Raw genomic sequence first — 52,748 nt, forward strand, 5'->3', positions numbered from 1 at the left:
TCGACGAGGGCCACGACGCGTCCACGCTGACGCTCGCGGAGGCCGACGCGCTCTACAAGCGCGCGAACCAGCACTTCAAGGACGACGCGGAGTTCGCCGCCCGCGCCCGCGCCCGCGTGGCCGTCTTCCAGGGCGGTGACGAGGAGTCGCTGGCGATCTGGCGCCAGCTCATGGAGGTCTCCAAGGAGGGCTTCAACTCCGCCTACGCCCGCCTGAACGTCAAGCTCACCGACGACGACCTGGCCGGCGAGTCGACCTACAACAACGACCTGCCGACCGCGTGTGCCGAGCTCGAGGAGTCCGGTGTGGGCGTCGTCGACGACGGCGCGCTCGTGGTCTTCGTCGACGGCTTCGAGGCCCCGCTGATCGTCCGCAAGCGCGACGGCGGCTACGGCTACGGCACCACCGACCTCGCCGCCGTACGCCGGCGCGTGCGCGAGATCCGAGCCGACCGCATCATCTACGTGACCGACGCCCGCCAAGGCGGCCACTTCAAGCTCGTCTTCGGCGCGGCGAAGAAGGCCGGCTGGCTGCCCGACTCGGTCTCGGCGGAGCACATCGGCTACGGCATGGTGCTCGGCGAGGACAACAAGCCGCTGAAGTCGCGCGATGGCTCGGCCGCGCTGCTGGTCGACCTGCTCGACGCCGCCGAGGAGGTCGCCCCGCCAGCGATCGCACTCGCCGCGATCAAGTACGCCGACCTCTCGTCCGGCCTGCAGAAGGACTACGTCTTCGACGCCGAGCGTATGTCGAAGACCACCGGCGACACCGGCCCCTACCTGCAGTACGCGCATGCCCGCTGCTGCCAGGTGCTGCGCAACGCCGAGGCCCTCGACCCGGTGCCGGCCGTCGGCCCGGTCACCGTCCTCGACGAGCCGGCCGAGCAGGCGCTGGCCATGGCGCTGTCGCGCTATGGCGAGGTCGTGGCCGAGCTGGCCGAGAACCTGCAGCCCCACAAGCTGTGCACCTACCTGTTCGAGGTCGCCACGGCGTTCTCGGGGTTCTACGAGAACTGCCCGGTGCTGAAGTCCGAAGGGGCGGTCCTGACCTCGCGCCTCGGCCTGGTCGCCGCGACCCGCGACGTGCTCGCCGCCGGGCTCGACCTGCTGGGCATCCAGGCGCCCGAGCGCATGTGACGACTTGCGCCGTCGCCCCTCCGGGTCGCTAGCCTGACCGGACCCGAGGGGAGGAGCGTGATGGCCGACGAACGCCCGGACGAGTCCGGCGTGCCCGCAGCAGCCGACTCCGCCGATGTCGCGACCCCCGAAGAGTCCGTGATCAGCGAAGAGTCCGTGATCAGCGAAGGGTCCGTGACCAGCGACGAGCCCGTGCCGCCGCAGGCGCCCGGGGAGCCCGACGTACTGGCGCCGGACGCCGCCTCCGCGGGCGACACACTGGAGGAGCCGGCCGATCCCGGCGTGCTCCCGCCGCTGCCGCCGGAGAAGCCGATCGATCCGCCGTCGCCGTTGAGCCCGGGCACGCCCGGCGTCGTGCGTACGCCCGGCTCGTCGGTGTCGCCGGCCGAGCCCGCCGGTGCGACGGTCGCGGAGGCCGAGGAGCTGCTGCCCCCGGTCGCGGCGGGAGCGCCGCCGTCCTACCGCTGGCGTCGGCTGCAGGGCATCGTCGCGGTGGTCCTTGCCGTGGTCCTTCTCGGTCTGGTCGCGTGGGGCAGCGCGGTCTGGGAGCGCGCGCGCGTGTCGGCCGAGGAGACGGTACGCCGCTACTTCCACTCGCTCAGCGAGATCCAGGACTCCCCGTACGGTGCCCACGACCTGCTGCAGCACCCGCCGTCCAACGCGGACGCCGACCGGATGACCGACCTCGCCGGCCCAGACCGCTATCTGGTGGAGCGCGTCGACATGCAGGGTGAGAAGGCCCTCGTCGACTACACCGTGAACGACAGGCCCCAGAGCGCCGAGGTGCGCCTTGTGCGGGTGGACGGGGGCTGGCGCGTGGTCGACGGGACGGCGCGGCTCACGTTGCGTACGGCCGAGGAGATCCCCGTGGGGCTGAACGCCCACGACCTGAACGGCGTGCCGACGGGCGAGCCGATCACCGTGTGGCCAGGTGAGCTGAGGGTCGTCCGTACGCACTCGTTCGGTGACTTCGCCAACTACGAGGTCGTCAACGACCCGATCTACCTGACGCCCGGTGAGGACCGCGAGGTCCAGGTGACGTTCCGTCTGACCGAGGCGGGACGGCGTGCGGTGCAGGTGGCGGTCCTGGAGGGCGTACGTCGCTGCATGGCCGAGTCGACGCCCACCTCGAAGGGTTGCCCGCTGAAGGACGTTCCGCGTCCGGCGGACGCGAAGCCCGAAACCCCACTGCGGTGGGACGCCAACGGCCTGTCGTTCGGCGCGACGAAGCTGCGCGAGGACGAGAAGGTGACCGGTGCGTGCGCGGAGTGGAACCAGAAGGTCGACCTGCTCTACACGAAGGTCGACGGGTCTCCCGGCGTGGTGAAGGACGTGCCGCAGCAGGCGTACGGCTGTGTGGACGCCACCACGTACGAGCGTGAGGTCACGTGGCGCTGACGGCTTCTCGTCTCGCTGGCGCTCGCTCGGAGAGCAGAAGAAGGGGCGCTCGCGCGAGAGCAGAAGAAGGGGCGCTCGGCGAACGGGAGCACGCAGGGAGCGGACCTCCCTGCGAGCGTCGGCAAGCGCGCCCCGGCGTCTGGAAGAGCACAGAGAAATCGCCCCCGCGACGGCTTTCGCTGATGAGAGCGAAGCTGCCGCGGGGGCGATGACGACTGCGATGACGGTTACCGGCGCGCGGGCGCGAGCAGGACCAGCTAGTGCGCCTGCATCGTCGTCTCGTCGAAGGGGATCTCCTTGTCGAGGACCTTGACGGCGCGTTCCTTGTCGAGCTCGCCGACCCACTTGCCGAGGAGGAGGGTGGCGACGGCGTTGCCGGTGAAGTTCGTCAGGGCGCGGGCCTCGGACATGAACTTGTCGATGCCGACGATGACGCCCATGCCGCCGAGGAGGGCGGGCTTGTGGGCCTGGAGGCCGGCGGCGAGGGTGGCGAGGCCGGCGCCGGTGACGCCGGCGGCGCCCTTGGAGGCGATGATCATGAACAGGAGCAGGCCGAGCTGCTGGCCGACGTTCATGGGCATCTTCATGGCGTTCGAGACGAAGAGGGCGGACATCGTGAGGTAGATGGCGGTGCCGTCGAGGTTGAACGAGTAACCGGTGGGAACGGTGATGCCCACGACGGACTTGCCGACGCCCGCGTGCTCCATCTTGGCGATGAGGCGGGGGAGGGCGGTCTCGGAGGAGGACGTCGAGAAGATCAGCAGGTATTCCTTGGCGAGGTAGCGCAGGAGCTTGAAGATGTTGAGGCCCGTGACGAGCTTCAGCATGGTGCCGAGGATGACGACGATGAACAGGATGCAGGTGGCGTAGAAGCCGCCCATGAGGGTGAGCATCGCGCCGACGGCCTTCCAGCCGGTGGAGCCGACCACGGCGGCGATGGCGCCGAACGCGCCGAGGGGGGCGACCCACATGATCATCGTGAGGATGCGGAACACCACGGCCTGGAGGTGGCCGACGAAGTCGAGGATCGGCTTGCCGCGCTCACCCATGGACTGGATGGCGAAGCCGACGAGGAGGGCGACGAACAGGGTCGGCAGCACGGGGATGGCCGGCGGGATGATGTCCATGATGAACTTCACCGTCGAGTCCATGCTGCCGCCCTTGCTGGGCGCGTACGGCTTGGGCGTGAGGCCCTCGCCGGGGTGGACGAGGTTGCCGACGAGCAGGCCGATGGCCAGGGCGAAGGTCGACATCGTGATGAAATAGATGAGGGCGAGGCCGCCGACCTTGCCGACGGTGGCGGCCTTGGCGATGGAGCCGATGCCGAGCACGATGGTGCAGAAGATCACCGGCGCGATGATCATCTTGATCAGGTTGACGAAGCCGTCACCGACGGGCTTCCAGGCCTGTGCCGCCTGCGGGAAGGCGATGCCGAAGACGATGCCCAGGATGACCGCCGCGATCACGGAGATGTAGAGCCAGTGGGTGCGGTCCTTCTTCTGCTTGGCCGGGGGCGTGTCGTCGACCTGGAGGTCGTGGCCGTGGGGGTTCGTGGGATACAGATCGTCGGGGTTGATGCTTGTGCTCATGGCGTCTTCCTGATGGCGGACATGGGTGCGCCGGAGGAAAACGACCACGCCGGCGCCAAAGCAGCATAAAACCCTACAGACCGGGTGGCAGGTGATCGGCGAGTATCGCTCTGGAATTCCGGGTAACGATCGGGAATCGCCCTGCGTACGCGGTCCCGTGCCGCAGGCCGTCAGGCCTTCGGGTCGAGCGGGGTCCCGGCGTACGTGTCGTTGTCGTGACGGTCGAGCGCGAGCCAGGCCGCGCCGATGATGCCGGCCTTGTTGCGGTGCTGGGCGGGCACGATCTCGCTGTTGAGCTTCAGCTTGGGCAGGAACTTGTCGGAGTCCTTGCTGACGCCGCCGCCGACGACGATGAGGTCGGGCCACAGGAGGCGCTCGACGGTCTCGTAGTAGCGCTGCAGGCGCGGCACCCACTCCTTGTAGGACAGGCCGAGCTTTTCCTTCATGCCGGAGCTGGCCTGGGTCTCGGCGTCGTGACCGTCGATCTCGAGGTGGCCGAGCTCGGAGTTGGGGACGAGGAGGCCCTTGTAGATGAGGGCGGTGCCGATGCCCGTGCCGAGGGTGGTCATCAGGACGAGGCCGGGGTGGTCCTTCGCAGCGCCGAACTTGACCTCGCAGATGCCGGCGGCGTCGGCATCGTTCACGACGAGGACGTCACGCTGGAGGGTGTCCTCGAAGAGCTTCTCGGCCTCGCAGTCGATCCAGGCCTTGTCGATGTTCGCGGCCGACCGCGTACGCCCGTGGGTGACGACCGCGGGGATGGTGATGCCGACGGGCGAGTCCGTGGGCAGGTCGCCGAAGTGGTCGACGATGTCCTTGACGACCTTGGCAACGTTCTTGGGCGTGGACTTCGCGGGGGTATCGATGCGGAGCCGGTCCCGGGCGAAGTCACCCTTCTCGAGGTCGACCGGGGCCCCCTTGATGCCCGATCCGCCGATGTCGATGCCGAGGACGATGCTCATTGCCCGAGCGTATCGAGACCCTGACCGCTCGGTCCACGCCGGGGGGTCTGGAGGCCCAGGTGGGCCTCGGCCGACCTGGCGTACGCGGCCCGCGCGAGCTCTCCCTCCACGAGGGCCCGGGCGATGCCGGGGGCGATGTTCTCGATGGCGAGGTGGACAGGCCCGGGGGTGGTGTCGACGTGGACGGTGCACAGGTCGAGACGGCGCTGCAGCGGGCCCTGGCGCAGGCGTACGGACTGGACCTTGGCGTGCGGCACGATCTGGCGGGTGGGGTTCAAGCGGCCGGAGTCGGAGATGAGGATGCGGTCGTCGAAGCCGTGGCGCAGCGCGGGCTGACCGAGCGGGGCGACCCAGCGGGCGCGGGACGGCGCCTGGAGCAGGAAGACCGCCTCCGTGTCGACGCCGGGCAGCAGCTGGAACAGGGCGAGGCGGACCTGGTCGGCGGACGCGACGGGCAGCAGCATGCTCGACGCGGCGCCCTTGTTGTTCGTGTCGTCGTTGGTGCCGTAGCCGAGCACGTCGATGTCGACGCGGTGGTAGCCGAGCCGTCGCCACAGCCACGACTGGTGGATCCTGATGCCCTGGACACGGTCGATCGGCACGGACTGGCTGGTGAGGTTCGTCAGGCCGCGGGTGATGCGCAGGCCGCGGCCGGTGCGCGCCAGCGTGTAGTTGAACTGGGCGATCACCCGGCGGCTCACCATCGACAGCACGCCGATGACCATGGGCATGAGGCCGCCGGCGACGACGACGAGCTGACCGGCGGCGATGGCCCCCGCGGTGAAGACGGCGGTGACGAGCAACGAGACGATGAACTCGGTGGAGGTGACGAGCCCGAGTACGAGCTGGGCGGGGGTGAGGCGGACGAGGATCTGGTCGTGCGCGGCGAGGTCCTCGAACGCGTTGGCCTGCGGTGCCGCGGCGGCCTCGGCGCGCGTCACGTGGTCGCCGTGGGCGCGGGAGAGCAGGTAGTCGCGGATGGCGTACGCCTTGGGCCGGGACAGGTAGCGCAGGGTCAGGCCCGACTCGCCGCCGCCGGCCTCGATGCGCAGCTCGCAGAGGCCGAAGATGCGGGCGGCGAGCGGCTGGATGACGTCGATGGACTGGACGCGTCGGAACGCGATCCGCTTGGACGAACGGTTCAGCAGGCCCGTCTCGATGCGCAACTCGTCGTCGTCGATGACGAAGCGGGTCATCCACCACGGAATGATCGACACCAGGACCGACAGCACCGCGACGCTGGCCATGACGGCCAGCGGCACCCACCAGGGCACTTGCGAGAGCCCGTCGCGGTTCTTGACGAGCTCGTTGCCGACGGCGGCGACGGCGGCGACGAGGAACACCCAGCCGCGGATCAGTGGCGTCAGCGGGTGGGGGCGCTCGAAGCCCTTTTGGATGGGGCCGCCCGTCGTGGGTGTGTTCTCGGAGGGCTCGCTCACAGTCCCGACGTCCTGGTCTCGGCCCGCTCGGTGAGGCGGTCACGCAGACGGGAGGCCTCCTGCGGGGGCAGGCCGGGGATCCGGGCGTCGGTCGACGCGGATGCTGTGACCAGCTTGACGGTGGCCAGGCCGACCATGCGCTCGAGCGGCCCGGACTCGACCTCGACGACCTGCATGCGCCCGTACGGCACGGCTGTGAGCCGACGGAACATGACCCCGTGGGTGACCCACAGGTCGTCGGCGAGCTCGGCGTACCCCCAGGAACGCCAGAGGCGTCCCATGGCGAAGCAGCGCCACCCCGCCACGATCAGGCCGACGAGCACGACGGGCAGCGCCCACTCCCACCGTTCAGTGAACAGCCACACGGCGACGGCCGGGAGGGCGAACAGCACCAGCCAGGTCGTCAGCGCGCTGATCCGGCGGATGGTGCGCCACCGCGGCGAGATCGGCTGCCACGCGACGTGCGGCGGCGCGAACAGCTCGTCGGGCTCGATGGTGGGCGGCGCGGTGTCGGACATGCCCCCAGCCTATTGAGGGCTCAGCGCCCGCGCTCGAGGCGTCGGCGCTCCCTCCGCCGGTCCCGCTCGATCTCCTTGCCGGGCCCGCGCACCTCCGAGCCGCCCATCAGCGCGACTCCCTTCAGCGTGATGCGGGGGCCGTCGCCGGCGACGGTGTGCTTCACGTCGTTGCCGCCCATGATCCCGACGGTCTCGTCGTTCACGGTGACGCCGGCGGGGACCTTTATCTCCAACCCGCCCATGCAGCAGTACGCGTTGATCGTGACGTGGTCGGTCTCGAACTCGGCCTCGGTCATGTCGAGGGTGGCGCCGCCCATGAGTGCGTACACGTTGATCACGCTCGGCACGCGCCAGTGGCCCTTGCGGGTCGAGCCGCCCATGATGCCGACGACGGTGATCGGGCCGGACGAGCCGCCCACCGGGCGGATCGACGGCACGGCGGCCGGGGCCGGTGCGGGCGCCTGCAGCAGGGGCGCGTCGATGGGAACGAGGTCGCGGGTGAGGGGCACGAGGTCGTCGAAGGTCCGGGCCTCCTGGGCCTGAGTGACGCGTTCCTCGTGCTCGTCGAGGGTCAGCCGACCCTCGCTGTAGGCGGCGGACAGGAGCCCGATGACCTGGTCGCGGTCCGCATCGCTGGCGCGCAGGTCTCCGCCCACGATGGGGCCGACGTCGGAAGGTTCGCTCGGGTGGGTCATGAGGCCAGCCTAGGCGCGCCACGGGGGCACGTCTGCAGGTTCGATCCGGGACCAGGGTGGGCTCAGGGTCGCCCCGGAGTCGCATGATCGAGTGGAGCGGGCGGCAAGAATCGCACTCACGTCTCCCCAATGGAATTGGGGTGTTCTGCTACTGAACTACGCCCGCAGAAGTGGCAACTGTAGCGGGTCAGGTGGTGTGCTGTCTGATCTCACCCGCCACGGCGTCGAAGATCCTCTTCTCGAGGCGTACGCCGCGGCGGCGTACCCGGTCGGGGTCGACGCGTACGACACGGTTGAGCCGGGCCTCCGAGGGCCGGCCGCTCGAGTCCCACGGGCCCGAGCCGATGTCCATCCAGTGGCGGCCGGCGCGGGCCTCCTGGTCGGCGTCGCGGTCGTGGTCCTTGCTGGTCAGGGGTACGCCGAGCAGCCATGGCTGGTCGCGGCCGATGAGCAGCACGGGGCGTTCCTTGCCCTGCGAGTGGTCCTCCTCGAACGGCACCCAGGCCCATACGACCTCCCCGGGGTCGGGCAGCGCGCCCTCGACGGGCGCGTACTCGATCGGTGGGCGGCCCGTGAAGTCACCGGGGTAGTCGGGGATCGGCTCGGCTGTGCCGCGGCGGGCGTGGCGCTGGGTGGGGAAGGCGTCCTGATCGGTGGCGCGGCCGCGGGGTGGCTCGGGCTTGGGGCGCGGCTGGGGCGACGGGACGCGCGCCAGCGTACGCCTCCCGCCACGATCTCGGGCGGGCGTACGCGAGCCCTGGCCCATGAAGTCACGGACGACTTGCAGCAACTTCCCCATGACTCCAGTGTGGCATCCGCCGCAATCGTCGCGGCCGGCCGGAGCGTCGCTCCGACCGGCTGGCAGGCGGATCAGGACTGGCGCATCGAACCAGTCTTGAGGAAGTTCTGGTGCCACGACAGCGCGGTCGCGAGGTCGTGCGGCGTCTGCTTGCCGTTGGCCATCTTGTCGGCGCGCTCGACGTACTCCAGCAGGGCGTCCTTGTAGTCGGGGTGGGCGCACTTGTCGATGATCACCTTGGCGCGCTTGCGCGGGGCCAGACCGCGCAGGTCGGCGAGGCCCTGCTCGGTGATGATGACCTGCACGTCGTGCTCGGTGTGGTCGACGTGGGAGACCATAGGCACGATCGCCGAGATCTGGCCGCCCTTGGCAGTCGACGGGCTGACGAACGTCGAGATGTACGCGTTGCGCGTGAAGTCGCCCGATCCGCCGATGCCGTTCTGGATCTTCGAGCCCATGATGTGGGTCGAGTTGATGTTGCCGTAGATGTCGGCCTCGATCAGGCCGTTGCACGAGATGACGCCGAGGCGGCGGATGACCTCGGGATGGTTCGAGATCTCCTGCGGGCGCAGGATGATCTTCTCGCGGTAGTGGGCGGCCATGTTGTTCATGCGCTCGGCGGCCTCGGGCGACAGCGAGAACGCGGTCGCCGACGCGGTCGTGAGCTTGCCGGAGTCGATGAGGTCGACCATGCCGTCCTGGATGACCTCGGTGTAGGAGGTCAGGTTCTCGAACGGGCCCTCGGCGAGGCTGGCGAGCACCGCGTTGGCGATGTTGCCCACTCCCGACTGCAGCGGCAGCAGGTTCTTCGGTACGCGTCCGGCCTTGACCTCGAGCTCGAGGAAGTCGAGCAGGTGGGCGGCTATGCGCTTCGAGTCGTCGTCGAGCGACTTGAACGGCGTGTTGCGGTCGGCGTCGTTGGTCTCGACCACGGCGACGACCTTGGTGGGGTCGATGCGGTAGGTCGGCTGGCCGATGCGGTCGGCCGTGTGGTTGATGTCGACCGGACGACGGTTCGGGGGCAGCGCGGTGCCGTAGTAGATGTCGTGCATCCCGAACAGTTCCTCGGACTGCCACTGGTTGACCTCGAGGATGACCTGGTCGGCGACGTCGATCCACGTCTTGTTGTTGCCGACCGAGGACGACGGGATGAGCTCGCCGTCCTCGGTGACACCGGCGACCTCGATGAGGGCCGTGTCGAGCTTGCCAAGGAAGCCCTCCCACACCTGCTGGGCGACGTGGCTGAGGTGGACGTCGATGTATTCCATCGTGCCGGCGTTGATCTTGGCGCGCGTCACGGGATCGGACTGGTAGGGCAGGCGCAGCTCGATGCCGTCGGCCTCGGCGAGCGCGCCGTCGAGCTCGGGGGCGGTGGACGCTCCGGTCCACACGCCGACGCGGAACTGCTCCCCGCGGGCCGTCGCCTCGCGGATCTTCTGGGCGAGGGCGACCGGCACCTCCTTGGGGTAGCCGGCGCCGGTGAAGCCAGACATGCCGACGTTGGTGCCCGGGCGGATGAGCGCTGCGGCGTCCTCGGCGGACATCACCTTCTTGCGAAAGGCCTCATTCTTGATGCGGTTCGACATGTGTGTGCGACTCCCTTGGCGTGCCGAATGTGTCTGTGTCCACGCTATCCATCAGGTCAGCGCAGGCGCAGGGGATCCGGTGTGATGGTTGTCTCGACGCCGCGTACGCTGGTTGTGGCCCAGAGCCGTCGTGTCGGCTACGATGGGTGCTCGGTCGCAGCGCGACCACGCGAATGTAGTTCAATGGTAGAACATCAGCTTCCCAAGCTGAATACGCGGGTTCGATTCCCGTCATTCGCTCTGACTAGGCAGAACGCCATATCCGACCCCCGACAGGAAGCCTGTCGATGCCGTTTAGGTGTCGAAAACTGGACGGATTGCGGCTAATCGCCGGCGCCCTGACCGCTGATTCTCCTCACGACGCCTGCCCCTCCACGTAGGTGGCGAGCTGGTCGGCCGGCGCGAGGGCGTCTAGCACCGTGCGCACATCGGGGGCGAGGAGGGACCGCTCGACGTAGTGGCGGCGGGTGACGTCGGTCCCGGCATGGCCCAGCTGCTCCGATGCCGTACGCAGGTCCGCTTCGGCGTCGATGAGCGTGGCGACCGTGTCGCGGAACGTGTGCGGCGTGACCCACTCCAGCTCGACGCCGGCGCGGATCTTCCCCAGGACGGCCCGGAACGAGTTCGGGTCGCGTACGCCACCGGTCTGGGAGGGGAACACGAGCTGCTGCAGTGTGGCCGGCCGTTCGAGCTTCCGCCGCCGCAGCGCGTCGACCACGAACTTCGGCGCGGTGAGCACCCGGTGCGACGTCGCCGTCTTGCCGTGGTCCTGCCGCTCGGGGCCGTGCTCGCCGCGCACGATCGTCCCGGAGACCACGATCGTGCCCGCCTTGAGGTCGACGTCCGGCCAGCGCAGCGCGAGGACCTCACCGATGCGCGCACCGGTGCCTAGGAGGACCTCGACGACGTCGGCCGCGTCCGAGCGGGGCGGCCCGGTCGTGTAGGCCGGGATCCCCCGGTAGGCGACCCCGCGATCCCAGGCGACCGCCCCGGCCCGCAGCTCGCGTACCTGCTCGAGCGTGAGCGCCCGGGGCCCCTTCGTCTTAGCCCGCGCGACAGGGCCGGCGTCCTTGACCGGGTTCGTCGGGATCGCCCCGTGGCGTACGGCGAGCCCGAGGGCGTTCGACAGGACCGCGCGTGCGTTCTGCGCTGCCCCCGGCCCGACCTTGCGGCCGAGCGTGCGGAGCAACCCGTCGACGCGCGCCACGGTCACCTCCCGCAGCGTGACTTCCTGCAGCGCCGGAGTGAGGTGCCTGTCAATCGTCGTCTGGTAGCGCCGCCTCGACTGGACGGCGAGGTCCGCGTCGGCCAGCCACAGCGTGATCGCGTCCCCGACGAGCGAGTCAGCCGTGAGGTCGGTCGTCAGCCCGCCGGGCCGCGCGCGGCGCTGCATCTCCTCCACGAGCGCCGCCTTCGCCGCTGCCTTCGACCGGCCCGTCTTCGCCACCCGGCGCGTGACCCCGTCGAGGTCGCGGAACCTGGCCCTGGCGCGTACGCGGCCCGACGACGTCGGCTCGGTCCAGATCTCGCCCCACGAGCCGATCGGGAGCCTGGGGCGCGCCATCAGGACCTCCGGCCCCGTGACGCCAGGACGGCGAGGATCGCCTCCGCCAGCTCGAGCGACCCGTTGTCCATGGCCTCGAGGTGCCCGTACGCCCGTGCGAGCGCCTCGTCGCGCGATGGATCCCCGGCCCGTGCGCTGGCGGCGAGGTCGGCCATCGACAGGCCGAGCCCCCGGGACAGCTTGCGGAGGGTCTCCTGGGTGACGGTCTGCGACCCGTGCCGGCCGGTCGCCAGCTGGTACACGCGCGCCTTCGACAGCCCGCACCCCTCGGCCATCTGCCCATAGGACAGGCCCGATCGCTCGCGGTACTCCGACAGCAGCTCCGACAGTGTCTTACTCACGCCCCGATCGTACACCGAAGCCGTGCAATGCGATAGACGCCACAGTGAACGCGCGCGTCGACATGCCGGTCCGGGCACTTGCCCATCACCGCCAAGGCGTTTACCGTGGCGTATATCGGGATACACGCTCGCCCTGCGTACCCCGGAAAGGACCACCGTGGACAGCACCAAGCCGACCTACCTCGTCGCCCGCACCGACCGCGACGGCCGCAACGCCGTCGACTCCGCCATGGGCGGACTCTCCGTACGCGCACTCGCCCGCACCACTGACATCACCCCCGGGATGATCCAGCGCGTACGCACTACAGGCCGCATCCGCATCGAGTGGGCCATCCGCATCGCAGACGCCCTCGCCGTCCGCCCATCCCGCCTCTTCCAGCGCGCCGACGGCCGCCCCCTCTGACCCCAAGGACCACCATGCCCTGCTCCGCCCTCGCCGTCCTCAACGGCACCCTCGGCTTCGCCACCGACAGCAACGGCCAGCCCATCCTCGACCAGCCACTCGTCCCCGAGTGCCGCTACGCCACAGTCACCGCCCACCGGCACCCCGGCGACGCCGCACTCGCCGGGCCAGAACCGACCGCGTACGAGCCGACCCCCACCTGCGCCCACTGCGGCCAGACCCAGCCCGGAGGCCTCCCATGAGAATCCAGCTCACGGGCGGCGCGCTCGACGGCGCCCACGTCGCACTCTCCGACGACATCGACTGCCTCGCCCTGGTCGTGATCCACCGCCCAGACGACGCGACGATCCGCGCCGACATCGCGGCCTCCGACCGCATCAGCAAGGGCGACGCGGTGAAGCTCCTCGGCCGCCTCGCACTCCGCATCGCCACGCATCGGGGGGACTGATGAGCGACCCCACCATGGTCTTCGACGCCGGCACCGCCACCACCATCACGCTCGCGACCGGGCAGACCATCGACGTCACCGACTCCGCAGTCTGGGTCTCCCGCACCGCCACCGGCTGGCGCGGCGTCCCACATCTCCTCACCGCCGCGCAGGTCGCCGTCGCGCTCGGCTGCAAGGAGTGGAAGGTCGGCCAGCTCGTCCGCGACGGCGAGCTCCCATACATCCTCGTCGGAAGCGTACGCCGCTGGCACCCCGACGACGTCGCGGCGTACATCGCCGCCAACCGCAGGCGCGCCACATGAGCCGGCCCTGCACCTGGTGCGGCCACGACCCGCACGACGACGAGTGCCCCCGAACCATCCAGACCGCCAACGGCAAGAGCGGTCCCACCACCAAGCCCTGCCCCTGCGCGAGGAGGACCACATGACGACGAGCCAGTACGCCAAGGACACCACCGTCCCCGTCGAACGGTCCCGCGCCGAGATCGAGCGCACCCTCGCGCGCTACGGCGCGGCCGAGTTCATGTACGGCTGGTCCGGCACTCAGGCCGTCGTCCAGTTCGCCGCCAACGGCCGCCGCATCCGCTTCGTCCTCCAGCTCCCCGACCGTGACGACCCTCGGTTCACGCGTACGCCCGCCCGCGGGACCCGGCGTACCCCCGCCCAGGCCGAGCAGCAGTGGGAGCAGGCATGCCGCCAGTCGTGGCGCGCCCTCGCGCTCGTCATCAAGGCGAAGCTCGAGGCCGTCGCGTCCAACATCTCCACCTTCGAGGAGGAGTTCGCCATGTGGACCGTACTCCCGGACGGGCAGACCGCCGCGGACCACGTCCTTCCCGCGATCGAGGAGGCGTACGCTACCGGCGCGCTCCCCCCGATGCTGCCGACATACCCGCGCGCGCTGCCCTCGGGAGGCGGCTCATGAGTGCCCTCATCGTTCCGGTGCCGTTCGCAGATGCCGCCCCTCTCCTCTGGGAGGCGCCGTGAACGACAACCCGGCCCCGCCGCTGGGCTGCGCGACCGTCGCGTTCCTAGTCATCGCCCTGGCGATCATCCTCGCCGCGCTCATGTCCGGAGGTGCCCTGTGAGCCTCCACGCCACCGTCTGGGCCCTCAAACACGCCGAGGTCGGCGACCCCATCGCCAAGCTCATCCTGATCGGGCTGGCCGACCACGCACGCGACGACGGCACCGCAGCGTTCCCCTCGCAGGCCACCCTCGCCGCGTACGCCGAGACCACCACCCGCACCGTCCGCACCAAGCTCGCCCTCCTCGAGGACGCCGGCCTCATCCGACGCGGCGACCAGCGCCTCGTCAACCACATCCAGGGCAACCGCCGCCCAATCGTGTGGGACCTCGGCTACGCCCCCCAGAACGCCAACATCGAGGACGAGAACACGCCCTGCTGGGCGGAAGCACCTTCCCCCCAACAGGGCGGAAGCACCTTCCGCGCGGAAGCACCACGTCACTCAGACCGGAAGCTGTCTTCCTACAAACCATCCAAGAACCCTCCTTTCAAGACTGGGGAGGGAATCTCACCTAGCGCGCCCGCGCGCGAGACCCCCACCCCCACCACCGATGATGAGCACATCCCGCCCCAGCGCGACCTCGGCGGCGTACGCCGCGAGGTCGGCGACCCCGCCTGGCGCGACGACCGATGCCCCACACACCAGCACGACCAGTCCCCGCCACCCTGCGGAGCCTGCAAGGACGCCCGGCTCGCCGTCGAACGCGCCGCCGCCGAACGCGTACGCGCCGACACCGCCGCCCACGCCGAGGCCGAGGCCGCGAAACGGGCAGCGCTCCGCAGCGCAATCCGGTCCTGCACCCTCTGCGACGACCGCGGCTACCGCGGCGCCGCGCTGTGCACCCACGACCCCGCCCTCGACGACGTCCGCGTACGCGGCGCCACCATCGCCCGCACCAGACTCCGAGGAGGGGACGAGTGAGCGACGCACGCCTCACCTGGACCAGCGACCGCGACGACCGCGCCCGCGCCGCCGCCGAACGCACCAACGTCGCGATCTCCCAGCTCTCCCAGCGCTACCAGGAACTCCCGCAGATCCTGCAGGCCGTCTCCCGCCCCGACGGCGCCCGCCGCCCACCTGGCCCCCGCTCCCCGCTACGCATCGACGCACAGTCCCTCATCATCGAGATCACCAAGACGTCGATCACGCTCGTCGACCAGGCCGCCGCCGCGCTCAACGTACGCCGCCCCCACACCAGCGTCCGGGGCCGCACCGACGGAGCACGAACCCTGTCCCGGCTCCTGCTCCTCAGCTCATGGTCCGAGCACCTCCACACCACCCAGCCCACCACCGCACGCGACGTCTCCCACCGCATCTGGTCCCTGAACGTCTCCGCCGGCCGAGTCCTCGGCCTCACCACCGGCGCCTTCCGCATCGACGAGCCCTGCCCCGACTGCGGCCTCACCTCCCTGTGGGCAGACCCCGAGACCCTCACCGTCGCCTGCGGCATCCCCGAGTGCGCCTACCGCTACTCCATCACCGGCGCCATCACCCGCCACACCACCAGCGCATGACCCAGGACCGCACCATGACCGACCCCATCCTCGAGGCCGTCGCCGAGGGAGAACGCCGCGCGCTGCGCGAGTGGCAGCAGGAGCATCCCGAGCCGTGCGGCGACTGCGAGTGGACCATCACCCTCATCAAGGACTGGTCAGGCGGCCTCGTGGTGGAGAGCCGCAAGCTGTTCCCTTGCGCCCGGCACGGCGGCCCCGCCTAGCCGTCGTCGATGCCGGCCGTACGCAGCGACCGCGCCGTACGCCGCGCCTCCGCGACCCTCCGCAACCGGTTGACCCGGCCGGGGAACTCCGCCAGCAGCTCCGGCGACGGATTCGACACCAGACGATTCAGGATCTGGTGAAACCTGGGCGACGTCATCCCCAGCTGCAGCGCCGCCTCCTCACGCTGACGCACCGGCAGCTCCGCCGCCTCCATGATCGCCCTGTCACGCTCCGACAGCATCGAACACCGCCTCCATCCGCCGCACCAGGTACGCCCGCTCCGCCGGATGCAGATGCTCCAGCCGCGCACGGACCGTGTCCTCGTCACACCACAACTCGTCGGCCACCCCAGCCACGTCCTCGCTCCCCGCGGCGTACGCCCACACGAGCGCGTCGCCGAGCTCGACGATCCCGATCAGCCGCCGGGCCGCCTCCCGCCGCACGATGGCCTCCTCACGCTCGGCGAGGAACGGATCGCGGGGGAGCGGGCCCCGTTCGATGTGGAGCAGCTCGTGCGCGATCGTGCACCGACGCTCAGCCTGCAGCAGCCACGAGTGCAACGTGACCGTCCGCGTCTTCCAGCACGTCAACCCCCACACGCCAGACGGGAGCACAGCGAACCTCAACTCCCACGCAGTGTGACGGGCGAACTCGGCCCACGGGTGATACATGCCCCCATCATCAGATCGCCGGCTGACAATTCTCCCGCCGTCAGCCGGAGCCCTCGGTTTGGACCGTGTAGGCGAAGAAGTCCAAGGCTCGTAGGGTGCTCGCCAGCGACACACCGAACGCGCCAAGCCCAATTCCGCAGGACCACGCTGGGAAAGGCTTCGCCAGCCACACACCGACCAGAGCCACAACAGTGGACAGCAGGACAACCCCGATGCACCACTGCCACGCCCGGGCGAGCTGCTTGCCGTGCTTCCTGCGGGTCTTGGCCAGCTCGGGAGAGGTCGACTGAGCCATGAACGTCAGAGAGAAGGTAACCAAGGCGACAAGCATGGCTTCGACCGACGCAACCGCGGTGAGTAGGGCGCGGACGCTCTCCGTCTCGCGGGGGACAGGCAAGAGGACCGTAGCGCCCAAGGCGGCCCCGAGGAGGTCGAGCCACACGTGGTCACGCCTGAAGGTCCTGGCGCGCTGAGCCTGCTTCCTCCACCACCACATGGGTTATCCCTCGCTCTCGATCCTCCTAACCAACTCTGCCACCTCATCATTGCGCTCGTCCCTGACATTCCGCACCGCCTCGAGCGCAGCCTCCGGTCCCGCTGTTCCTGCGATCTCCACAGACATGACCATGTTGTGATTCAGCAGGTCCATCACTTGGTCACCGACTTGGGGGTCAAGAGAGTAGGCATGCAGCTTCTTGAGCCGCCGTCTGTCCAGTCCGTTGGCGAGCCCTTTCAGATTGCGCATCCCGTCCGGGTTCTTCGAAGGGCGCTTCACACGAATCCTCAGTTCCACGCTGAGCTCCGCGTTCACGAGGTCGCTAACGTGTCCCATCGCCTCACCCAACGTCTGTGGCTCCACGTCCAAGCCGAGTCCTGGGGGCAGCACGTCCGTGGTGATGTGCAACTTACTGAGCTCGGTGGCGGCCCGAAACCGTTCGAGGTCTGGGGCTGACGTCAAGGCCGACGCGACCCATTCGCCGTCCTTTTGCGGGTTCAGATAGTTGGCGAGAGAAGCAACGGCGCCCGAGTTAGGGGCGCCCACGGCAGCCCCGAGCATCACGAAGGCGTTGCAGTTGAAGAAGGCAGCCACGTTGATCCGAGCGAGATAGTTCTCTGCGGTCTCTTGCTCGAGTGGCTGGAACGTCCCTGCGTCGCTGCGGAGGCGGAAGTCGTCGGAATGGACTGGGCGTCCGAGAAGCACGGCGCCTTCTCCGGAGCCCTCTACTTCATACTTGACGTCCGTCCCGAACCCAAAGATCCCATTCTTCGAGTCGATGAGAGCCCGCCAGTCGACGACGGGCGGGGTCCGGCTCGCTGACTTTCGCCAGTGGAAAGCCAGGCGATAGAACTGGACCTTCTTGGTGACGTGCCGAGGCGTCGCCGCAGGGCGTTCCTCGTCCGGGTCTTGGGAGATCTGATCCTCGGCCATGGTTACGCTCCTGTCTCCGGCCCCTCGGGGTCTGCGTAGGGCGGGTCATCCGGCGCCCCGCCAGGTGTGGGCATCCCGCCGCGCGCGGCCAAGGCGTATCCCGACTGGTCCACACGGTAGGTGTAGCCGGCGGACTCCTTCATTGCCGCGGTCACCACGGTCGCGACGTCGACGGCCCGCAGCGCGTATCCGTCTCCGGGCCAGACCCGGACCTCGACGGCGAGCGATGATCCGTCGGGCCTTCGATCCGACAGGGCTCCTGCCCAGTAGGGTCCCCGCCCCGTGTCGGTGTCGCGGTACTGCACCGAGAGCCACCCGTCCTCGTCGACATAGTTCGAGTCGTCAGCCGGCTGTGGGCGGAACATTGGGGTCGAAGGGGGGGACAGCGGCCTGACCTTCAACTCGTCGTCGTCGCTGGCGAGGAAATCCGCGATGGCCCCATCTCGTAGCTGGTAGTGGTGCTCCAACATCGACAAGGTGGTCGGGGTGTAGTTCGTGCGGCGGCCGTTCTCGATATCGGAGTGGGTGCGGCTGTTCGACCGCTTGAGGACGTCACGGACCCAGGACTCACGGTTGGGGAAGCCCATCTCGACTCGGCGGCTCTCTAGGGCCTTGCCGAGTTTCGTCCATCGTGTCGGAGCAGTCACGTTCCTACCTTCTCGGAATCGAAGTGAATCGCCAAGCCCCGGGATTGTGCGGATTCCTGGCCAGGCGCTGAATCGCCGTCCTGTAACTACGGGCGCGTCATTCCCGTCTGACTAGGGGATACGGTGGCTGAATCACAGTGATTCCTAGTGGCTCCTTGACACGATGCAGATTGATTCATACTGTGACTCCTATGACCGGGAACCCCACTCCTACCCGCCCCACTCAGAACGGATTCGCCATCCGCGCCTTCCGCGAGAAGGAAGGCCGGAGCGTCCAGTGGCTGGCGGACCAGGTGCTCATCACCGCCCCGCACCTACGCAACCTCGAGAACGAGCACCGCAACGCCAGCGACGAACACCTCAACGCGATCGCCCGGGCCCTCGACGTACCAACCGCAGCCCTCCGCCGCATCGACTCCCTCGAACGCGAGCAGCGACGCCTCCGCAAGCGCCCTACCACCAACGCCTGAACCGCACCGGAAGGACCACCGATGGACCAGCACCTCGACCACCACTCCCAGCCGAATCTGTCCCCGTTCGACGCGATCCGCCGTGCTGACGACGCGGGGGAGTTCTGGATGGCTCGTGACCTCCAGCCGCTCATGGGGTACGCCCGCTGGGAGGACTTCGCCAAGGTCACTCGCCGCGCCCACGTCTCCGCCACCAACTCGGGCGCCAGCGAGGGTTTTTCGGAGATCACCGAAGAACTCCGAGGCGGCGGTCGGCCCCGCCAGAACTACCGGCTCAGCCGCTTCGCCGCCTATCTCGTCGCTATGAACGGCGACCCGAACATGCCCGAGGTCGCCGCCGCTCAGGCCTACTTCGCCGTCCGCACTCGCGAGGCAGAGGTCGCTTCCAACCAGCGCGCCCTGCCGCACGACTACGAAGAGGCACTCCTCGCCCTGGTAGACGCCGAGCGGTCTCGCAAGCGCGAGCTCAAAGCACGCGAAGCCGCTCAGGCGTACGCCCGCGAGCTCGAGCCCAAGGCCGATGCGTACGACCAGTTCATGACTGCCGACGGGACGTACGCCATCGGCACCGTCGCCAAGATGCTCACCACCTCTCAGAACAGGCTTTTCGACCTGCTTCGTAACGCCGGCGTCCTCATCGCCAAGGGCCACATGAGGAACACCCCGTACCAGGCGTACATGCATCACTTCACCGTCACCGCCCACGAGTACGAGCGCGCCGACGGCACCCGCGGCACCTCCTACACCACCCGTGTCCAGCCCTCCGGCATCCAGTTCATCAGTCGCAAGCTCGGCATCCCCATCCGCGAGCAGATCACGGCGTGACCATCTCCAACAGACCAAGGACCAGAAATGATGCGCACGACCACCGAACAGCCGCCCGGCTGGGACACCACCGACCTCGACCAGGGCGTCGCCACCGGCCCCGAGATCCGCATGGACGCCGGCGGACCCACGTACGCCGCCGACGACGACACCATCTACACCGCCGCCGTGTACTGGTCCGACGTCGAGGGCACGACCTGGTTCGTCACCGAACCCACACCCTCACCCGACCAGCCGATCCCGGACCACGACATCGTCGAGCACCTCCGCCGCCGCGCGTCCGCCCTGTGGTCCCTCGCCGCGAAGGTCGAAGAGCTCCGCGAGAACCTCCCCGCGATCGAGCAGGCATCCGGGGGTGGCCGCGATGAGTGACCTCGAGCTCGTGACCGTCCGCATGATCTGGGGTGCCTCGACGTCGTTCGTCCGGCAGCCCAACCAGCCCGACGTCCACACCCTCATCGCCGCCCGCGTCCTTGACCTCGCACCGGGCTTCCAGGCGCCCCGCGTCATCGACGGGCTCATCACCGCGCAGGCCGCCGTGTGGCCCCTCACCTCCCAGCGGTACGCCCGTGTCGTCGTCGGCCACTACGACTGCAAGCCGGCCCAACTCGTCGACACCCAGGCTGCAGCCGTCGCCGTGTCCAAGCCCGACAGCACCATCCGCCGCTGGGCGCTCGAGGGAATCCTCCCGCGCGCCGGGAAGGACCAGGCGGGCCGCACGCTCTACGTCCTCTCCGACGTCCACAAGGCCGCCAAGACTCGCGCCCGTGAAGGAGCGCAGTGATGCCCGCGCCGAAGCCCGCCGTCCAGCTCAAGGCGCTCGACGCGCTCATCGCAGGCAAGAGCATCACCGAGACCTGCGGCATCGCGTCCATCAACGTCCGCCACATGGTCCGCCTCGCCCGCGACTGGGGCCACCCGGACCCGGCCTGCCTCGCCGCCGCCCGCTCCCGCGTCCTCGTTGATGTCAACGAAGAACGCCGCCGCAACGGACTCCTCCCGCTGAACGGCCCGACCAGGAAGCCCCGCACCATGACCGCACCCGCCGAACCCACCCCCCAGCTCGTCACCGACCATGAGCCTGCGCATGAGCCCGTCAACGAGCCCGCGTACACCGACCCTGAGCCCGAAGTGCTCGTCACCGACCCCGACCCCGAGGAGCCCAACCCCGCCGAGCAGCCCGACGAGGTGCCCACCCCGGAACCCACCGCCCCGGAGCTGACCATCGACGGCGCCGTCGCTGAACTGCTCGACGCCGGCGACAACGCCTCCCGCCAGCAGACCCGAACGCTCGCCGCGCGCGCCCGGCAGAACCTCCGCGAGCTCCACCAGCTCCTCAACGCCGAACGCGCCGAGAACCGCCAGGCCGTCATCGCCGAGGCCCGCGCCGCCGCCGACCGCATGTTCGCCATCAGCGTCGTCCGAGGACTCATCCCCGCTGAACGCCTCCGCGCCTGGGGCCTCTCCGCCGGGCACAAGGTCTCCACCCGAGGCCGCATCCCCGACACCGTCTGCCTCGCGTACGCCGAGGACCACCCCGAACTCCTCGCCGAGGCGGCCTGATGCGCAAGCCCATCACCTCCGCCCGCGCCTCCACCATCCACGAGCACATCCACGAGGTCCTCGACGAGATCGAAACCCACCTCCGCGACGGCCGCCCCGTCTACGCCACCGCCACCCTCACCGCCCAGGCCCGCCCCGCCGTCATCACCATCACCGACGCCGACACCGAGCTCATCACCCGCACCCGCGGCGTACGGATCTTCGCCCACAGCAAGGGATGGGACCTCCGCCAGCCCAACGGACAGCTCCTCCCGACCCTCACCCACATCGACTACCGCCTCAAGGACCAGCCATGAACGAACTCATCGACGCCCTGTTCGTCAGCATCACCCTCGTCTCCTTCACGACCGGGGGCTCGCTCGCCGCCCTCGAATACCTCCACAACCGCCGCACCCACTGACCGTCAAGGACCAGACCATGCCCACCAAGCCCCAGGCCACGACCAAGGCCGACCCCACCGCCGAGTTCCTCTGGCTCGACCCCCACGACGTGACCGTCGCCCCCAACGTCCGCGCCGACGTCGACCTCGACGCCGACTTCCTCGCCTCCGTACGCCGGCACGGCATCCTCCAGGCCGTCACCTGCCAGCGCACCGTAACCGACGAGATCGAGGTCATCTACGGCCAGCGCCGCACGCTCGCCGCCCGCGAGGCCGGCGTACGCCTCCCCGCGCTCGTGTACCCCGAGCACCTCGCCAAGACCGAGCTCCTCGCCGCCCAGGTCAATGAGAACGAGCACCGGGCCGCGCTCACCACCGCCGAGCTCATAAACGCCGCCGAGCAGCTCGCGCTCGAGGGCCTCACCGACGCCGACATTGCCGGCGCCCTCGCCCGCCCGGCCGAGACCGTCACCAAGCTCCGCGCCGCGGCACGATCCGAAGCCGCCATCGCGGCGTCCAACGAACTCACCCTCGACCAGTCCGTCGTCGTCGCGGAGTTCGACACCGACGAAGACGCCGTCGGTCAGCTCGTCAAGGCCGCGGCCCGCGGTGACTTCGACCACGTCGCCTCCCGCCTCCGAGGCGAACGCGCCCGCGCCGAAGCCGTCGCCAACCTGACCGCCACGCTCCGCGACGCCGGCGTCACCATCATCGACGAGCCCAAGTGGGACGCCGCCGACAAGCCCTCCCGGCTCACGTTCCTACGAACCCCCGACGGCGAGGAGCTCACCCCCGAGAACCACGCCGGCTGCCCCGGCCACGTCGCCTGGGTCGTCCCCGAGTACTACGGAGACGAGCTCGCCAAGGCCACCTACGCGTGCGCCAAGCCCGCCGACTACGGACACGTCCCGACCGGCGGCGGAGGGCGCACCCTAGACCCCGAGGCGGAAGCACGCATCGAAGCGATGCGTCAGGAGCAGAACCGCCTCCGCGCCGCCTGGGATGCCGCCGCCAAGGTCCGCCGCGCATGGGTGAAGGACGCCCTCCTCACCCGCACCAAACCGCCCAAGGGCGCCGAGAACCTCATCCTGCTGTCCCTCGCCATGCTCGACGACTACAGCATCGGCCACCGCGGCTGGATCAGGGAAGAGATGTACGAACGCGCCGGCATCGACAAGTCCAACCCCGCCGCGCTCCTCACACTCACCCCGGCCCGAGCCACCATGCGCGCCCTCGCCCTCGCGCTGTCCATCTGGGAGGACCACTTCTACTACGCCAGCGCCGGCGCCGGCGACAAGTACGTCCTCGCACGGCTAGCCGAGTGGGGCTACGAGCTCTCCGACATCGAACGGGACCTCCTGGCCGACAAGGCCGACAAGGAGGCCGACCGATGACCGGAGCCACAACAAAGGCACTCGAAGACGCCATCGCTGCGGTGGAACGGGTGCGGAAGCTGCACGAGCCCTACGACATCTACGGCGAGTGCGACTGTGAGGACACGTCAAGCGGGCATGTCGAGGTTGAGGAGGTGGGGACCACGTGCAACCTGCTGTACACCGTGTGCTCTGAGTGCTGCGGGGATGATGGGTATCAGCGTGGCGAATGCGCCGACTACCACAACCACCACCCCGATGAGCGATACCACTGCCCCACCATCCGCGCACTCGACGGGGAGGCGCCATGAGTGACCCCATCCAGCAGTTGCGGGAGACCCCCGATCTCGCCGTCGAGGCCCTGGGCCTGACCGCTATCAAGGCCCGCCTCGACGCGGCCACCCCCGCCCCGTGGGGGCTCACCTACGGCGTCAACGAGCGCACCCGCCTGTGGTCCGATGCCACGGGTTACACCGATGACGTGATCGCGCTCGACCCGACGACCGAGCGAGGCACGCCGTCGGCAGACATGGAGTTCATTGCCCACGCCCCCACCGACATCGCCGCGCTGGTGGCGCGAGTGGAGGAACTGGAGGCCCTGCTGGCCGCGATCCGTGACCACGCCGCCCTCGACCAGGAGACGAGCCGATGACCCACCACGAGGACGCCGCCCGCATCATCGCCGCTGGCCTGCGCGATATCGCCGACGCGATCCGTGAGCACGCCCGCTCTGCCCGTGAGTGCTCGGCCGCGCAGCCTTCCGGGGCCTCCAGCTCGAACTGTCCTACGCGCGCCTCCGCGACCAGGCCATCCGGCCCATCCGGCCCGTCTGGGACGCCATCCGCCGTGCCGCCGACCCTGCCATGAGAGGAACCCCGTGAGCCAGCCCGTCACCCACGTCCAGCTCAACGCCGACAACCCGAAGGCCGGCATGACCCTCGCCGAGCTGGCGCTGTTCGTCCAGCAGGCCATGCGTGCTGACACTCCGCCCGAGACCGTCGTGCATGTCGCGATCGGGTTCTCGGCCCAGGTGCAACGCATCACCACCGCCCCCGGGCGGCCCCAGTGAACCGCCACCGCCGGAACAAGCGCCGCGCCACGTTCGGCATCACGCCGACACCCTGGCAGTGCCAAGTCATCGGATCACTCCTGGCTGCCTCCGACACCGCCCGCGCAGTACGCGAGCTCCGCACCCGCGCCGCCTGGCAGAAGATCGCCCAAGCACCCCACCAGTCCCTCGACCGCGCCCACTGCGTCGCCCCCGACCTTCGCGACGCCGTCGCCGGTGCCCGGCGGGAGGTCGGGGTCGTACGCCTGACCCTGACCTTCACCGAGGAGGCGTCGTGACCGACTACGTCTGGACCAGCCCGACTGCCCGTATCAGGCATCGCTGCATGATGTGCCGTCGAGTCATCCTCCCCGGCGAGCCGTACCAGCGCATGGCCGGCCTCGACAGGGGCGAGGCGTGGACCTACAAGGCCTGCGATCACTGCTACCGCGTGGCGTCCGCCTGGAGCCGGCTGCACTGGGAGGACGAGTGGGACGACGAGGCGGTCTTCGAGTGGCTGGAGGAAGATGACCCGGCCCTGTGGGTCTCTATGCGCGCCGGCTGGCGCTATCCCGACGGTGAGCTCCTGCCACTGCCGTTCCAGCCCCGCTGCCAGGAAGGAGAGGTCGCGCGGTGACGCAGGCAACCCACGTCGTCCAGCTCGACGTCCCCAAGTACCTCGTCCTCAACCTCAACGACCGGAGAGACCCGCGCGCCCAGGCCCGACTCGTCCGCGAGCTCCGCACCGCTGCCGCGTGGCACAAGCTCGCCCAGGCCCGCGGCATCCGCTACGAACGCGCCCACTGCCTCGCGGTCCTCACCTTCCCCAACCGCGCCCGTAACCGCGACCCCCACAACTACACGCCCACCCTCAAAGCCGTCATCGACGGCCTCGTGTCCGGGGGACCCGACGCACCAACCCCGTGGCCGCACGGGCTCCTCCCCGACGACAACTCCGCCCACCTCATCGGCCCCGACCTCCGCGACGCCGTCGACCGCACCCTCCCGCTCGGAATCGGCCTCCGCCTCACCCTGACCTTCACCGCCCAGGAGCCCACATGACCACCTCGCGCGCCCTGCTGTTCCTCGACACCGAGACCACCAGCCTCACCAACACCCGCGAGCCCTGGGAGATCGCGATGATCCGACGTGACCCAGACGGCACCGAGACCACCCGCCACCTCTTCGTCGACGCCGACCTCACCAACGCCGACCCCGCATCCCTCGACATCGGCGGCTACTACCGACGCCACCCCATCGGCCGATGGCTCGCCGCACCCACCACCAAGCGCAACCGCCCCGACTTCGGCATCGTGCCGGTCCACCCCGACCGCCCCGACAGCCCACAAGCCCGCTTCGTCACCAGAGCCGCAGCAGCCGCCGAAGTCGCCCGCATGACCCACAACTCCGTCCCCGTCGGCGTACGCCCCGCCTTCGACCTCGCCACCCTCGACGCGCTCCTCGCCCGCCACCGGCTCATCCCGCAGTGGCACCGCCCCATCGACGTCCGCGACCTCGCCGTCGGCTACCTCGCCGCCCGCGGCCAGCTCGACAACATCAACCCGGCCGACAGCAACACCACCGACATCGTCTCCGCCTGCGGCCTCACCACATGGGCAGACAAGCACACCGCCCTCGGCGACGCCCTCCTCGCCCGCACGCTCTACGACACGCTCCTCGCACCCGTTGACACACCCGTTCGATTCGTGAACACTGAATGACAGCGCCACAAGTGCGTCCACTCGACTGGTCCCGAGTGAGACCCAGCGCCCCGGCCATACCTCCAGCAAAGGGCAGCAGGAGGAGGCCCCAACGGCAACACAGCGGCCCCGCACCTCGTGCGGGGCCGCTGCCGTTCAGGAAGTCAGATACGGCCGAGCAACTCCGTCTTCTTCGACTGGAACTCGTCCTCAGAGATCCACCCCTTGTCCTTCATCTCGCCCAGCTTCTCCAGCTGCGCGAAGACATCCTCCGACGACGGCGCGGCCGGCTGCACCGGCGCCGGCGCGGCCTGCTGCTGTGGCGGAAGGCCCTGGTACTGCATCGTTTGCGTGTTCCTCGCCCGCTGCTCAGCCACCCGAGCATCACGAGCCATGTCGTTGATCGCGCGTACGCCATCCTTGAAGTCCGGGAGGTCCTCGAGGATCACCGTCTCGGGGCCGGTCGGCCGGTTCACATGGACCTTCACGGTCCCCACGCCGCGCATCTTCTGCTGCATGGACTGCGATGAGTCCACGTCCGCGACCATGACAAGCGGGACCTGCTGCGAGTCCGTACGCAGCGTCCCCCGCTCGAAGAAGAGGTACTGGCGGTTCAGGCGGACCTTCACACCGCCGATGCCAGTAACTGGCTTGCCGATCGACACCCAGACATCACCGGGCTGGGCGAGTGCGGCACGAGGGTCAACTGGAGGCTGAGTCATGCCACACATCATGACCCAGCGCAGGGCCGCTGCCGGCAGCAGGGTAGGACACCAGTGACCTCCAAGCACTACGGCCGTACGACACGCAACTTCCGCGCGCTCGCGGCGCGGACCAAGGCGGCGTGGCGTGCCCGCGACCTGCCGTGCTGCGAGTGCAGCCAGGCCATCGACTGGGACGCCCCCCGCAACAGCCCGAACGAGGCGACCCTCGCCCACGCCCTCCCCGTGTCCACACACCCACACCTCGCCGAGGACCCCGGCAACATCAAGGGGATCGCCCACCGCGGATGCAACTCCTCGGCGGGCGCCGGCCAGGGGATGCCAAACCTCGGCCCCAGAAGTAACGACTGGTAGGAGACGCCATGACCATCCGCGACCACATCCTCGCGATTCCCGCCGAGACCCTGCTCGCCATGTCCAAGCGGCAGGCTGCGCTCGCGGCCGTGGACAGCGACGACCCCGCTGCTGCACGAGCTGCCATCGAGGCCATCCCGACGTCCACGCAGGACGCTGTGACCGCCCGAGAGCAGGCCCTGACCGCCCTCGGTCCGGGAGCCTCGGTGGACGCTGATCCGACCCCTGCTGAGTCGGCCCCTGCTGAGTCGACCCCCACGGGTACCGAGGATGCGACCGCCCCGCAGGACGCTGTGACGGCCCGAGAGCAGGCCCCGACCGCCCTCGGTTCGGGAGCCTCGGTGGACGCTGAACCGACCCCTGCTGAGTCGGCCCCTGCTGAGTCGACCCCCACGGGTACCGAGGATGCGACCGCCCCTGTCACCGAGGAGCCCCGCCGCCGCGCGAAGCGCTGACGGACCCCCGGAAAAAAATCCACAGCGCGGGCGCCGGCCAAGTGCGCCGGTACTGGGCCATCTCCCCCCCGGGGCCCCTCAGGGGGTTGCGCGCACGCGCGCGCGGAAGGAGTGTCATGAACCGCTACATCGTCGCAGGGCTCCTCGCGGACATCCGCGCGGGGAAGACCGTAATCTTCGCGTCGGAGCGCAGAGAGAACGAGTGGACGTTCCACGAGTGCCTCGCCCAGCTCGGAGAGGACGAGCCGTCCCGCGTGATCCGATCCAGCGGCCGCACGGGCGCGTTCGGCGAGATCATCCGGGGGACGTGACGATGCCTCGTGCGCGGCGGTGCGCAGGCTGCGGGGACAAACTCGCCGCCGAAGCCCACCCCGCACGGAAGTACTGCGAGCCCTGCAGGCCAGCGAAGAAGCGCGGCGGCATGGTCGCACTCGCCGACATGACCGTCGACGACCTTCGCGGCGAGCCCCGCGAGGTCCCCGGCTACGAGGGCGAGTACGTCGGACCCATCTCCGAGCAGCTCGAGGTGTCCATCGCCGCGGCTGGCGACAAGATCACCCCAGCCGACCAAGCACTCGTCCAGGCGGCACGGTTCCTCGCGAAGAAGATCGACACCGAGGACCTCGTTCGCGACCGCGTCCTCACCTTGAGCGCGGAGGCGGGGGAGAAGCCGCCGAACCTGCCGATGGACAACGTCTCGGTCCCCACGTTCCTCAAGTACCTCGACGCGCTCGGCCTCTCACCCGCTGGCCGCGTCCGCATCGAGGGCCAGAAGAAGGAGGACGCGGCGCGTGGCGGCAAGGCAACCAAGCTCAGCGTCCTCCGAGCAGAAGAAGGCGCGTAGCCGCTCCGGCGACCCACGCAAGCGCGACCCGCGCAAACCCCGGGGGAAGAAGCGGTACGGGAGCGAGGTTCCCCGGGTCTACACCCCGCCGCTGCGCGAGCTCACGCGGAAGACGTCTCACGGCTTCGCCGTCATCGACTTCGCCACCGACGTCCTCGAGATCGAACTGCTCCCGTGGCAGAAGTGGCTCCTGATCCACGCCCTCGAGCGGCGGCGCGACGGCGGCCTCCGGTTCCGCAACGTCGTCGTCCTCGTGGCGCGCCAGAACGGCAAGTCAACGTTGTCGCAGGTCCTCGCACTGTACTGGCTGTACGTGCTGCGTACGCGGACCGTGCTCGGGACCGCGCAGGACCTCGACACCGCCGAGGACGTGTGGGAGGGCGCCGTCGAGATCGCGCAGGAGGTCGACGTACTCGCCGAGGAGATCGGCAAGGTCATCCGCGTCAACGGGAAGAAGGCCCTCCTCCTCGAGGGTGGGCAGCGGTATCGCGTGAAGGCCGCCAACCGTCGCGCCGGCCGCGGCCTGTCCGGCGACCGGATCCTCCTTGACGAGCTCCGCGAGCACCAGTCATGGGACGCATGGGGAGCCATCACCAAGACGACGATGGCGCGCCCGGATGCGCAGATCTGGTGCCTGTCCAACGCCGGCGACATGACGTCGGTCGTGCTCCGCTACCTGCGGAAGAAGGCGCACGAGGCGATCGGTGACCCGGACGGCATCAACGCCGCCGACGACGCCGACACTCTCCTCCCCGATGAGGACGACCTCGAGATCATGGCCGGCCACGACGCCGAGCTGGAGGACGTCGACGTCGAAGACATGGAGGTCGACGCCGACGACCTCGGGATCTTCGAGTGGTCCGCCCCGCCGGACTGCGACGTGAACGACCGCGACGCATGGGCGATGGCGAACCCGTCGATGGGCTACACCATCGAGGAACGCACGATCGCGTCCGCGTGCCGGACCGACCCCGAGTGGATCTTCCGCACCGAGGTCCTGTGCCAGTGGTCCGATGGCGGCCTCGAGGGGCCGTTCCCATCGGGGGCGTGGGAACGCTGCGCGGTCGACCTCGACGACGACGGCCTGGTACCCGCGTCTGAGAAGATCGACCCGTCCAAGGTCGACGCCTGCCTCGACGTGTCGTGGAACCGGTCCGCGGCGTACGTCGTGGTCTGCGGCGACCGGCCCGACGGTGTCCCGCAGGTCGAGGTCGCGGCCGCCCGCTACGGCACGGACTGGATTGTCGGCTGGTTCACCGACCCGAAGAAACCCCACCGTGCCGGCTACCGCATCGCGATCCAGCGCGGCTCGCAGGCGTGGTCCCTGAAGCAGGACCTCGAGGACGCCGGCCTCGAGGTGGTCGAGTGGGGTGGCCCGGACGCCTCGACCGCGCTGGGCGGGTTCTACGACGCCGTCCGAGACCGCAATATCCGCCACACCTCGCAGAAGGTGCTCAACCAGGCCGCCGGCACGGCGGTCATCAAGATCCTGTCCGGCGGTGCGTCGGTGATCGACCGCAAGGCATCCCCGCGGGACGCCTCCCCGCTGGTCGCCGCCGTCGGCGCCCGTTGGCTCCACACCAAGACCGAGGCCGCACCGCCGCCTCCGCCCCCGCTGCCGCAGGCGCTCAAGACCACAGACGTGGCCGTCGCCGCCGGCATCGCCACCGCCGGATTCTGAGAGGAGGGCCATGGCCGACATCAACGGGATGCCCCGCACCGAGCGCGGCTACACCTCCAACATGACGGGCTGGTGGAGCACCGACGACGGTGAGGACACCCCCGAGCTGCGGTGGCCGCAGTGCATCGAGATCTACGACCAGATGCGCCGCCAGGACGCGCAGGTCATGTCCGTCCTCCGCGCCGTCACCCTCCCCATCCGGCGTACGGCATGGCGGATCGACCCCGACGGCGCCGACACCGACGTCGTCGAGTTCGTCGCCGACAACCTCGGCCTGCCCATCAAGGGGCAGGAGGCCCGCCCCGTGCTCCGCGCCCGCGACCGGTTCTCGTGGGCCAACCACCTCCGCCACGCGCTCACCATGCTGCCGTTCGGGCACGCTTTCTTCGAGCAGGTCTACCGCATCGACGACCACGGCATGGCACGGCTGCGGCGCCTCGCATGGCGTCCCCCGCGCACCATCGGCGCTGTCGACGTCGCCGCCGACGGCGGCCTGGTCGCGATCGAGCAGAAGGGCGCCGGCGGCAAGTCGCCCCGCATCCCCGTGGACGCGCTCGTCGCGTACGTCCACGACCGCGAGGGCGGGAACTGGCTCGGGCAGTCCCTCCTCCGCCCCGCGTACAAGTTCTGGCTCCTCAAGGACCGCGCCCTGCGTACGCAGTCGCTCACCCTCGACCGCAACGGTCTCGGCGTGCCGGTCTACACCGCAGGCACCCTGCCTGAAGGGCTCACCGGCGAGGCTGCCCAGAAGCACCAGGAGGCCGAGCTGGCCGCCGGCCTCGCGACCGCGAAGGGGCTGAGGTCGGGGGAGAGCGCCGGCGCGGCCGTCCCCAACGGCGGCGACCTGTCCATGAAGGGCGTCGGCGGCACCCTGCCCGACGCCGACCCGGTCATCCGCTACTACGACGAGCAGATCGCCCGCGCCGTCCTCGCGCACTTCCTGAACCTCGGCACCGAGACCGGCTCGTGGGCGCTCGGCTCGACGTTCGCGGACTTCTTCACGATGAGCCTCCAGTCGTACGCCGAGGCCATCCGTGACGTCACCCAGCAGCACGTCATCGAGGACCTCGTCGACATCAACTTCGGGACCGACACCCCCGCGCCCAAGCTCGTGTTCGACGAGGTCGGGTCCAACACCCCCCTGACGGCCGAAGCCATCAAGGCGCTCATCGACTGCGGCGCCATCACTCCTGATGAGGCGCTCGAGGAGCACATCCGCGACCGCAACGACCTCCCCGCACGCGCAGGTTCCGGGCCCAGGCCGATCGGCCCGGAAGCGCTCGCCCAGATGATCCAGAAGCTCTACCTCGGCGTCGGGAAGGTCATCACCGCCGACGAGCCACGCGCCCTCCTGAACGAAGCCGGCGCAGGGCTCGAAGCATCCATGCCTCCCCCCGAACCTGCGCCAGCGCAGGAAGAACCCAAGCCCGACACCACCCCTGAGGAGGGCACGTGACGCACGCCAGCATGGTCAGCCTGCACAAGCCGCCGGCCGACATCGAACCCCGCCAGTGGTTCAGGATCGAGAACAAGGCCGACGACGAGAGCACCGCCGCCGACGTCTACATCTACGACGAGATCGGCGGCTGGTGGGGCGTCCCCGCCCAGGACTTCGTCCGCGAGCTCGCCGCGATCGACACCGACCAGATCAACCTCTACGTCAACAGCCCCGGCGGGTCGGTGTGGGACGGGATCGCGATGCTCAACGCGATCCGCCGCCATCCCGCGAACGTCGTCGCCGTCGTCGACGGGCTGGCCGCGTCCGCCGCGAGCTTCCTCCTGATGGGCGCCGACGAGATCGTCATGGGCCGCAACTCCCAGCTCATGGTCCACGACGCCTCCGCGATCTGCTGGGGCACCGCCGCCGACATGCAGGACATCGCGGACTTCCTCACCAAGGTCTCCGACAACATCGCCGACGTCTACGCCCAGCGCGCCGGCGGCACCGCCGCCGACTGGCGCGAGGTCATGCTCGCCGAGACCTGGTTCACCGCCGACGAAGCCGTCGCCGCGGGCCTCGCCGACCGCGTCGACAAGGCCAAAGAGGCCGACCCCGAGAACCGGTTCGACCTCACCGTGTTCAACCACGCAGGCCGGGACAACGCGCCCGCGCCGAAGATCCCCACCGACTCCAGCCGCGCGCGCCGCGACTGGGAGGGCGTCGACCGTGCCATCACGGCGATGCTCCAGGCCGCCCCCGAGGCAGCCACACCGGCCGAGCCGGTATCCACCACCACCCACGAGAAGGAGGACCCCGTGTCCCAGAAGCTCATCGAGGGTCTGCGTCATCGGCTCGGCATCACCGCCGAGGACCTCACGGAGGACGGCCTGCTGGCCGCGCTCGACGAGGCCCTGCAGGAGCGCGCCGCTGACCAGCCCACCAACGACACCCCCGCCCCCGGCACCGTCGTCATCGACGCCGCGCAGCTCGAGCAGCTCCAGCGCGACGCCCAGGACGGCCGCGACGCCCGCAAGCAGCAGCTGGCCGACCACCGCGCCCAGCTCGTCGAGGACGCGATCCGCGACGGCCGCATCGCCCCCGCCCGCCGCGAGGAGTGGCTCGCGAACCTCGCCAACGACCCCGGCTCGGAGAAGACCCTCGCGTCGCTCCACCCCGTCGTGAACGTCAACGAGGCCGGCTACACCGGCGGCGTCGACGAGGCCAACGACGAGGACTCCCTCTACAACCGCCTCTTCACCAAGAAGGAGGAGAACTGACATGGCAGACCACCTGCTCAAGTTCAAGCCCGGCCAGGCTGTCACGTTCCGTGCGACGACCGACATGACCGGCGGCCAGGTCGTCGAGGTCACCGGCGACCGCGCCTGCGGCGTCGCCGGCGCGGCGTCGAAGAAGGTCCTCGGCACCGTCGGCCACGACGCCAAGACCGGTACCGACGTCGTCGTCCACATGCCTGGCGTCGTCGACACCATGACCGCCGCTGGCGCGATCGCCGCCGGCGACCGCGTCGTCTCCGCAGCCGGCGGCAAGGTCGCCACCGGCACCACCGACACCATCGGCCTGGCCATCTCGGCCGCCGCCGACGGTGCCACCGTCCAGGTCCTCCGGGCCTGAGAGAGGGAGTGAACCATGCTCACCTACCCCGTGCCCGCGTCCGCCTACAACGGCGGCATGACGGCGGCTGAGGTCCTCGCGTTCCTCAAGTCGCCCACCCTCCTGGCCCGCCGCTTCGACGAGATCGTCGCCGCGCGGAACTTCCTGTCGCACTACGTGCTGCAGGGCCGCTACATCATGCAGGGCGGTGCCCTGGTCTACTTCCCCGACGAGGCCACCGAGGCCAAGGACGGCCCCGAGACCGTCGCCCCCGGCGCCGAGTACCCGCTCATCACCCTCGACCGCGACCAGATGCAGATCGTCGCGGCGATGAAGAAGGGCTTCGGCACCGAGTACACCGACGAGGAAGTCGGCCGCCTCCTGCTCGACCCCGTCGAGCGCGGCAACGCCCTCATGGCGAACAAGATGGTCTCCACGTTCGACGCGCTCGCCATGGGCGTCGTCCAGTCGGCCATCACCCAGACCCTCGCCGGTGGCTCGTGGTCCTCGGCCGCGCAGATCATCGCCGACGTCGAGGCCGCCAAGGCCGCGATTCGCTCGCTCAAGCTGGGCTACACCGCCACCGCGGTCGTCCTGACCGGGCCCCAGTGGGCCAAGGTCGCCGCGCCGCTGGTGTCGGTCCTGCCGCGCGAGGCGGGCAACCCCGTCGTCAGCGGTGGCGTGCCGAACATCCTCGGCCTCAACTGGGTCGTCTCCGACGACCTGCCCGCCGGCTGGGTGCCCACCGTGATCGACGTCGACAACCTCGGCGGCATCGGCCACGAGAACGTGCCGTCGCCGGAGTACCGCCAGCTGTCGGCCGCGAACGGGTCGAACATCGAGGTCGCGTCGTACCGCGAGAAGTACGACTCGACGCGCGTCCAGATCCGCAAGTGCGACGTGCCGGTCGTCCGTAACCCGAAGGCCGGCATCGAGATCACGGGGACGACGCTCTGATGGCCGCCTACGTCGTGACCGCCGCAGCGGTCCGCGTCGTCGTCGGCGCCTCCGCGCTCATCGTCGAGCAGGGCAACCGCCTGCCCGAGGGTGTGTCCCAGGACGAGCTCGAGCGGCTCGTCGAGAAGCAGATGGTCTCCGAGCTCGCCGACGGCGAGATCGCCACTCTCGACGTCGACAAGCTCGTCGTCACCGGCGAGGGCGACAAGCCCACGCCGGACGAGGGCGACGAGCCCGAGAAGTCCATCGACGACATGAACCTCGCCGAGCTCCGTGCGTACGCCGAGGAGCACGCCATCGACCTCGGTGGTGCGACCCGGAAGCCGGAAGTCGTCGAGGCCATCAAGGCCGCTCAGGCCTGACCCGTAGAGGAGCGAACCGTGGCACTCATCGATGAGGCGGACATCGCCTACCTGGGCGCGAAGAACGCCCAGACCATGGTCGAGGACTTCCTGGCCGAGGTGTCCCGGTTCGCTCCCTGCCTGCTCACCGAATCCGCCGATCCCGAGGACCTGGCGTACGCCAAGTCCGTCATCCGCAAGGCCATCGAACGCTGGCACGACATGCGCGCCCAGCTCGTGGCGTCCGAGTCCGCGGGCCGGCAGAACTACACCACCCGCCCCGCACAGCTCCCCGCGTACGCCACGAGCCGCTTCACCGAGGAGGAGAAGCGCGAGCTGGCCGCGCTGTGCACGGCACCCGTCGACACGGCCGTGCCCGGCCTGCCCCGCGGGTCGTTCCCGCCCGCAGGCGACTACGGTCACCTGTTCGCCCGCCCGCCCAGGGACCTGCCCTGATGGCCGCGTTCGAGCACGGCGAGACCGTGTACCGCATCCCGTACGCCGGGGAGCAGATGAACGACCAGCGCCGCCTGGTGAAGACGTACGGCCCCGAGGAACGCATCGACGGCGCCGGCCTCGACCCGGCCGTCACCACCGAGGTCAACGGCACCACCACCGTCTCCCCGGCCACGCTGTTCCTCGACCACGACCAGCCCGCCCACGAGCTCGACCGCTGGCGCATCCGCGGCGAGGTCTACGAGACCATCGGCGACCCCGACGCGGGCCGCATCGTCAACCACTTCACCGGACGCAAGTTCCGCCTCGAGGTGGAAGTCAGGAAGGTCACCGGATGAGCCGCCCCGCACCGACCGCGTTCACCGTCGTCGACGTCCACGGCAACGCGTTCCGCTTCGCCGACGCCGAGGTCGACCAGGTCGGCGAGTCCCTGTACGTCACCCGCGGGGGAGAGCAGGTCGCGATCTTCGCCGCCGGCGGCTGGACCTCCATCGTCGAGGACGCCGGCCTCGCCACCCAGCCCGGAGACCCGCTGGAGCGCTGATGGCGAACGGGCCCGTCACCATCACCGTCGGCAAGACGAAGCTCAACATCGCCGGCTTCCGCAAGCTCCGCACCAGCCCGGCCGCGAAGGCCCGCATCCACCGCGCCGCCGAAGGAATCGCCGCCGCGGCCGGTCCCGGGTTCGCCGCTGTCCCGCCCGAGAAGCAGTCGACCAACCGGTACCGCGAGACCGTCCAGCCCACCACGCCCGAAGCGCAGGAGCAGGACCTCCGCGACCTCACCCTGATCCGCGCCATCGACGGAGGACGGAGGGCCTGATGCCTCCCCAGCTGATCCCCCTCGACGTCGAGGCCACGATCAACGCGATCCTCCACCAGCTCCTCACCGCCGACCACCCCGACGTCACCGTCACCCCCGACCGGCCGTTCGCCGAGAACTGGTCCGAGCCGACCCTGCCCATCGTCCGCCTGACCGCCACCGGCGGCGCGGAACCCCACGCGGTCGTCCTCCACACCCCCACCATCGCCGGCGAGGTGTGGGCCGAAGACCCGTCCCTGGCGTCCCTCCTCGCCCGCGAGACCGTCGCCCACATCAACGCCCTGTCCGGCACCTACGAGGCGCCTCATGGGCCGGCACTCATCTACTCCGCCTCCGCGACCCTCCCGCGCTGGCTGCCGGACCCCCTCACCCAGTTCCCCCGGTACGTGTTCACCGGGCAGCTCACCGCACGCCTGGCTGGCGCGTGAGCCGACACCCCAGTCCGACCCGGGCCGGGGTACACACCCACATGAAGGAGAATCCCCATGGGACTCAATGCTCGCCAGGTCCGGGTCGCGCTCTCGGGCCGTGTCCTCTTCGACCCCGACCTCGACAGCCCGGACCCCACCGACCTCGCGGTCCCGGCCACCGCCATCGACCTCGGCTACACCACCGAGGATGGCGTCACGTTCAACTTCGGCCGTGAGGTCGAGGACATCATGGGTTGGCAGTCCATGGACCCGCTCCGGAAGCTCGTCACCGCCGAGCCCCGCTCTGCCTCGTTCAGCCTGCGCCAGATGGCCCGCGAGCAGTGGCTGGCGACCATGGGTGGCTCCATCTCCCAGCTCAAGGACGCTGGCAGTAACCCGGCCGCAGAGCCCGCGCTCTACCGATGGGAGCCCGACGAGGCCAAGATCCCCGAGGGCCGCCTCTACATCGACATGATCGACGGCGACGCGACCTACCGCTTCGGCTTCCGGCGTGCGCAGAACTCCGCCGAGGTCGAGTTCTCCCTCGTGCGGAACGACTCGATCGTCCTCCCGAACGAGTGGACCGCGCTGGCCACGGGCAGCGGCAAGAAGCCGTTCTTCATGGACACCAACGACCCCGCATTCGCGCCGACCGCGCCGTGAGACCGGGCCGGGCGGGCGTGTTCACGCTCAGGTTCTCCGCCCGCCCGGCCCTCCACCCCACCCCTGAACCTGAGCATCCAGCGCGTCACCACCAGGTGACGCGCTTCCTGTTTCCCGAAGGAGAACCATGAGCGAGAACAGCTTCACCCCCGACACCGGCACCACCGACCCCGGCGTCGCCCTCGACCAGGCACACGTCGACCTGAGCCAGTACGACCCCGACACCGAGACCCGCGCCCTGCTCGCGCCCAACGACAGCGGCTACGACGACACCGAGGACACCCGCAAGGCCCTCGCGAAGACCGCCGCCGGCGACGACACCAAGCAGCTGCAGGAGCGCATCCGCGTCTGGTACGAGGACGGCTCCAAGTCGAAGGGCATCAACCCCAACCGTCCCGCCGCGCTGCTGGTCTTCGAGGCCAAGTTCGGCCACGCCGAGCCGTCCGGCGTACGCGAGCTCATGTGGCTCGTCTGGCACATGCTCGGCCGCCCCGGCCCCAACGGCACGGCCCACCGCGCCACCGCCAGCGAGCGCGAGGAGGACTCCGCGTTCGACGACTGGTTCCTGTCGGTCGACGAGCTCGACCGCTACGCGGAGCCCCGGGGAAAAGCGAACGGCTGACCTCGCTGGCCAGGCTCTCCATCGCCACAGGGATGAGCCTGGCCGACCTCCTCGAGCTCGAAGTCGACGAGCTCGAGGAGGTCGCCGAGTTCGCACGCGAGCGAGACCAGCACAACGCCTGGGGCAACGTCGGTGAGCTCCTCGCCAAGCAGACCGAGCTCCTCGCCGCGATCCTCGCCCGCCTCAACGCCGGTGTGCCCGTCGTGCTCACCAAGCGGCCGGGGAAGGTCCGCGACCCGTACGAGGTCGAACGGCCCCCGTGGATGGCCGCCCCCGCGACGACCGAGCAGGTCATGACCCCCCGCGGGTTCTTCCAGATGATGCAAGGCAGGTGATGTGCGGTGACCGAGGCCATCGAGCTCGCGTCGACCTACGTGTCGGTCGGTATCTCGACCGAAGGTCTCGGCACCGCGATCACCTCCGACAAGGGCGGCATCGGGAAGGCGTTCGCCCGGCTCGGCGGGAAGGCCGGCACCGCGTTCAAGGGCCAGTTCGAGACCCAGTCCGCCGGCGCCACGAAGGCTGCCGAACGCGACCAGGACGCCCTCGCGAAGGCCGCCCAGACCGCTGTGGGGAAGGTCAAGGCCGCGCGCGACGCCGAGGCCGCCGCGAGCCGCAAGGTCGCCATTGAGGAGAAGAAGCTCCAGGAGCTCCGCGACGCCGGCGCGAAGGACTCCCAGATCCTCGTGGCCGAGGACCGCCTCGCGAACGCCCGCACCAAGCAGGCTCTCGCGACCCAGCGCACCGCCGGCGAGGTCGACAAGCTCAAGGCAGCCCAGAACGAGCTCAAGGCCGCGAACGCCCAGACCGCCCAGTCCGCGACCACGACGGCGTCGAAGGTGAAGTCGGCGTTCGCGTCGATCGGGTCGCCGTTCGCGAAGCTCGGCACCGAGTCCCGGCAGGCCGCCGCGCAGGTCGGCCGGAACCTGGCCGACTCCGTACGCCCAGCCACGACCGCGTTCTCCGGGCTCGTGTCGAAGGCCCGCACGTCCGCAGTCGAGGCCGGGCAGGCATTCGGGACCGGATTGTCGACCCGCGCCCGTACGGCGCTGTCCGGGCTCGACCCGTTTGGTGGGATCGTCAGCAAGGCCACCTCCTCGGCGACGAACGCCGCTACCGCATTCGGGTCGACGGCCAAGACCCGCATCACCACGATCCTGGCACCTCTGCAGCCGTTCGCGCCCGTCGTCGCCTCGGCCCGCTCTGCCGCCGGGGACGCCGGGCAGGCCCTCGTCAACGGCATCACCAGCCGCGTACGCACCGGACTGTCGGCACTGAACCCGCTCTCCGCCCTGTCCGGCCGTGCCCGCGGCGAAGGGGACGAGGCCGGCCAAAACTTCGTGACCGCCGCGACCGCCCGCATCCGTGGCGGACTCGGAGGACTCAATCCGTTCAGCGGCCTCCGCACACAAGCCGCCGCCGCCGGCGTTCAGTCCGGCGAGTCGATCACCGGCGGGATCCACGGCAAGGTCAAGGGCGGCCTCGGCGCGCTCGGCGGCACGCTCAAGATGGGCCTCATCGGTGCCGCCGCCGCGGCTGGCGCCGCCGTCGGTGCCGCGTTCACCTCGTCCATCGATGCCGCGTCGAAGCTCGAGCAGTCCATCGGCGGCGTCGGCGCCATCTTCAAGCAGAACGCCGGCGTCATCGACGCCGCCTCGCAGAAGGCCGCGACCGGGTTGGGCCTGTCCCGCAACGCCTACAACGAGCTCGCCACCGTCGTCGGCGCCGGCCTCAAGAACAAGGGCATCACCGACTTCACCGGCGAGACGCAGAAGCTCATCGGGCTCGGCGCCGACCTCGCCGCCCAGTTCGGCGGGTCCACGCAGGAAGCCGTCGAGGCTATCTCGTCACTCATGCGTGGCGAGGCGGACCCCATCGAGAAGTACGGCGTCGCGATCAACGAGACTGCGATCAACGCCGAGCTCGCCGCCCGCGGCCAGTCCAAGCTCGAAGGCGCCGCACTGGAGCAGGCCAAGGCGCAGGCCCGCCTCGCCGTGCTGTTCCGTCAGACCAAGGACGCCCAAGGTGCTTTCGCCCGCGAGAGCGATACGTTCGCCGGGAAGCAGCAGCGTGCAGCCGCCCAGTGGGAAGACCTCAAGACGAAGATCGGCGGCGCGTTCCTGCCCGCCATGTCGTCGGCGATGGGCTTCATCTCGGCCAAGGGCGTGCCCGCCATCGAGGCGTTCGGCAAGGCCGCCGCCGGCGTGTTCGACATGTTCAAGACCGGCGACTTCAACGCCGACAACTCGCCGTTCGGGATCGACGAGGACAACGCCGCGATCGGCATCATCTTCACCCTCCGCGACGCGTTCCTCACCGCCAAGCAGGCCGTGTCCGAGTTCTGGGCCGGGTGGACGCTCCCCGCGGACTTCCCGCGCGAGGACCTCGAGGGCATGGTCCTCGTCGGCTCGAGCCTCCGCGACACGCTCTCCCAGGTCGGCGCCACCGTCCAGTCGCAGCTCATGCCGATTCTCGCCCAGATCGGGACCCTGTTCGGCACTGTCCTCAAGCCTGCGTTCGACTCGCTGTGGCAGTCGGTGCAGATCAACGTCATCCCCGCGTTCATGGGGCTCGTCGGCGCCGTGATGAACATCTACAACACCGTCGGCCCGATCATCTCCCAGCTCGTCGGCACGATCGTCGGCCAGTTCCAGGAGCTGTCCCCGCAGATCAACGGCGCGATGACGATGGTCGGGCAGATCATCGGCGGCGCGATGAACCTGATCTCGACCGCCGTCGGGCTCGTCCTCGGCATCATCCGCGGCCTGTGGTCGATGTGGGGCGACAACATCCTCGCTCTCATCCGCATCGTGATGTCGACGGTGATGGGCGTGATCGGCGGCGCCCTCAACATCGTCCAGGGCATCATCCGCACGGTCATGGCCCTCATCACCGGGGACTGGCAGGGCGCCTGGAACGGCGTGCTTCAGATCCTCTCCGGCATCTGGGACGTCATCAAGGCCGTCGTCAGCGGCGCGATCGCCGCGGTCCAACAGGTCCTCCTCATGGCCTGGGACGCGATCAAGGCCGGACTCTCCGCGTTCGGGTCGTTCATCACCGGACTCTGGACCGGGCTGTGGAACGGCATCAAGTCGTTCCTCATGACTCGATGGTTCGAGATCCAGATGTTCCTCGTCACCGGCCGCCAGTTCGTCGAGGGCATCTTCGACGGGATCCGCAACACCGTCCAGGCCATCTGGAACGGGCTGTGGGACTTCGTCAAGCGCGTCGGGAACGACTCGATCGAGTGGGTCAAGGGCACGATCGACCGCGGCCTCAACGCCGTGAAGGCCTTCTTCCAGAGCGGCGTCGACGGCATCGGCCGGATCTGGGACGGGCTGAGGAGAGCCGCCGGCGACCCTGTGCGGTTTGTCATCGACACGGTCATCAACAACGGCATCATCAAGGGCTGGAACGAGCTGGCGGGGCTGCTGAAGCTCGACAACCTCAAGATCAAGCCTGTCTCCGTGCCCGGCTTCTGGCGCGGTGGCGTACTGCCCGGGCCGGGTGTCAGCAGCGGCGACGACATGCTCGTCATCGACCGTGCGGGCCGCCCCCAGGCCACGGTCGCCTCCGGTGAGCCGGTCATCTCCCGCCGCCAGTACGCCCGCAACAAGCCGGTCGTCGACGCCATCATGGCTGGCCGGAAGCTCCCCGGCTTCTTCCTCGGCGGCACCCTGCCCACCCCCGGCCCCGTACGCCCCCACCGTCTGCCGTACTACGGGGCGACGTGGGCCGGCGACATGGGCCTCGGCATGGGCTCGCCGATCTACGCCTGGAAGGACGGCGTGGTCGCCAACGTCTCGCACAAGAACGTCAGCTACGGCAACGAGACGAACATCAACCATGCCGGCCAGTCCACGAAGTACGCGCACCAGAGCGTGATCCTCGTGCGGCCCGGCGACGTGGTGAAGGCCGGCCAGCTCATCGGCCGGATCGGCTCGACCGGCAAGTCGACCGGACCGCACCTCCACTTCGAGGTCCGCGGAGGCAATGTCAACGCCGCGGACGCGGGCGGTAGCAGCGGCGGGTTCAGCCCGCTGGCGGCGATGATGGGGTGGGTCACTGACAAGCTGGCGTCGCCGGTCCGGTCGCTCATCGACAAGATCCCCGGCGCGGGAATGTTCGTCGACGTCGCCAAGGGCATGGGCACGCGCCTGCTGGACTCGGCGGTCGAGAAGATCAAGACGTTCCTGCCGGCCGGCGCCGATCCCGGCCTGTCCGGGCCTGCCGCGCCCGTGTCGGGGTCGCAGTGGCAGGTCGCCGAAGCGCTGATGAAGGCCGGCAAGGCCCTGGGCGCGAACCGTCAGGCGATGAAGATCGCGCTGATGACGGTCATGCAGGAATGCTCGATGCAGCCCGACTACACGACCGACGAGAACGGCGACGCCGGCCTGTTCCAGAACCGGCCCGGCCGCGGCGACGGCACCATCGCGCAACTCAACGACCCGTACTACGCGCTGCGGCTGTTCCTGTACGGCAAGCGGATGCCCGGCGGAGGGAAGCTGCCGTCGCTCTACGACCAGCCGAACTGGGCGACCAAGCCGGAGTGGCAGGCGGCCGCGTGGGTGCAGCGCCCGTACAAGCCGTACGAGCCGTACTACCAGAAGCACGCTGGCTGGGCCGACAGCGCCCTGGCGAAGTTCGGCTACTGGCGGGGGACCGACTCCGCCGCCTCCGGGTGGGCCCTCATCGGCGAGCGGGGCCGCGAGCTCGTCCACATGGGCGGCGGGGAGACCGTGCTGAACAACCGCAACACTGAGGCCCTGCTCCGCGGCGACCTCACGGGCGAGACGAAGATCGTCATCGAGGGCAACGTCGGATGGGACCCCGATGAGCTGGCGCACGAGCTCGAGAAGCGTCGACGCCGCGCGATGAAGCGCGCTGGGATGGGAGTCTGACATGGCGATCGTCGCGCTGGGGCAGAGCACGCTGGTCAACCCGCCGGACGGGACCCCCACCCTGCCCGTGGCACGGTCGGAGTGGCAGGGCCTCGGCGTCGAGTGGCGGTCCGACAACGGCGACGTCTTCGACCTCGTCGGCCGGGGTATCGCTCTTCGGCGGGCGGGTGTCGAGGGGCTGCTCATGCCCAAGGTCGACCGCCGGCGTACGACGTCGCCCGGCCGCCACGGGGCGATCCTCCGCGGCTGGCGGGTCCCGCCCCGCGAGGCGTTCTGGCCGTTGCACGTGTGGTCGGACATCTCGTCGACTGACTGGCTGGCCATCGACCGGCGGTTCTGGGCATCACTTCACCCCGACATCGGCGGCTGGTGGCGGATCACCACTCCCGGCGGTGACTATCGAGAACTCAGGCTCTTCTACGCCGATGCCGACAACGCCCTCGACCACGACCCGGCCGCGCACGGCTGGACGAACTACGGGGTCACGCTCGAGGCGCCGTGGCCGTTCTGGCAGGGCCCCGTCCGCGCGCAGCAGTTCGCGCCGCCGACTCAGAGGAACTTCTTCGGCGGCGGCGCTCTGCCCGTCAGCGAGTGGACGCAGCGCGGCGCCGCAGCGCCGTTCTGGATCAGCGCGTCTCAGTCGGTCATCGACACCACGGTCACCAACCCCGGCGACCTTCCGGCATGGCCCACATGGCGGATCCACGGCCCATTCACTGAGGCCGGAATCATCCTCGACGGCCACGAGATCCACTGGCCCGACAGCTCCGACTTCGAGGCAGCCGGCGCGGACGAGGGGTTGGAGATCGTCACCGACCCCGCCGGCCCGTCGGTGCGCCGGTTCGGCCCCGAGGGCCTGAGGGAGAACCTGATCCACCGCCTCGACCGGCGCGACTTCGCACCGATCCCGGCGGGTGATCACGTGCCGTTCACCGTCATCCTGGCGGGCGCCGGGTGGATCGAGCTCGGATTCCGCCCCAACTACCTGAGGGCGTGGTGACGATGGATGACGTGCGCGTCGAGGTCTGGGGGGACATCCCCGGGCATGGTGCCGGGCTGCTCGGCATGGTCGCACTTCCCGAGAAGGTCTCGGGGAGCGTGCGCGTGAACGCGGTCTCTGACCTGGACGTGACCGTGGCCTCCGACGATCCGATCACCGATGCGCTCGTGCGCCCGGACGCATGGCTGGAGGCGTACGTGCGCGGTGCCAGGGTCTTCACCGGGCCGGTCGAGGAGACCCGCACCATCGGCCCGTACGGGTCGGTCGAGGTCCGATGCTCATCGCACCTGCGCGCACTGTGGCGGTGCATCGTCGAGCCGGGCAAGAAGGTCGGCGCGGCCACGGCGGGAGGGGCCGAGACCTACAGGCGTGACGCCGAGTACTGGACGCTCACGGGCCCAGCCGAGACCGTCCTCAAGCGGTATGCGGCCGCGGCGACCGGCTCCACCCTGAAGGTCCGCCCCGACCGGGGCCGAGGGGGCACGATCACCGCGTCGATGCGCATGCACGAGCTCGGCCACGACCGATTCCTGCCGCTGGTCACCGGCGCCGGGCTGGTCGTCACGATCACCCCCGGCAACCCCGCTGTCGGTGAGGACCCCGCTGATCGGTGGCTAGACGTGGTCGAGGCCGTACGCCATCCGGTGCCCGTCACCGACGGGTCCGGCGCCATCGCATCGTGGACGCTCGTCGAGAAGCGTCCCCGGGGCTCCGGTGTCATCCTCGGCGGGCAAGGGGAGGCTGTCGATCGGGCGTTCGCACGTGCCACCTCGACCACGACCGTGGCTCCCGACGACCGAGGGGTTTCGTTCAAGGACGCGCGGTCGACGGCGGATGCGACCGACATGGCGGGTGAGGCCACGGCAGAGGCGAACCTGCTGGCCGCCACGCAGCGCAGCCTGTCAGCCACCCTCGCCGAGAGCGACGTCCTCCGCTTCGGCGCCACCTTCGCCGTCGGCGACTTCCTCACCTGCGAGCTCATGGCGGGCACAGTCACGATCACCGAGCAGGTCACCGAGGTCGAGATCGACTGGACCGCCGCCGACGGCCTGGTCTGCACCCCCCACATCGGCGACATCGAGGACGACTCGTCCCAGGACATGGCCCGCGTGTTCGCTGGCATGAACCGCCGCCTCGGCGGCCTCGAGAGGAGATGACATGGCGTACACCGCAACCAAGTCGTACGGCTATCCCGGCAGCATGCCGACCGACGCGTACTCGCGTGCGAGTGTGTTTTTCGGGTCCGACTATGCGGTCGGCGGGCCGGGTGACCTCAAGATCACCCCGACGGCCGGGGACCGTGCCGTCTCCATCGCCGCCGGCACCGCGTACGGCAAGGGCATCATGGACGTTTTCGACGCGGGGACGCTGTCGCTGCCGTCGGTGGCCTCCGGCCAGCAGTGGTTTGCGATCGTCGCCCGTCGGGACTGGGCGTCACTGACCGGGTCGACGACGATCGACTACCGGCCCGGCGACCAGTTCGACCGTCTCCCGACCCTCGACAAGCTGTCGGCGACGATGCTCAAAGACGACCAGCCGTTGGCGCTGGTGCAGGTGGTCGCCGGACAGACGCATGTCGGGACGATCATCGACCTCCGTTCGTTCCCGTCGAAAGTCGCCGTCATCGGTGACCTGCGCGGCTGGCCCGACGCGCCGGTGGGCGCACGCGCCATCGTCAACGACGTCGAGTACCGGCGCGTTCTGGACCGCAACTCCCAGCCCGTGTGGGCGCCATCGGCCGCACGTACCTGGCGCGGACAGATCTGGAACGGCCAGGCAGACGGCGCATCGGTCGCGCCAGGACGGTCGATGCTCGCCCCGCCGATCCGGCAGGCAACCGGCGAGCTCGCACGCTGCACGACGATGGACCCCGGCCCGGCCTGGAGTGGCGCGGGGAAGGCGATGACGCCGCCGACCCCCGGCACGTACCGGTTGACGTGGCGCCCCAAGTGGGTGGGCGCATCTGACCCGACCGCGCTCGCCTGGGCGCAGATCCGGGTGAATCCGAAGTTCGACCCGCAGGGCTGGGACGCGGGCGATCCGATGCGCGCCGACATCGGCATGCGCATCGCCGAGGACGTCGCCCCCATGAACGGATCCATCCCCAGCGCCGACGCCGAGTACGAGTTCGGCCCCGGTGACCGGTTCCTGCTGCTGACCTGGCATGACGCGACGACCGCGAAGCTCGCCTGGTATCCGGTCCACTCGTGGTTCTCCATGACCCGCCTGTCCTGAGAGGTCTCACATGCCTGACTACACCTACCGCGGGATCCCGCTCTACGACCCCCTGACCAACACCCTCATCAAGAACGCGAGCGTCAGCTTCGTGGACCGTAACACCGGCGCGGAGCAGCCTGTGACGACCCTGGCCGGGGTGGCGACCCAGCTCACGTCCAACGACGTCGGGATCGTCCCTGACTTCAAGGCCCCCATCGACCGGGGGGACCTGGTGTCGGGCGAGTTCTCGACACCGATCACCTCGGAGGAGGCGTGGGTGTCGGTGCTCGACCCGAGGCTGACCGACGCTCGCGAGCCGACGAGCCACACCCACCGGATGTACGAGGTGGAGGGGCTGAACTCGCGCACGATCGGTGCGGGGGCGGGGCTCACCGGCGGCGGTGACCTGTCGGCGAACCGCACCCTCGCGGCACATTTTGGGGGGTCGGGGTCGGCCACGACCGTGGCGCGGTCGGATCACTCCCACCAGCCCCAGACTGTCGGCAACATCCTGACCGCTGTGTCGCCGTGGCGGACGCCCGGAAATCAGGTACTGAAAAGCGTCGGCGCCGTCAAGTGCTTGACGTTCACCTTGAACCCTGAGGACCCGCCCGGAGTCGGAGACCGCAGGGTCGCCACGTCGAGCGTGAAGCCATCCGTTGGCGCGGTGGGGACGTGGGCCATACAAGGCGGCGGCAACAACGGAGCTGTTTTTCTCGCCGCTGACGGGTCTCTCTGGCTCAAGGTGGACGTGGCATTCACCGGCACGAACCGCGTCCTCGACTGCACCATCACCTGGATCGACTGAACACAAAGGAGAACACATCATGACCGCACCGACACTCACCCAGATTAATCTCGCACGTGAAGATGAGGGGCTGCGCTCCCGCATCCATCTCGCCATGGAGGCAGCGGGCCACAGCACCTACGATGCCGCCCCCATCGTGCGTGTCCTCGCCGTCGAAACCACCGACGACGGCGGTGGTCCGATCACCATCGCCGGGGCCTACGACTATCAGTGGGGGCAGGCCCTCAAGTCGCTGGCCGCCGAGGGTGTGCCGTCACGTGCCCGCGTCGCGGCGCGTCTCGCGCAGGTCGGCACCGATCCCGCAGCCATCACTGACGGCACAATCCAGCGCGCCGTTGCCGCTGTCCTTTCGGTCCAGTCCTGACCCCATACCCGACGTGCTCGCCAAGGACTGAGCCGATGTCCCTGACCGTTGATCTCGCGCACCGGCGGCGGCTCCTCGAGCGCATCACCGTCGGCCTCGTCATTGCCCATCTCGGGATGGCGGTGCTCCACGTCGTCGGGCGCGCCGTGCCCGCCGTCCCCCCACTCGACGCGCCCCTCCAGATCGTCGGGTTCGTACGCCACGCCGGCCTCGTCCACTGGGCGTGGTGGCATCTCGTCGCCGCAGCCGCGATCGTCGCAGCGCGCTCCATCCGATCCTCCCGGGCCTGCTCGATCGCGTCGTCGCTGTCCGCCATGGTCTGGATCGCCTGGGGCGTCCTGATCACCGCCTGGGCTTGGTGGTCCGTGCCGCCCACCAGCCTCGTCGCGCCGCTCCTCATCGCGGTGCTCGCTGTCCCGACGGCACTGACAGTTTCGGGGGCGTGGATCGACCGAGAGGACTGAGCCCGTGGTCGATGTGCAGACCGTCACCAACATCGCCCTCGGAGTGCTCCTCGCGATCGGGGTCTTCGCCCAGCAGTGGGACAAGCGCCAGCGCAAGGAGAGGCGGGACACCGCCGAAGAGAACCAGCGCCTCCGCGACTACAAGACCGACTCGACCGAGTACATCCTCACCCTCCTCGCCGCGCAGCGCGCCCACAACGCGGCGCAGCACCCCGACGGGGCGTCCGCGATGCCCGTCATGCCCATCCCAGAGAGGCTCCGCCATGCCATCGACCCAGCCCGAGAGCTCGACTCCTGACCACGAGGACGACCGCGACCAGGCCGTCCGCACCCAGAAGCGGCTGAACATGCTGGTCGTCGCGCTCGCCATCGCCATCATCGTCATCCTCGGCTACGTCCTCCTCCCGCGCGAGCAGGAGAAGGCCCAGCAGGGGAGGGTGACGGCTGAGCAGGTCCTCGCGCTGTGCGCCCAGGACACAGAGGAGGCCCGCAAGCTCCGAGACCAGGGCGTCTGCCAGCAGGCCAAGAAGACCGTCGAGCAGGTCCCCGGACAGGTGGGTCAGGCAGGCCCTCCCGGGCCCGTGGGGCCGGCCGGTCCGTCCGGCCCCCCCGGCGAGTCCGTGATGGGCCCTCCCGGGCCCGCCGGTCCGGGAGGCGCGGCCGGCATCGCGGGGGAGCAGGGACCAGCCGGTCAGGCCGGCGCGCCCGGGCAGCAGGGCCAGACGGGCGCGCCCGGTGAAGTCGGCCAGCCCGGCACCGCCGGCGCACCCGGAACGAACGGCGCCAACGGCAAGGACGGCCCGCCCGGTCCCGCAGGCAGCGACGGCCAGTCGATCACCGGCCCTGCAGGACCGCAGGGCGATCCCGGCCCTCCTGGGCCGCAGGGCGATCCCGGGATCGCCGGCCCGCAGGGCGTGCCGGGGCGGGGGATCGTCGGCCTCGTCTGCGACACCGCTGGACGCTGGCAGGTCACCTACACCGACGGCGCGACCACCGACGCCGGCCAGTGCCTCATCATCCCTGCCACCACCCCGGCCCCGGCCCCCGCACCGGCTGCCCCGCTCGCGAAGCGCGCCACGAGCACAACCTCGCGTACGCCCACCCCGACCCGCTGACCCACCCCTCGAGGCCCCGCCACCCGGCGGGGCCTTTCGCATGCCCGAGGAGAGACCCATGGCACGAATCCCGACCCCGCAGGAGCTCGTCGACATCGCCCGGGCCACCGGGCTCCCTGTCTACGAGCCCGAGGGCTGGCAGCGTCGCTGTCGGTGCTGCCCCGACACCCAGCCCCACGACCCCGACGGCCCGTTCATCCGAGGCTTCGGCCCGTGGCACGGCGTCACCGTCCACCACACCGCCGGCAAGACCCTCACCGGACGCGCCGCCGAGGCGTACTGCTCCGCCGGCGGCTGGCTCACCGTCGGCCCCGACACCGCCCCGGGCCCGCTGTGCCACTACGCCATCGACGGTGACGGCCGGATCCTCATGGTCGGCGCCGGCCGCTGCAACCACGCCGGCGCCTGCAGCTCGAAGGCCGTCGACATGATGAAGGCCGCCGCGTTCTCCCTCGATGGCTCACAGAACGTCCGCGGACAGGCCGTCGACGCCAACGCGGTCACCGTCGGCATCGAGATCATGGCCGAGGGCGAGCCGAGTGCCGTCCAGCGCGCCTCCGCCGTCAAACTCTGCGCCGCGCTCGCCCGCGCCCGCGGCTGGACAGGCCAGGAGGTCCACGGCCACGGCGAGATCTCCGACTCCCGCAGGTTCGACGACCCCGGCCTCGACATGGGCCGCTTTCGCCGCGACGTCATGGCCGCCGTCAAGGGCGACGTCCCCCGCCCACCCGCACACACTCAGGAGGTAACCGTGGAAACACCTGTCGGCCGTATCGGAGAACGCTGGCTGGAGCTGGGCGGGGTCGCGTCCCCGCTCGGCGTCCCGACCGGCCCCGAAGTCAAGACCTCGCGCGGCGCGTACACGCCGTTCGAGCGGGGCGTGATGATCTGGTCCCAGAAGACCGACGCCCACCCGAACTACGGGCGGATCCGGGAGGCGTTCGCCCGTCACGGGTTCGAGGGCGGCCACCTCGGCTACCCGACCTCCCCGGAGGTCCCGATCAAGGGCGGCGGCCGCGTCCAGCGCTTCGAGTGCGGGCTCATCTACTGGTCCGGCCGCGCCGACATCGCCTACGCCGTATATGGAGCCATCGAGCAGGCGTACGCTCGCCTCGGCTGGGAGAACGGCCCCCTCGGCTACCCGACGAGTGACGAGTTCGGCACCAAGGGCGGCCGCGTCCAGCGCTTCGAGGGCGGGACCGTCTACTGGTCCCCGACGACCGGCGCGTGGCCCGTCTGGGGCCTCATCCTCGACCAGTACGCCCGCGACGGCTGGGAGAACGGACGCTGGGGCTACCCGAACGGTCCCGAGCGCAAGACCCCGAACGGGTGGGCCCAGCCGTTCCAGGGCGGCCTCATGGAGATCGCGCCGCCCCCGCCCGCCCCGGCGGCGAGCAAGTACCGGCGCCCGATCGACGACCCGCGACGCTTCCCGATCACCTGTCCGTACGGCAAGCCCGGGTCCACGTGGGCCGCCGGGTTCCATCCGGGCGTCGACATCGGCTGCCCCGTCGGAACCCCGGTGCGGGCCGTCGCGGCTGGCAACATCCGCACCGAGGCCCGCGGCGGGTGGGGGCCGGCGTACGGCACCCAGGTCATCATCTCCGACGACGAGCCCGGTGATGCCGGCTCGGACTGGATGTACGCCCACCTGTCGAGGGTGACCGTCCGCGAGGGACAGCACGTCGAGGCTGGCGAGATCATCGGCTACTCCGGTGACACCGGCCACACCTTCGGACCTCACCTCCACGTCGAACGACGTCCCCGCGGCGGCGCGTACGGGACCTTCCGCAACCCGAACGTCTGGCCCTGAAAGGAGCCCATCCATGAATCGTGAACCCGCTCTCACCACCGGCACGGTGACCGCGCTCGTCGCGGCGGTCGTCGTCCTCCTCATCGCGTGCGGCGTGCCCATCACCGAGGAGCAGAAGCTCGCCATCCTCGGCGTGATCGCCGCTGCGTCGCCCGTCGTCGGTGCGGTCCTCACCCGCCCCCAGGTCACGCCGAACGCGGCCGTCGTCGAGCGCGTCGACGCCGACGGCCTGGTCCGCGCCGGTGAGGGCTCCGAGCTGGAGACCGGCACCACGATCCGTGAGGCCGGCTCACTGGACGCCGACATTGGCGGCTGGGATGGCGTGGAGGACACGCCACGCCGCGCCGCGGGCGAGTAGCCCGGAGGACGACCCGCGCCCCCACCCGATCACCGGGTGGGGGCGCTCTCGTCATTTCTCGGGGTACCGGCGGAGCCGACCTTGGACTGCTCCCTGCGACACCCCACACGCTCGAGCGATCGCGTGGGCACCCAGCCCCGTCTCGGCCATGACGCGACGCGCCCGCACCACCCACCCTTCGATGTCGTACCAGTCGCCCAGCGATGCGGCTTGCTCTGGCGTGAGGTCCCGACGGCGGCTCGCCGCAGCGCGCGACTTCCCGGCGATGGCCCCGGCCCTGAGCGGCCGCCCCAGGGATGCCTTCGTCGCTTCCCCGGGCGTACGCACTTCGGCCAGTAGCGGCTCCCGCCAGGACCGGCCCTTCTCCCACGCCTCAGACATGGCCGCCGACGCGTCGGCAGAGACGAGGCGGACAACCCGGGCGAGGCCGTGGGCCTCTCGGTAGTCCTCGGCCGTGGCGTACCCGTGCGCCATGCGGGCGTGCGTCGCGAGATGGCGTACGCCCTTCCCGCAGTCGTGGCAGATCAGCCGCCCGTCGGTGTCCGTGTCGAGCATCCCGTAGCGGCCGTGGCCATCGGGCGCACCGTACGCGGGCCTCACCCCAGCGCCTTGTCGATGGTCGGGCGCGACAGGCCGGTGCGACGGTGGATGTCGATCTTGGGGGAGGTCTGCGCCTCGGCGATCAGCGCGCCGGTGCGTGCGGCGTGCGCGAGCATCGCCCGACGGTGAGCCGTGTCGTAGGCAGCCGCCAGTTCCTCCAGTTGCAAGTCGCCGAGGATGAGCTGCGCCGCAGCGGAGAGGGCTGCCTCGCGTTCCTCGGCAACGTCGGACGGCTCCCCGTCCGCGGGCACCGGGTAGCGTCTCTCGATCGCCGTGGCGGCGCGGTCGATGCGGTCGCGCTGCTCGTCGGTGGCCTCGACGTCTCCCAGCCATGCGTCCATGTTGTTCATCAGATCTCCTCGTCAGCGTGCCAGGCGAGCTCTTCCATGTCGTCGGCCACCGCGCCGCCGACGGCCTGTGCGAACGCGAGCCCCTCGGGGGTGCATGCCGCTGCGGGGGCGTGCTGGATGAGAGGGAGCATCTCGGCGGCGGCCTCGTAGAGGCTGCGGGCGATGCCTTCGCCGCGGCGGTCGCGGTTGACCTCGATATTCATGATGATCTCGCGCTCGACGTCGACGTACAGCTCGCCGATGCGCTCGCGGTCCTCGATGGCGAACCAGCGGTGGAGGATGTCGGACTCGCCGTAGTAGGTGCCGGTGCTGTACTCGATGTCGTACGTGCTCATACCTACAGTAAACCCGGTTTACATACTCGTGTCAACCCCGTTTACATACCGCTTGGTGGGGTCGCCGTCTTGCCTGGGGGGTGGACGGAAACTGGACGCAATGAATCCGACGGAGTGCACCGATGTTCACCTCAGTACACGACAGTTCCCCCGCCGCAGCACGTTCCGTCGACATCGGTCACCGATGGCCACCGCTCCTCAATACACGACCCTAGAACATCAGCTTCCCAAGCTGAATACGCGGGTTCGATTCCCGTCATTCGCTCCCGATAGGGAGATCCCGGGCCGTCAGGGCCCGGGATCTTCGTCGTTCCAGGGAGTTCTCCGGCGAAACAGGCGTCGTTGTTTCGACCACCCGGGTGGACATCCCTGTAGGCCCGGTGGCACGCGCCACGCGCCGTGCGGGCTACCGTGCCCGAGCCGTCGTCTCGGAACCTTCCATGGCCGTGGGGCCGCCGATTGGGCGTTCGAACAGGTGCCGTGGCTTATCCTTCTGCGCAATCTTGGGACGACAGCCGGCTCGGCGACAGGGGGGACATGGGTACGCAGTGGGTGCACAGCACCGGCCGGCTCGCGTCCGGCCGTCCCCACGCCCTGCAGCCCGCGTTCGACCCCGACCGCACCCTGGTGCGCGTGTCGCCCCAGACCACCGCGTCGCCGCGCACGCAGGCCATGCCGGCGTACGATCCGCCGCCGATGCCTGTGGTGAACCCCCGCCTGCCGGAGGTCGACGCGCGCGGTCGGTTCGTGCGGCCGTGGGAGGTCAAGGCCTCGGCGCTGTGTGGGGCGGCCGCCGGTGTCGCCGTCGCGGCGGTCGTGGCCGGACAGCTGTGGGGCGTGACCCGCGGCATACACCTGTTCTCCCCCGTCACCGCCGAGGTCGCGCGTGCGACGCGGCTCGACCTGGTCAGCTGGGCCTCGATGCTGCTGGAGGGCACGTCGGCGGCGGTGCTGGTCGTCGGTGCCCTCGCCTGCCTGCTGGTGCTCATCGCCTTCGGCCTGTACGCGGAACGCGTCCTTAACGGACGTGGTCGTGCGCGTTTCGTGGCGCTGGCCGCCCTGGTGCTGCTGGTGCCGCTGCTCGCCGTGAGCCGGGTGTGGGCGCCGCTGGCGCTGGTCCTGGCGGCGTCCAGCATCGTTCTCGCGATGCTTCCCCGATCGGGCGTGTGGTTCGGTCGCCGTCGGGTCGTCGCGCCGCCCAAGCGCTGAGGAATCTTCCGCGGGAATCTTCCATCCGGCGGGGCTTTCCCGGCGCTGGGGCCTCTGTTTGGCTGAGGGCACATCCCTTCAGCACCTCCAGGAGCCAACCATGTCCGACCT

General features: G+C 69.9%; 73 protein-coding genes and 2 tRNA genes (2 of these 75 cut by a window edge). 56 read left to right on the forward strand and 19 right to left on the reverse strand.

Going from position 1 to position 52,748, the window contains the following annotated elements; genetic code table 11:
- Positions 1-1,136, forward strand: partial view of an arginine--tRNA ligase gene (gene argS, locus ACYVGD_RS03095; RefSeq protein ID WP_460741522.1) — the 3' portion only. The gene continues 505 nt to the left of window position 1, outside the view; only the last 1,136 of its 1,641 coding nucleotides appear in the window; its start codon lies beyond the left edge, outside the window; its stop codon occupies positions 1,134-1,136.
- A gap of 60 nt (positions 1,137-1,196) precedes the next feature.
- Positions 1,197-2,534: a hypothetical protein gene (locus tag ACYVGD_RS03100; protein WP_460741523.1), complete on the forward strand. Its 1,338-nt coding sequence runs from the start codon at positions 1,197-1,199 to the stop codon at positions 2,532-2,534.
- Between the two features lie 257 nt (positions 2,535-2,791).
- Here ACYVGD_RS03100 and ACYVGD_RS03105 read toward each other — a convergent pair whose 3' ends face one another.
- From ACYVGD_RS03105 to ACYVGD_RS03140, 8 genes are all read right to left on the reverse strand, one after another.
- Positions 2,792-4,123 (reverse strand): cation:dicarboxylate symporter family transporter, encoded by a 1,332-nt coding sequence (locus tag ACYVGD_RS03105; protein WP_460741524.1) that lies wholly within the window; start codon positions 4,121-4,123, stop codon positions 2,792-2,794.
- Positions 4,124-4,293: 170 nt separating this feature from the next.
- Complete coding sequence (gene ppgK / locus ACYVGD_RS03110) at positions 4,294-5,085, reverse strand: polyphosphate--glucose phosphotransferase (protein WP_460741525.1); 792 nt, start codon at positions 5,083-5,085, stop codon at positions 4,294-4,296.
- Complete coding sequence (locus ACYVGD_RS03115) at positions 5,082-6,524, reverse strand: PH domain-containing protein (RefSeq protein ID WP_460741526.1); 1,443 nt, start codon at positions 6,522-6,524, stop codon at positions 5,082-5,084. The genes ppgK and ACYVGD_RS03115 overlap by 4 nt, the downstream gene beginning before the upstream one ends.
- Positions 6,521-7,042, reverse strand: coding sequence for a PH domain-containing protein (locus ACYVGD_RS03120; RefSeq protein WP_460741527.1), 522 nt, complete (start codon positions 7,040-7,042; stop codon positions 6,521-6,523). Before ACYVGD_RS03120 ends, ACYVGD_RS03115 begins: the two co-directional genes overlap by 4 nt.
- 20 nt (positions 7,043-7,062) lie before the next feature.
- Positions 7,063-7,737, reverse strand: coding sequence for a DUF1707 SHOCT-like domain-containing protein (locus ACYVGD_RS03125; protein WP_460741528.1), 675 nt, complete (start codon positions 7,735-7,737; stop codon positions 7,063-7,065).
- 92 nt (positions 7,738-7,829) lie between these two features.
- Positions 7,830-7,903 (reverse strand) — tRNA-Gly (locus ACYVGD_RS03130).
- Positions 7,904-7,924: 21 nt separating this feature from the next.
- Positions 7,925-8,536: a type II toxin-antitoxin system PemK/MazF family toxin gene (locus tag ACYVGD_RS03135; RefSeq protein ID WP_460741529.1), complete on the reverse strand. Its 612-nt coding sequence runs from the start codon at positions 8,534-8,536 to the stop codon at positions 7,925-7,927.
- Between the two features lie 71 nt (positions 8,537-8,607).
- Positions 8,608-10,122, reverse strand: coding sequence for an acetyl-CoA hydrolase/transferase family protein (locus tag ACYVGD_RS03140; protein WP_460741530.1), 1,515 nt, complete (start codon positions 10,120-10,122; stop codon positions 8,608-8,610).
- A gap of 169 nt (positions 10,123-10,291) precedes the next feature.
- On the opposite strand from ACYVGD_RS03140, the gene ACYVGD_RS03145 reads away from it, so the two are divergent.
- A tRNA-Gly gene (locus tag ACYVGD_RS03145) sits at positions 10,292-10,362 on the forward strand.
- A 115-nt stretch (positions 10,363-10,477) separates the two neighbouring features.
- Here the strand turns inward: ACYVGD_RS03145 and ACYVGD_RS03150 are convergent.
- Positions 10,478-11,686, reverse strand: a complete 1,209-nt coding sequence (locus ACYVGD_RS03150; protein WP_460741531.1) for a tyrosine-type recombinase/integrase — start codon at positions 11,684-11,686, stop codon at positions 10,478-10,480.
- Positions 11,686-12,027, reverse strand: coding sequence for a helix-turn-helix transcriptional regulator (locus tag ACYVGD_RS03155; RefSeq protein WP_460741532.1), 342 nt, complete (start codon positions 12,025-12,027; stop codon positions 11,686-11,688). The genes ACYVGD_RS03150 and ACYVGD_RS03155 overlap by 1 nt, the downstream gene beginning before the upstream one ends.
- A gap of 157 nt (positions 12,028-12,184) precedes the next feature.
- Here ACYVGD_RS03155 and ACYVGD_RS03160 point away from each other — a divergent pair, with 157 nt between their 5' ends.
- From ACYVGD_RS03160 to ACYVGD_RS03195, 8 genes are all read left to right on the forward strand, one after another.
- Positions 12,185-12,430 (forward strand): hypothetical protein, encoded by a 246-nt coding sequence (locus ACYVGD_RS03160; RefSeq protein WP_460741533.1) that lies wholly within the window; start codon positions 12,185-12,187, stop codon positions 12,428-12,430.
- A gap of 14 nt (positions 12,431-12,444) precedes the next feature.
- On the forward strand, positions 12,445-12,672 hold the full coding sequence (locus tag ACYVGD_RS03165; RefSeq protein WP_460741534.1) for a hypothetical protein: 228 nt from the start codon (positions 12,445-12,447) through the stop codon (positions 12,670-12,672).
- Complete coding sequence (locus ACYVGD_RS03170; protein WP_460741535.1) at positions 12,669-12,878, forward strand: hypothetical protein; 210 nt, start codon at positions 12,669-12,671, stop codon at positions 12,876-12,878. Before ACYVGD_RS03165 ends, ACYVGD_RS03170 begins: the two co-directional genes overlap by 4 nt.
- Complete coding sequence (locus tag ACYVGD_RS03175) at positions 12,878-13,180, forward strand: helix-turn-helix domain-containing protein (RefSeq protein WP_460741536.1); 303 nt, start codon at positions 12,878-12,880, stop codon at positions 13,178-13,180. The genes ACYVGD_RS03170 and ACYVGD_RS03175 overlap by 1 nt, the downstream gene beginning before the upstream one ends.
- Before the next feature lie 121 nt (positions 13,181-13,301).
- Positions 13,302-13,799: a hypothetical protein gene (locus tag ACYVGD_RS03180; protein ID WP_460741537.1), complete on the forward strand. Its 498-nt coding sequence runs from the start codon at positions 13,302-13,304 to the stop codon at positions 13,797-13,799.
- Between the two features lie 159 nt (positions 13,800-13,958).
- The gene (locus ACYVGD_RS03185; protein ID WP_460741538.1) at positions 13,959-14,822 is read left to right on the forward strand and encodes a helix-turn-helix domain-containing protein; all 864 of its coding nucleotides are present in this window, start codon (positions 13,959-13,961) and stop codon (positions 14,820-14,822) included.
- Positions 14,819-15,415, forward strand: coding sequence for a hypothetical protein (locus tag ACYVGD_RS03190; RefSeq protein WP_460741539.1), 597 nt, complete (start codon positions 14,819-14,821; stop codon positions 15,413-15,415). Before ACYVGD_RS03185 ends, ACYVGD_RS03190 begins: the two co-directional genes overlap by 4 nt.
- A 14-nt stretch (positions 15,416-15,429) precedes the next feature.
- Positions 15,430-15,618, forward strand: coding sequence for a hypothetical protein (locus tag ACYVGD_RS03195; protein WP_460741540.1), 189 nt, complete (start codon positions 15,430-15,432; stop codon positions 15,616-15,618).
- Here ACYVGD_RS03195 and ACYVGD_RS03200 read toward each other — a convergent pair.
- From ACYVGD_RS03200 to ACYVGD_RS03220, 5 genes are read right to left on the reverse strand one after another with little or no spacing between them, the layout of a single operon-like run.
- Positions 15,615-15,860: a DUF3263 domain-containing protein gene (locus ACYVGD_RS03200; RefSeq protein WP_460741541.1), complete on the reverse strand. Its 246-nt coding sequence runs from the start codon at positions 15,858-15,860 to the stop codon at positions 15,615-15,617. The two genes, ACYVGD_RS03195 and ACYVGD_RS03200, sit on opposite strands and share 4 nt — an antisense overlap.
- On the reverse strand, positions 15,844-16,290 hold the full coding sequence (locus tag ACYVGD_RS03205; protein WP_460741542.1) for a hypothetical protein: 447 nt from the start codon (positions 16,288-16,290) through the stop codon (positions 15,844-15,846). The genes ACYVGD_RS03200 and ACYVGD_RS03205 overlap by 17 nt, the downstream gene beginning before the upstream one ends.
- Positions 16,291-16,330: 40 nt before the next feature.
- Entirely contained in the window at positions 16,331-16,732 is a 402-nt protein-coding gene (locus tag ACYVGD_RS03210) for a hypothetical protein (RefSeq protein ID WP_460741543.1), read from the reverse strand.
- Positions 16,733-16,789: 57 nt separating this feature from the next.
- Positions 16,790-17,719: a hypothetical protein gene (locus tag ACYVGD_RS03215; protein WP_460741544.1), complete on the reverse strand. Its 930-nt coding sequence runs from the start codon at positions 17,717-17,719 to the stop codon at positions 16,790-16,792.
- A 2-nt stretch (positions 17,720-17,721) separates the two neighbouring features.
- The gene (locus ACYVGD_RS03220) at positions 17,722-18,366 is read right to left on the reverse strand and encodes a hypothetical protein (protein ID WP_460741545.1); all 645 of its coding nucleotides are present in this window, start codon (positions 18,364-18,366) and stop codon (positions 17,722-17,724) included.
- 191 nt (positions 18,367-18,557) lie between these two features.
- Here ACYVGD_RS03220 and ACYVGD_RS03225 point away from each other — a divergent pair, with 191 nt between their 5' ends.
- From ACYVGD_RS03225 to ACYVGD_RS03290, 14 genes are all read left to right on the forward strand, one after another.
- Positions 18,558-18,836 carry a helix-turn-helix domain-containing protein gene (locus ACYVGD_RS03225; RefSeq protein WP_460741546.1) on the forward strand — a complete coding sequence of 93 codons (279 nt, stop codon included), beginning with the start codon at positions 18,558-18,560 and terminating at the stop codon, positions 18,834-18,836.
- A 21-nt stretch (positions 18,837-18,857) separates the two neighbouring features.
- A complete protein-coding gene (locus ACYVGD_RS03230; RefSeq protein ID WP_460741547.1) occupies positions 18,858-19,661 on the forward strand; it encodes a phage antirepressor KilAC domain-containing protein in 804 nt (267 codons plus the stop codon).
- Between the two features lie 27 nt (positions 19,662-19,688).
- Positions 19,689-20,033, forward strand: a complete 345-nt coding sequence (locus ACYVGD_RS03235) for a hypothetical protein (RefSeq protein ID WP_460741548.1) — start codon at positions 19,689-19,691, stop codon at positions 20,031-20,033.
- Complete coding sequence (locus tag ACYVGD_RS03240) at positions 20,026-20,445, forward strand: hypothetical protein (RefSeq protein ID WP_460741549.1); 420 nt, start codon at positions 20,026-20,028, stop codon at positions 20,443-20,445. Before ACYVGD_RS03235 ends, ACYVGD_RS03240 begins: the two co-directional genes overlap by 8 nt.
- Positions 20,445-21,224, forward strand: coding sequence for an Lsr2 family DNA-binding protein (locus ACYVGD_RS03245; RefSeq protein ID WP_460741550.1), 780 nt, complete (start codon positions 20,445-20,447; stop codon positions 21,222-21,224). Before ACYVGD_RS03240 ends, ACYVGD_RS03245 begins: the two co-directional genes overlap by 1 nt.
- On the forward strand, positions 21,224-21,520 hold the full coding sequence (locus ACYVGD_RS03250) for a hypothetical protein (RefSeq protein ID WP_460741551.1): 297 nt from the start codon (positions 21,224-21,226) through the stop codon (positions 21,518-21,520). The genes ACYVGD_RS03245 and ACYVGD_RS03250 overlap by 1 nt, the downstream gene beginning before the upstream one ends.
- Positions 21,521-21,641: 121 nt before the next feature.
- Positions 21,642-22,997, forward strand: coding sequence for a ParB/RepB/Spo0J family partition protein (locus tag ACYVGD_RS03255; protein WP_460741552.1), 1,356 nt, complete (start codon positions 21,642-21,644; stop codon positions 22,995-22,997).
- A complete protein-coding gene (locus ACYVGD_RS03260; protein ID WP_460741553.1) occupies positions 22,994-23,287 on the forward strand; it encodes a hypothetical protein in 294 nt (97 codons plus the stop codon). Before ACYVGD_RS03255 ends, ACYVGD_RS03260 begins: the two co-directional genes overlap by 4 nt.
- Positions 23,284-23,628, forward strand: a complete 345-nt coding sequence (locus ACYVGD_RS03265) for a hypothetical protein (RefSeq protein ID WP_460741554.1) — start codon at positions 23,284-23,286, stop codon at positions 23,626-23,628. The genes ACYVGD_RS03260 and ACYVGD_RS03265 overlap by 4 nt, the downstream gene beginning before the upstream one ends.
- Before the next feature lie 225 nt (positions 23,629-23,853).
- Positions 23,854-24,045: a hypothetical protein gene (locus ACYVGD_RS03270; RefSeq protein ID WP_460741555.1), complete on the forward strand. Its 192-nt coding sequence runs from the start codon at positions 23,854-23,856 to the stop codon at positions 24,043-24,045.
- On the forward strand, positions 24,042-24,323 hold the full coding sequence (locus ACYVGD_RS03275) for a hypothetical protein (protein ID WP_460741556.1): 282 nt from the start codon (positions 24,042-24,044) through the stop codon (positions 24,321-24,323). The genes ACYVGD_RS03270 and ACYVGD_RS03275 overlap by 4 nt, the downstream gene beginning before the upstream one ends.
- Complete coding sequence (locus ACYVGD_RS03280) at positions 24,320-24,661, forward strand: hypothetical protein (RefSeq protein WP_460741557.1); 342 nt, start codon at positions 24,320-24,322, stop codon at positions 24,659-24,661. The genes ACYVGD_RS03275 and ACYVGD_RS03280 overlap by 4 nt, the downstream gene beginning before the upstream one ends.
- The gene (locus ACYVGD_RS03285; RefSeq protein WP_460741558.1) at positions 24,658-25,086 is read left to right on the forward strand and encodes a hypothetical protein; all 429 of its coding nucleotides are present in this window, start codon (positions 24,658-24,660) and stop codon (positions 25,084-25,086) included. The genes ACYVGD_RS03280 and ACYVGD_RS03285 overlap by 4 nt, the downstream gene beginning before the upstream one ends.
- Positions 25,083-25,745 carry a hypothetical protein gene (locus ACYVGD_RS03290; protein WP_460741559.1) on the forward strand — a complete coding sequence of 221 codons (663 nt, stop codon included), beginning with the start codon at positions 25,083-25,085 and terminating at the stop codon, positions 25,743-25,745. Before ACYVGD_RS03285 ends, ACYVGD_RS03290 begins: the two co-directional genes overlap by 4 nt.
- Before the next feature lie 143 nt (positions 25,746-25,888).
- Here ACYVGD_RS03290 and ACYVGD_RS03295 read toward each other — a convergent pair whose 3' ends face one another.
- Positions 25,889-26,446 (reverse strand): SHOCT domain-containing protein, encoded by a 558-nt coding sequence (locus tag ACYVGD_RS03295; RefSeq protein WP_460741560.1) that lies wholly within the window; start codon positions 26,444-26,446, stop codon positions 25,889-25,891.
- 54 nt (positions 26,447-26,500) lie between these two features.
- On the opposite strand from ACYVGD_RS03295, the gene ACYVGD_RS03300 reads away from it, so the two are divergent.
- The 29 genes from ACYVGD_RS03300 to ACYVGD_RS03440 all read left to right on the forward strand — a co-directional run bounded on the left by ACYVGD_RS03300 (position 26,501) and on the right by ACYVGD_RS03440 (position 50,143).
- Entirely contained in the window at positions 26,501-26,800 is a 300-nt protein-coding gene (locus ACYVGD_RS03300) for a hypothetical protein (RefSeq protein ID WP_460741561.1), read from the forward strand.
- An 8-nt stretch (positions 26,801-26,808) separates the two neighbouring features.
- Positions 26,809-27,255 (forward strand): hypothetical protein, encoded by a 447-nt coding sequence (locus tag ACYVGD_RS03305; RefSeq protein WP_460741562.1) that lies wholly within the window; start codon positions 26,809-26,811, stop codon positions 27,253-27,255.
- Between the two features lie 116 nt (positions 27,256-27,371).
- A complete protein-coding gene (locus ACYVGD_RS03310; RefSeq protein ID WP_460741563.1) occupies positions 27,372-27,566 on the forward strand; it encodes a hypothetical protein in 195 nt (64 codons plus the stop codon).
- A 110-nt stretch (positions 27,567-27,676) separates the two neighbouring features.
- Positions 27,677-28,099 carry a terminase small subunit gene (locus ACYVGD_RS03315; RefSeq protein ID WP_460741564.1) on the forward strand — a complete coding sequence of 141 codons (423 nt, stop codon included), beginning with the start codon at positions 27,677-27,679 and terminating at the stop codon, positions 28,097-28,099.
- On the forward strand, positions 28,047-29,780 hold the full coding sequence (locus tag ACYVGD_RS03320) for a hypothetical protein (protein WP_460741565.1): 1,734 nt from the start codon (positions 28,047-28,049) through the stop codon (positions 29,778-29,780). The genes ACYVGD_RS03315 and ACYVGD_RS03320 overlap by 53 nt, the downstream gene beginning before the upstream one ends.
- 10 nt (positions 29,781-29,790) lie before the next feature.
- Positions 29,791-31,236 carry a phage portal protein family protein gene (locus tag ACYVGD_RS03325; RefSeq protein WP_460741566.1) on the forward strand — a complete coding sequence of 482 codons (1,446 nt, stop codon included), beginning with the start codon at positions 29,791-29,793 and terminating at the stop codon, positions 31,234-31,236.
- Positions 31,233-32,498, forward strand: a complete 1,266-nt coding sequence (locus ACYVGD_RS03330; protein ID WP_460741567.1) for a head maturation protease, ClpP-related — start codon at positions 31,233-31,235, stop codon at positions 32,496-32,498. The genes ACYVGD_RS03325 and ACYVGD_RS03330 overlap by 4 nt, the downstream gene beginning before the upstream one ends.
- A 1-nt stretch (position 32,499) precedes the next feature.
- On the forward strand, positions 32,500-32,853 hold the full coding sequence (locus ACYVGD_RS03335) for a capsid cement protein (RefSeq protein WP_460741568.1): 354 nt from the start codon (positions 32,500-32,502) through the stop codon (positions 32,851-32,853).
- Positions 32,854-32,868: 15 nt separating this feature from the next.
- Positions 32,869-33,789, forward strand: coding sequence for a phage major capsid protein (locus tag ACYVGD_RS03340; RefSeq protein ID WP_460741569.1), 921 nt, complete (start codon positions 32,869-32,871; stop codon positions 33,787-33,789).
- On the forward strand, positions 33,789-34,151 hold the full coding sequence (locus tag ACYVGD_RS03345) for a Rho termination factor N-terminal domain-containing protein (protein ID WP_460741570.1): 363 nt from the start codon (positions 33,789-33,791) through the stop codon (positions 34,149-34,151). The genes ACYVGD_RS03340 and ACYVGD_RS03345 overlap by 1 nt, the downstream gene beginning before the upstream one ends.
- A gap of 18 nt (positions 34,152-34,169) precedes the next feature.
- On the forward strand, positions 34,170-34,586 hold the full coding sequence (locus tag ACYVGD_RS03350) for a hypothetical protein (protein WP_460741571.1): 417 nt from the start codon (positions 34,170-34,172) through the stop codon (positions 34,584-34,586).
- A complete protein-coding gene (locus ACYVGD_RS03355; RefSeq protein ID WP_460741572.1) occupies positions 34,586-34,924 on the forward strand; it encodes a hypothetical protein in 339 nt (112 codons plus the stop codon). The genes ACYVGD_RS03350 and ACYVGD_RS03355 overlap by 1 nt, the downstream gene beginning before the upstream one ends.
- The gene (locus ACYVGD_RS03360) at positions 34,921-35,130 is read left to right on the forward strand and encodes a hypothetical protein (protein ID WP_460741573.1); all 210 of its coding nucleotides are present in this window, start codon (positions 34,921-34,923) and stop codon (positions 35,128-35,130) included. Before ACYVGD_RS03355 ends, ACYVGD_RS03360 begins: the two co-directional genes overlap by 4 nt.
- Positions 35,130-35,408 (forward strand): hypothetical protein, encoded by a 279-nt coding sequence (locus ACYVGD_RS03365; RefSeq protein WP_460741574.1) that lies wholly within the window; start codon positions 35,130-35,132, stop codon positions 35,406-35,408. The genes ACYVGD_RS03360 and ACYVGD_RS03365 overlap by 1 nt, the downstream gene beginning before the upstream one ends.
- Positions 35,408-35,836 (forward strand): hypothetical protein, encoded by a 429-nt coding sequence (locus ACYVGD_RS03370; RefSeq protein ID WP_460741575.1) that lies wholly within the window; start codon positions 35,408-35,410, stop codon positions 35,834-35,836. The genes ACYVGD_RS03365 and ACYVGD_RS03370 overlap by 1 nt, the downstream gene beginning before the upstream one ends.
- A gap of 57 nt (positions 35,837-35,893) precedes the next feature.
- The gene (locus ACYVGD_RS03375; protein ID WP_460741576.1) at positions 35,894-36,481 is read left to right on the forward strand and encodes a phage tail tube protein; all 588 of its coding nucleotides are present in this window, start codon (positions 35,894-35,896) and stop codon (positions 36,479-36,481) included.
- Between the two features lie 127 nt (positions 36,482-36,608).
- Positions 36,609-37,103, forward strand: a complete 495-nt coding sequence (locus ACYVGD_RS03380; protein ID WP_460741577.1) for a hypothetical protein — start codon at positions 36,609-36,611, stop codon at positions 37,101-37,103.
- A gap of 32 nt (positions 37,104-37,135) precedes the next feature.
- Positions 37,136-37,438, forward strand: a complete 303-nt coding sequence (locus tag ACYVGD_RS03385; RefSeq protein WP_460741578.1) for a hypothetical protein — start codon at positions 37,136-37,138, stop codon at positions 37,436-37,438.
- Between the two features lie 6 nt (positions 37,439-37,444).
- Positions 37,445-42,004 carry a peptidoglycan DD-metalloendopeptidase family protein gene (locus ACYVGD_RS03390; protein WP_460741579.1) on the forward strand — a complete coding sequence of 1,520 codons (4,560 nt, stop codon included), beginning with the start codon at positions 37,445-37,447 and terminating at the stop codon, positions 42,002-42,004.
- Position 42,005: 1 nt separating this feature from the next.
- The gene (locus ACYVGD_RS03395) at positions 42,006-43,004 is read left to right on the forward strand and encodes a hypothetical protein (protein WP_460741580.1); all 999 of its coding nucleotides are present in this window, start codon (positions 42,006-42,008) and stop codon (positions 43,002-43,004) included.
- A 2-nt stretch (positions 43,005-43,006) separates the two neighbouring features.
- Positions 43,007-44,161: a Gp37-like protein gene (locus ACYVGD_RS03400; RefSeq protein WP_460741581.1), complete on the forward strand. Its 1,155-nt coding sequence runs from the start codon at positions 43,007-43,009 to the stop codon at positions 44,159-44,161.
- Between the two features lies 1 nt (position 44,162).
- The gene (locus ACYVGD_RS03405; RefSeq protein ID WP_460741582.1) at positions 44,163-45,239 is read left to right on the forward strand and encodes a hypothetical protein; all 1,077 of its coding nucleotides are present in this window, start codon (positions 44,163-44,165) and stop codon (positions 45,237-45,239) included.
- Between the two features lie 10 nt (positions 45,240-45,249).
- Positions 45,250-46,029, forward strand: a complete 780-nt coding sequence (locus ACYVGD_RS03410; RefSeq protein ID WP_460741583.1) for a hypothetical protein — start codon at positions 45,250-45,252, stop codon at positions 46,027-46,029.
- A 19-nt stretch (positions 46,030-46,048) separates the two neighbouring features.
- Entirely contained in the window at positions 46,049-46,393 is a 345-nt protein-coding gene (locus tag ACYVGD_RS03415) for a hypothetical protein (RefSeq protein WP_460741584.1), read from the forward strand.
- Between the two features lie 35 nt (positions 46,394-46,428).
- Positions 46,429-46,857, forward strand: a complete 429-nt coding sequence (locus ACYVGD_RS03420; RefSeq protein WP_460741585.1) for a hypothetical protein — start codon at positions 46,429-46,431, stop codon at positions 46,855-46,857.
- 4 nt (positions 46,858-46,861) lie between these two features.
- Entirely contained in the window at positions 46,862-47,155 is a 294-nt protein-coding gene (locus ACYVGD_RS03425) for a hypothetical protein (RefSeq protein WP_460741586.1), read from the forward strand.
- A complete protein-coding gene (locus ACYVGD_RS03430; protein ID WP_460741587.1) occupies positions 47,121-47,972 on the forward strand; it encodes a collagen-like triple helix repeat-containing protein in 852 nt (283 codons plus the stop codon). The genes ACYVGD_RS03425 and ACYVGD_RS03430 overlap by 35 nt, the downstream gene beginning before the upstream one ends.
- Before the next feature lie 58 nt (positions 47,973-48,030).
- Positions 48,031-49,785, forward strand: coding sequence for a peptidoglycan DD-metalloendopeptidase family protein (locus ACYVGD_RS03435; protein WP_460741588.1), 1,755 nt, complete (start codon positions 48,031-48,033; stop codon positions 49,783-49,785).
- A 13-nt stretch (positions 49,786-49,798) separates the two neighbouring features.
- Entirely contained in the window at positions 49,799-50,143 is a 345-nt protein-coding gene (locus ACYVGD_RS03440) for a hypothetical protein (RefSeq protein WP_460741589.1), read from the forward strand.
- Between the two features lie 51 nt (positions 50,144-50,194).
- Here ACYVGD_RS03440 and ACYVGD_RS03445 read toward each other — a convergent pair whose 3' ends face one another.
- From ACYVGD_RS03445 to ACYVGD_RS03455, 3 genes are read right to left on the reverse strand one after another with little or no spacing between them, the layout of a single operon-like run.
- Positions 50,195-50,743: a hypothetical protein gene (locus ACYVGD_RS03445; protein ID WP_460741590.1), complete on the reverse strand. Its 549-nt coding sequence runs from the start codon at positions 50,741-50,743 to the stop codon at positions 50,195-50,197.
- A complete protein-coding gene (locus tag ACYVGD_RS03450; RefSeq protein WP_460741591.1) occupies positions 50,740-51,093 on the reverse strand; it encodes a hypothetical protein in 354 nt (117 codons plus the stop codon). Before ACYVGD_RS03450 ends, ACYVGD_RS03445 begins: the two co-directional genes overlap by 4 nt.
- Positions 51,093-51,428 carry a hypothetical protein gene (locus ACYVGD_RS03455; protein WP_460741592.1) on the reverse strand — a complete coding sequence of 112 codons (336 nt, stop codon included), beginning with the start codon at positions 51,426-51,428 and terminating at the stop codon, positions 51,093-51,095. The genes ACYVGD_RS03450 and ACYVGD_RS03455 overlap by 1 nt, the downstream gene beginning before the upstream one ends.
- A gap of 537 nt (positions 51,429-51,965) precedes the next feature.
- On the opposite strand from ACYVGD_RS03455, the gene ACYVGD_RS03460 reads away from it, so the two are divergent.
- Together ACYVGD_RS03460 and ACYVGD_RS03465 are read left to right on the forward strand one after the other, a co-directional pair.
- A complete protein-coding gene (locus ACYVGD_RS03460) occupies positions 51,966-52,637 on the forward strand; it encodes a hypothetical protein (protein ID WP_460741593.1) in 672 nt (223 codons plus the stop codon).
- A gap of 100 nt (positions 52,638-52,737) precedes the next feature.
- On the forward strand, positions 52,738-52,748 hold the 5' portion of the coding sequence (locus tag ACYVGD_RS03465; RefSeq protein ID WP_460741594.1) for a golvesin C-terminal-like domain-containing protein. The gene runs 1,519 nt beyond the window's last position; only the first 11 of its 1,530 coding nucleotides appear in the window; its start codon is at positions 52,738-52,740; its stop codon lies off the right edge, out of view.

It is taken from the genome of Mariniluteicoccus endophyticus (assembly GCF_054780035.1).

Coding starts and splice junctions, on each gene's coding strand:
- ACYVGD_RS03125 (WP_460741528.1), bottom strand. CDS start 7,737: ATGACCCACCCGAGCGAACCTTCCGACGTCGGCCCCATCGTGGGCGGA.
- ACYVGD_RS03440 (WP_460741589.1), top strand. CDS start 49,799: ATGAATCGTGAACCCGCTCTCACCACCGGCACGGTGACCGCGCTCGTC.
- ACYVGD_RS03420 (WP_460741585.1), top strand. CDS start 46,429: ATGTCCCTGACCGTTGATCTCGCGCACCGGCGGCGGCTCCTCGAGCGC.
- ACYVGD_RS03305 (WP_460741562.1), top strand. CDS start 26,809: ATGACCATCCGCGACCACATCCTCGCGATTCCCGCCGAGACCCTGCTC.
- ACYVGD_RS03335 (WP_460741568.1), top strand. CDS start 32,500: ATGGCAGACCACCTGCTCAAGTTCAAGCCCGGCCAGGCTGTCACGTTC.
- ACYVGD_RS03405 (WP_460741582.1), top strand. CDS start 44,163: ATGGCGTACACCGCAACCAAGTCGTACGGCTATCCCGGCAGCATGCCG.
- ACYVGD_RS03295 (WP_460741560.1), bottom strand. CDS start 26,446: ATGACTCAGCCTCCAGTTGACCCTCGTGCCGCACTCGCCCAGCCCGGT.
- ACYVGD_RS03460 (WP_460741593.1), top strand. CDS start 51,966: ATGGGTACGCAGTGGGTGCACAGCACCGGCCGGCTCGCGTCCGGCCGT.
- ACYVGD_RS03415 (WP_460741584.1), top strand. CDS start 46,049: ATGACCGCACCGACACTCACCCAGATTAATCTCGCACGTGAAGATGAG.
- ACYVGD_RS03340 (WP_460741569.1), top strand. CDS start 32,869: ATGCTCACCTACCCCGTGCCCGCGTCCGCCTACAACGGCGGCATGACG.
- ACYVGD_RS03120 (WP_460741527.1), bottom strand. CDS start 7,042: ATGTCCGACACCGCGCCGCCCACCATCGAGCCCGACGAGCTGTTCGCG.
- ACYVGD_RS03310 (WP_460741563.1), top strand. CDS start 27,372: ATGAACCGCTACATCGTCGCAGGGCTCCTCGCGGACATCCGCGCGGGG.
- ACYVGD_RS03290 (WP_460741559.1), top strand. CDS start 25,083: ATGACCACCTCGCGCGCCCTGCTGTTCCTCGACACCGAGACCACCAGC.
- ACYVGD_RS03450 (WP_460741591.1), bottom strand. CDS start 51,093: ATGAACAACATGGACGCATGGCTGGGAGACGTCGAGGCCACCGACGAG.
- ACYVGD_RS03240 (WP_460741549.1), top strand. CDS start 20,026: ATGAGTGACCTCGAGCTCGTGACCGTCCGCATGATCTGGGGTGCCTCG.
- ACYVGD_RS03195 (WP_460741540.1), top strand. CDS start 15,430: ATGACCGACCCCATCCTCGAGGCCGTCGCCGAGGGAGAACGCCGCGCG.
- ACYVGD_RS03410 (WP_460741583.1), top strand. CDS start 45,250: ATGCCTGACTACACCTACCGCGGGATCCCGCTCTACGACCCCCTGACC.
- ACYVGD_RS03205 (WP_460741542.1), bottom strand. CDS start 16,290: ATGTATCACCCGTGGGCCGAGTTCGCCCGTCACACTGCGTGGGAGTTG.
- ppgK (WP_460741525.1), bottom strand. CDS start 5,085: ATGAGCATCGTCCTCGGCATCGACATCGGCGGATCGGGCATCAAGGGG.
- ACYVGD_RS03100 (WP_460741523.1), top strand. CDS start 1,197: ATGGCCGACGAACGCCCGGACGAGTCCGGCGTGCCCGCAGCAGCCGAC.
- ACYVGD_RS03345 (WP_460741570.1), top strand. CDS start 33,789: ATGGCCGCCTACGTCGTGACCGCCGCAGCGGTCCGCGTCGTCGTCGGC.
- ACYVGD_RS03150 (WP_460741531.1), bottom strand. CDS start 11,686: ATGGCGCGCCCCAGGCTCCCGATCGGCTCGTGGGGCGAGATCTGGACC.
- ACYVGD_RS03385 (WP_460741578.1), top strand. CDS start 37,136: ATGAGCCTGGCCGACCTCCTCGAGCTCGAAGTCGACGAGCTCGAGGAG.
- ACYVGD_RS03245 (WP_460741550.1), top strand. CDS start 20,445: ATGCCCGCGCCGAAGCCCGCCGTCCAGCTCAAGGCGCTCGACGCGCTC.
- ACYVGD_RS03215 (WP_460741544.1), bottom strand. CDS start 17,719: ATGGCCGAGGATCAGATCTCCCAAGACCCGGACGAGGAACGCCCTGCG.
- ACYVGD_RS03235 (WP_460741548.1), top strand. CDS start 19,689: ATGATGCGCACGACCACCGAACAGCCGCCCGGCTGGGACACCACCGAC.
- ACYVGD_RS03165 (WP_460741534.1), top strand. CDS start 12,445: ATGCCCTGCTCCGCCCTCGCCGTCCTCAACGGCACCCTCGGCTTCGCC.
- ACYVGD_RS03365 (WP_460741574.1), top strand. CDS start 35,130: ATGGCGAACGGGCCCGTCACCATCACCGTCGGCAAGACGAAGCTCAAC.
- ACYVGD_RS03325 (WP_460741566.1), top strand. CDS start 29,791: ATGGCCGACATCAACGGGATGCCCCGCACCGAGCGCGGCTACACCTCC.
- ACYVGD_RS03355 (WP_460741572.1), top strand. CDS start 34,586: ATGGCCGCGTTCGAGCACGGCGAGACCGTGTACCGCATCCCGTACGCC.
- ACYVGD_RS03135 (WP_460741529.1), bottom strand. CDS start 8,536: ATGGGGAAGTTGCTGCAAGTCGTCCGTGACTTCATGGGCCAGGGCTCG.
- ACYVGD_RS03255 (WP_460741552.1), top strand. CDS start 21,642: ATGCCCACCAAGCCCCAGGCCACGACCAAGGCCGACCCCACCGCCGAG.
- ACYVGD_RS03315 (WP_460741564.1), top strand. CDS start 27,677: ATGGTCGCACTCGCCGACATGACCGTCGACGACCTTCGCGGCGAGCCC.
- ACYVGD_RS03370 (WP_460741575.1), top strand. CDS start 35,408: ATGCCTCCCCAGCTGATCCCCCTCGACGTCGAGGCCACGATCAACGCG.
- ACYVGD_RS03180 (WP_460741537.1), top strand. CDS start 13,302: ATGACGACGAGCCAGTACGCCAAGGACACCACCGTCCCCGTCGAACGG.
- ACYVGD_RS03170 (WP_460741535.1), top strand. CDS start 12,669: ATGAGAATCCAGCTCACGGGCGGCGCGCTCGACGGCGCCCACGTCGCA.
- ACYVGD_RS03430 (WP_460741587.1), top strand. CDS start 47,121: ATGCCATCGACCCAGCCCGAGAGCTCGACTCCTGACCACGAGGACGAC.
- ACYVGD_RS03360 (WP_460741573.1), top strand. CDS start 34,921: ATGAGCCGCCCCGCACCGACCGCGTTCACCGTCGTCGACGTCCACGGC.
- ACYVGD_RS03200 (WP_460741541.1), bottom strand. CDS start 15,860: ATGCTGTCGGAGCGTGACAGGGCGATCATGGAGGCGGCGGAGCTGCCG.
- ACYVGD_RS03105 (WP_460741524.1), bottom strand. CDS start 4,123: ATGAGCACAAGCATCAACCCCGACGATCTGTATCCCACGAACCCCCAC.
- ACYVGD_RS03400 (WP_460741581.1), top strand. CDS start 43,007: ATGGATGACGTGCGCGTCGAGGTCTGGGGGGACATCCCCGGGCATGGT.
- ACYVGD_RS03380 (WP_460741577.1), top strand. CDS start 36,609: ATGAGCGAGAACAGCTTCACCCCCGACACCGGCACCACCGACCCCGGC.
- ACYVGD_RS03260 (WP_460741553.1), top strand. CDS start 22,994: ATGACCGGAGCCACAACAAAGGCACTCGAAGACGCCATCGCTGCGGTG.
- ACYVGD_RS03435 (WP_460741588.1), top strand. CDS start 48,031: ATGGCACGAATCCCGACCCCGCAGGAGCTCGTCGACATCGCCCGGGCC.
- ACYVGD_RS03265 (WP_460741554.1), top strand. CDS start 23,284: ATGAGTGACCCCATCCAGCAGTTGCGGGAGACCCCCGATCTCGCCGTC.
- ACYVGD_RS03230 (WP_460741547.1), top strand. CDS start 18,858: ATGGACCAGCACCTCGACCACCACTCCCAGCCGAATCTGTCCCCGTTC.
- ACYVGD_RS03375 (WP_460741576.1), top strand. CDS start 35,894: ATGGGACTCAATGCTCGCCAGGTCCGGGTCGCGCTCTCGGGCCGTGTC.
- ACYVGD_RS03250 (WP_460741551.1), top strand. CDS start 21,224: ATGCGCAAGCCCATCACCTCCGCCCGCGCCTCCACCATCCACGAGCAC.
- ACYVGD_RS03175 (WP_460741536.1), top strand. CDS start 12,878: ATGAGCGACCCCACCATGGTCTTCGACGCCGGCACCGCCACCACCATC.
- ACYVGD_RS03225 (WP_460741546.1), top strand. CDS start 18,558: ATGACCGGGAACCCCACTCCTACCCGCCCCACTCAGAACGGATTCGCC.
- ACYVGD_RS03395 (WP_460741580.1), top strand. CDS start 42,006: ATGGCGATCGTCGCGCTGGGGCAGAGCACGCTGGTCAACCCGCCGGAC.
- ACYVGD_RS03140 (WP_460741530.1), bottom strand. CDS start 10,122: ATGTCGAACCGCATCAAGAATGAGGCCTTTCGCAAGAAGGTGATGTCC.
- ACYVGD_RS03455 (WP_460741592.1), bottom strand. CDS start 51,428: ATGAGCACGTACGACATCGAGTACAGCACCGGCACCTACTACGGCGAG.